General features: G+C 64.3%; 57 protein-coding genes (1 of these 57 only partly in view). 19 read left to right on the top strand and 38 right to left on the bottom strand.

Translation table 11 applies throughout. The features are described from left to right. The 6 genes from rpoS to AC07S4_RS13730 form a co-directional block, all read right to left on the bottom strand. On the bottom strand, positions 1-826 hold the 5' portion of the coding sequence (gene rpoS, locus AC07S4_RS13755) for an RNA polymerase sigma factor RpoS (protein ID WP_161075549.1). The gene continues 203 nt to the left of window position 1, outside the view; 826 of the gene's 1,029 nt are visible here — the first part of the coding sequence; its start codon is at positions 824-826; its stop codon lies beyond the left edge, outside the window. A 6-nt stretch (positions 827-832) separates the two neighbouring features. Next, positions 833-1,789: a peptidoglycan DD-metalloendopeptidase family protein gene (locus AC07S4_RS13750; RefSeq protein ID WP_494987193.1), complete on the bottom strand. Its 957-nt coding sequence runs from the start codon at positions 1,787-1,789 to the stop codon at positions 833-835. 32 nt (positions 1,790-1,821) lie between these two features. Beyond that, the gene (locus AC07S4_RS13745) at positions 1,822-2,739 is read right to left on the bottom strand and encodes a protein-L-isoaspartate(D-aspartate) O-methyltransferase (protein ID WP_494987192.1); all 918 of its coding nucleotides are present in this window, start codon (positions 2,737-2,739) and stop codon (positions 1,822-1,824) included. After that, positions 2,736-3,473 (bottom strand): 5'/3'-nucleotidase SurE, encoded by a 738-nt coding sequence (gene surE / locus AC07S4_RS13740; protein ID WP_161071898.1) that lies wholly within the window; start codon positions 3,471-3,473, stop codon positions 2,736-2,738. Before surE ends, AC07S4_RS13745 begins: the two co-directional genes overlap by 4 nt. Positions 3,474-3,620: 147 nt before the next feature. Beyond that, entirely contained in the window at positions 3,621-5,543 is a 1,923-nt protein-coding gene (locus AC07S4_RS13735; RefSeq protein ID WP_494987191.1) for a KGGVGR-motif variant AAA ATPase, read from the bottom strand. 9 nt (positions 5,544-5,552) lie between these two features. Further along, on the bottom strand, positions 5,553-6,161 hold the full coding sequence (locus tag AC07S4_RS13730) for a toll/interleukin-1 receptor domain-containing protein (protein WP_161071896.1): 609 nt from the start codon (positions 6,159-6,161) through the stop codon (positions 5,553-5,555). A gap of 166 nt (positions 6,162-6,327) precedes the next feature. Here AC07S4_RS13730 and AC07S4_RS13725 point away from each other — a divergent pair, with 166 nt between their 5' ends. Next, entirely contained in the window at positions 6,328-7,308 is a 981-nt protein-coding gene (locus AC07S4_RS13725) for an NADPH:quinone oxidoreductase family protein (protein WP_494987190.1), read from the top strand. A 131-nt stretch (positions 7,309-7,439) separates the two neighbouring features. On the opposite strand, the gene yoaA is transcribed toward AC07S4_RS13725, so the two are convergent. Both yoaA and AC07S4_RS13715 read right to left on the bottom strand, forming a co-directional pair. Beyond that, positions 7,440-9,392: a DNA repair helicase YoaA gene (yoaA, locus tag AC07S4_RS13720; RefSeq protein ID WP_494987738.1), complete on the bottom strand. Its 1,953-nt coding sequence runs from the start codon at positions 9,390-9,392 to the stop codon at positions 7,440-7,442. A 137-nt stretch (positions 9,393-9,529) separates the two neighbouring features. Then, positions 9,530-9,730 (bottom strand): YdcH family protein, encoded by a 201-nt coding sequence (locus tag AC07S4_RS13715; RefSeq protein WP_494987189.1) that lies wholly within the window; start codon positions 9,728-9,730, stop codon positions 9,530-9,532. A gap of 149 nt (positions 9,731-9,879) precedes the next feature. On the opposite strand from AC07S4_RS13715, the gene AC07S4_RS13710 reads away from it, so the two are divergent. Further along, the gene (locus AC07S4_RS13710; RefSeq protein WP_494987188.1) at positions 9,880-10,686 is read left to right on the top strand and encodes a PP2C family protein-serine/threonine phosphatase; all 807 of its coding nucleotides are present in this window, start codon (positions 9,880-9,882) and stop codon (positions 10,684-10,686) included. A gap of 3 nt (positions 10,687-10,689) precedes the next feature. Here AC07S4_RS13710 and AC07S4_RS13705 read toward each other — a convergent pair whose 3' ends face one another. The 7 genes from AC07S4_RS13705 to AC07S4_RS13675 all read right to left on the bottom strand — a co-directional run bounded on the left by AC07S4_RS13705 (position 10,690) and on the right by AC07S4_RS13675 (position 19,824). Beyond that, a complete protein-coding gene (locus tag AC07S4_RS13705) occupies positions 10,690-11,415 on the bottom strand; it encodes a hypothetical protein (protein WP_494987187.1) in 726 nt (241 codons plus the stop codon). A 14-nt stretch (positions 11,416-11,429) separates the two neighbouring features. Beyond that, positions 11,430-12,527: a cell division protein ZapE gene (gene zapE / locus AC07S4_RS13700; RefSeq protein ID WP_494987186.1), complete on the bottom strand. Its 1,098-nt coding sequence runs from the start codon at positions 12,525-12,527 to the stop codon at positions 11,430-11,432. Positions 12,528-12,644: 117 nt separating this feature from the next. Then, positions 12,645-14,078, bottom strand: coding sequence for a dihydrolipoyl dehydrogenase (gene lpdA, locus AC07S4_RS13695; protein ID WP_494987185.1), 1,434 nt, complete (start codon positions 14,076-14,078; stop codon positions 12,645-12,647). 24 nt (positions 14,079-14,102) lie between these two features. Continuing rightward, positions 14,103-14,438, bottom strand: coding sequence for a PspC domain-containing protein (locus AC07S4_RS13690; RefSeq protein ID WP_161071890.1), 336 nt, complete (start codon positions 14,436-14,438; stop codon positions 14,103-14,105). Positions 14,439-14,498: 60 nt separating this feature from the next. Then, a complete protein-coding gene (gene odhB / locus AC07S4_RS13685) occupies positions 14,499-15,740 on the bottom strand; it encodes a 2-oxoglutarate dehydrogenase complex dihydrolipoyllysine-residue succinyltransferase (RefSeq protein WP_494987184.1) in 1,242 nt (413 codons plus the stop codon). A gap of 71 nt (positions 15,741-15,811) precedes the next feature. Then, positions 15,812-18,667, bottom strand: a complete 2,856-nt coding sequence (locus AC07S4_RS13680) for a 2-oxoglutarate dehydrogenase E1 component (protein ID WP_494987183.1) — start codon at positions 18,665-18,667, stop codon at positions 15,812-15,814. Positions 18,668-18,879: 212 nt separating this feature from the next. Continuing rightward, on the bottom strand, positions 18,880-19,824 hold the full coding sequence (locus tag AC07S4_RS13675; RefSeq protein ID WP_494987737.1) for a LysR family transcriptional regulator: 945 nt from the start codon (positions 19,822-19,824) through the stop codon (positions 18,880-18,882). Positions 19,825-19,927: 103 nt separating this feature from the next. Here AC07S4_RS13675 and AC07S4_RS13670 point away from each other — a divergent pair, with 103 nt between their 5' ends. The 6 genes from AC07S4_RS13670 to AC07S4_RS13645 all read left to right on the top strand — a co-directional run bounded on the left by AC07S4_RS13670 (position 19,928) and on the right by AC07S4_RS13645 (position 25,470). Next, the gene (locus tag AC07S4_RS13670; protein ID WP_494987182.1) at positions 19,928-20,791 is read left to right on the top strand and encodes an MBL fold metallo-hydrolase; all 864 of its coding nucleotides are present in this window, start codon (positions 19,928-19,930) and stop codon (positions 20,789-20,791) included. 79 nt (positions 20,792-20,870) lie between these two features. Next, the gene (locus AC07S4_RS13665) at positions 20,871-21,446 is read left to right on the top strand and encodes a PAAR domain-containing protein (RefSeq protein WP_494987181.1); all 576 of its coding nucleotides are present in this window, start codon (positions 20,871-20,873) and stop codon (positions 21,444-21,446) included. Further along, positions 21,443-22,774, top strand: coding sequence for a hypothetical protein (locus AC07S4_RS13660; RefSeq protein ID WP_494987180.1), 1,332 nt, complete (start codon positions 21,443-21,445; stop codon positions 22,772-22,774). Before AC07S4_RS13665 ends, AC07S4_RS13660 begins: the two co-directional genes overlap by 4 nt. Beyond that, positions 22,771-23,685, top strand: coding sequence for a hypothetical protein (locus tag AC07S4_RS13655; protein WP_494987179.1), 915 nt, complete (start codon positions 22,771-22,773; stop codon positions 23,683-23,685). Before AC07S4_RS13660 ends, AC07S4_RS13655 begins: the two co-directional genes overlap by 4 nt. 54 nt (positions 23,686-23,739) lie before the next feature. Then, the gene (locus tag AC07S4_RS13650; RefSeq protein WP_494987178.1) at positions 23,740-25,071 is read left to right on the top strand and encodes a leucine-rich repeat-containing protein kinase family protein; all 1,332 of its coding nucleotides are present in this window, start codon (positions 23,740-23,742) and stop codon (positions 25,069-25,071) included. An 18-nt stretch (positions 25,072-25,089) separates the two neighbouring features. Further along, positions 25,090-25,470, top strand: a complete 381-nt coding sequence (locus AC07S4_RS13645) for a BlaI/MecI/CopY family transcriptional regulator (RefSeq protein WP_494987177.1) — start codon at positions 25,090-25,092, stop codon at positions 25,468-25,470. An 86-nt stretch (positions 25,471-25,556) separates the two neighbouring features. Here AC07S4_RS13645 and gltA read toward each other — a convergent pair whose 3' ends face one another. The 7 genes from gltA to AC07S4_RS13610 form a co-directional block, all read right to left on the bottom strand. Continuing rightward, on the bottom strand, positions 25,557-26,858 hold the full coding sequence (gltA, locus tag AC07S4_RS13640) for a citrate synthase (RefSeq protein ID WP_161071881.1): 1,302 nt from the start codon (positions 26,856-26,858) through the stop codon (positions 25,557-25,559). Positions 26,859-26,950: 92 nt separating this feature from the next. Beyond that, positions 26,951-27,232 (bottom strand): FAD assembly factor SdhE, encoded by a 282-nt coding sequence (locus AC07S4_RS13635; protein ID WP_161071880.1) that lies wholly within the window; start codon positions 27,230-27,232, stop codon positions 26,951-26,953. A gap of 1 nt (position 27,233) precedes the next feature. Beyond that, the gene (locus AC07S4_RS13630) at positions 27,234-27,944 is read right to left on the bottom strand and encodes a succinate dehydrogenase iron-sulfur subunit (protein ID WP_494987176.1); all 711 of its coding nucleotides are present in this window, start codon (positions 27,942-27,944) and stop codon (positions 27,234-27,236) included. An 18-nt stretch (positions 27,945-27,962) separates the two neighbouring features. Continuing rightward, the gene (sdhA, locus tag AC07S4_RS13625; protein ID WP_494987175.1) at positions 27,963-29,741 is read right to left on the bottom strand and encodes a succinate dehydrogenase flavoprotein subunit; all 1,779 of its coding nucleotides are present in this window, start codon (positions 29,739-29,741) and stop codon (positions 27,963-27,965) included. A 2-nt stretch (positions 29,742-29,743) separates the two neighbouring features. Beyond that, complete coding sequence (gene sdhD, locus AC07S4_RS13620) at positions 29,744-30,109, bottom strand: succinate dehydrogenase, hydrophobic membrane anchor protein (RefSeq protein ID WP_161071877.1); 366 nt, start codon at positions 30,107-30,109, stop codon at positions 29,744-29,746. Position 30,110: 1 nt separating this feature from the next. After that, entirely contained in the window at positions 30,111-30,533 is a 423-nt protein-coding gene (gene sdhC / locus AC07S4_RS13615) for a succinate dehydrogenase, cytochrome b556 subunit (protein ID WP_494987174.1), read from the bottom strand. 203 nt (positions 30,534-30,736) lie between these two features. Next, the gene (locus tag AC07S4_RS13610; protein ID WP_494987173.1) at positions 30,737-31,582 is read right to left on the bottom strand and encodes a GntR family transcriptional regulator; all 846 of its coding nucleotides are present in this window, start codon (positions 31,580-31,582) and stop codon (positions 30,737-30,739) included. 289 nt (positions 31,583-31,871) lie between these two features. Between AC07S4_RS13610 and AC07S4_RS13605 the strand changes: the two genes are divergently transcribed. The 5 genes from AC07S4_RS13605 to AC07S4_RS13585 all read left to right on the top strand — a co-directional run bounded on the left by AC07S4_RS13605 (position 31,872) and on the right by AC07S4_RS13585 (position 38,658). Then, a complete protein-coding gene (locus AC07S4_RS13605) occupies positions 31,872-32,861 on the top strand; it encodes a malate dehydrogenase (RefSeq protein ID WP_161071875.1) in 990 nt (329 codons plus the stop codon). Between the two features lie 135 nt (positions 32,862-32,996). Next, positions 32,997-34,001, top strand: a complete 1,005-nt coding sequence (locus AC07S4_RS13600; protein WP_494987172.1) for an HpcH/HpaI aldolase/citrate lyase family protein — start codon at positions 32,997-32,999, stop codon at positions 33,999-34,001. Then, complete coding sequence (locus AC07S4_RS13595; RefSeq protein WP_494987171.1) at positions 33,998-34,519, top strand: hypothetical protein; 522 nt, start codon at positions 33,998-34,000, stop codon at positions 34,517-34,519. Before AC07S4_RS13600 ends, AC07S4_RS13595 begins: the two co-directional genes overlap by 4 nt. A gap of 46 nt (positions 34,520-34,565) precedes the next feature. Next, positions 34,566-37,274 carry an aconitate hydratase AcnA gene (gene acnA / locus AC07S4_RS13590; RefSeq protein WP_494987170.1) on the top strand — a complete coding sequence of 903 codons (2,709 nt, stop codon included), beginning with the start codon at positions 34,566-34,568 and terminating at the stop codon, positions 37,272-37,274. A 118-nt stretch (positions 37,275-37,392) separates the two neighbouring features. After that, positions 37,393-38,658 (top strand): DUF2863 family protein, encoded by a 1,266-nt coding sequence (locus tag AC07S4_RS13585; protein ID WP_494987169.1) that lies wholly within the window; start codon positions 37,393-37,395, stop codon positions 38,656-38,658. A gap of 67 nt (positions 38,659-38,725) precedes the next feature. On the opposite strand, the gene AC07S4_RS13580 is transcribed toward AC07S4_RS13585, so the two are convergent. The 5 genes from AC07S4_RS13580 to scpC all read right to left on the bottom strand — a co-directional run bounded on the left by AC07S4_RS13580 (position 38,726) and on the right by scpC (position 43,787). Further along, the gene (locus tag AC07S4_RS13580) at positions 38,726-39,007 is read right to left on the bottom strand and encodes a hypothetical protein (RefSeq protein WP_494987168.1); all 282 of its coding nucleotides are present in this window, start codon (positions 39,005-39,007) and stop codon (positions 38,726-38,728) included. Positions 39,008-39,035: 28 nt separating this feature from the next. Next, entirely contained in the window at positions 39,036-39,500 is a 465-nt protein-coding gene (locus AC07S4_RS13575) for a CYTH domain-containing protein (protein ID WP_494987167.1), read from the bottom strand. Positions 39,501-39,502: 2 nt separating this feature from the next. Next, positions 39,503-40,627 (bottom strand): M14 family metallopeptidase, encoded by a 1,125-nt coding sequence (locus tag AC07S4_RS13570; RefSeq protein ID WP_494987166.1) that lies wholly within the window; start codon positions 40,625-40,627, stop codon positions 39,503-39,505. A gap of 86 nt (positions 40,628-40,713) precedes the next feature. After that, complete coding sequence (locus AC07S4_RS13565) at positions 40,714-42,180, bottom strand: catalase (protein ID WP_494987165.1); 1,467 nt, start codon at positions 42,178-42,180, stop codon at positions 40,714-40,716. 101 nt (positions 42,181-42,281) lie between these two features. Beyond that, a complete protein-coding gene (scpC, locus tag AC07S4_RS13560) occupies positions 42,282-43,787 on the bottom strand; it encodes a succinyl-CoA:acetate CoA-transferase ScpC (protein WP_494987164.1) in 1,506 nt (501 codons plus the stop codon). A 99-nt stretch (positions 43,788-43,886) separates the two neighbouring features. On the opposite strand from scpC, the gene AC07S4_RS13555 reads away from it, so the two are divergent. Then, positions 43,887-44,813 carry a LysR substrate-binding domain-containing protein gene (locus AC07S4_RS13555; protein ID WP_494987163.1) on the top strand — a complete coding sequence of 309 codons (927 nt, stop codon included), beginning with the start codon at positions 43,887-43,889 and terminating at the stop codon, positions 44,811-44,813. On the opposite strand, the gene AC07S4_RS13550 is transcribed toward AC07S4_RS13555, so the two are convergent. Then, positions 44,779-45,843: a patatin-like phospholipase family protein gene (locus AC07S4_RS13550; protein WP_494987162.1), complete on the bottom strand. Its 1,065-nt coding sequence runs from the start codon at positions 45,841-45,843 to the stop codon at positions 44,779-44,781. The genes AC07S4_RS13555 and AC07S4_RS13550 overlap by 35 nt on opposite strands. Positions 45,844-45,929: 86 nt before the next feature. On the opposite strand from AC07S4_RS13550, the gene AC07S4_RS13545 reads away from it, so the two are divergent. The 3 genes from AC07S4_RS13545 to AC07S4_RS13535 all read left to right on the top strand — a co-directional run bounded on the left by AC07S4_RS13545 (position 45,930) and on the right by AC07S4_RS13535 (position 47,408). Then, positions 45,930-46,109: a hypothetical protein gene (locus tag AC07S4_RS13545; protein ID WP_494987161.1), complete on the top strand. Its 180-nt coding sequence runs from the start codon at positions 45,930-45,932 to the stop codon at positions 46,107-46,109. A 106-nt stretch (positions 46,110-46,215) separates the two neighbouring features. Continuing rightward, positions 46,216-46,536: a PEP-CTERM sorting domain-containing protein gene (locus tag AC07S4_RS13540; RefSeq protein WP_494987160.1), complete on the top strand. Its 321-nt coding sequence runs from the start codon at positions 46,216-46,218 to the stop codon at positions 46,534-46,536. An 83-nt stretch (positions 46,537-46,619) separates the two neighbouring features. Continuing rightward, the gene (locus AC07S4_RS13535; RefSeq protein WP_494987159.1) at positions 46,620-47,408 is read left to right on the top strand and encodes a hypothetical protein; all 789 of its coding nucleotides are present in this window, start codon (positions 46,620-46,622) and stop codon (positions 47,406-47,408) included. A 39-nt stretch (positions 47,409-47,447) separates the two neighbouring features. On the opposite strand, the gene AC07S4_RS13530 is transcribed toward AC07S4_RS13535, so the two are convergent. The 3 genes from AC07S4_RS13530 to AC07S4_RS13520 form a co-directional block, all read right to left on the bottom strand. Beyond that, complete coding sequence (locus tag AC07S4_RS13530) at positions 47,448-48,437, bottom strand: alpha/beta fold hydrolase (RefSeq protein WP_494987158.1); 990 nt, start codon at positions 48,435-48,437, stop codon at positions 47,448-47,450. A 12-nt stretch (positions 48,438-48,449) separates the two neighbouring features. After that, on the bottom strand, positions 48,450-48,821 hold the full coding sequence (locus tag AC07S4_RS13525) for a DsrE family protein (RefSeq protein WP_494987157.1): 372 nt from the start codon (positions 48,819-48,821) through the stop codon (positions 48,450-48,452). Between the two features lie 103 nt (positions 48,822-48,924). Beyond that, the gene (locus AC07S4_RS13520; RefSeq protein ID WP_494987156.1) at positions 48,925-49,860 is read right to left on the bottom strand and encodes a LysR family transcriptional regulator; all 936 of its coding nucleotides are present in this window, start codon (positions 49,858-49,860) and stop codon (positions 48,925-48,927) included. Positions 49,861-49,957: 97 nt separating this feature from the next. Here AC07S4_RS13520 and AC07S4_RS13515 point away from each other — a divergent pair, with 97 nt between their 5' ends. Together AC07S4_RS13515 and AC07S4_RS13510 are read left to right on the top strand one after the other, a co-directional pair. Further along, entirely contained in the window at positions 49,958-50,887 is a 930-nt protein-coding gene (locus AC07S4_RS13515; protein WP_494987155.1) for a pyridoxamine 5'-phosphate oxidase family protein, read from the top strand. Positions 50,888-50,899: 12 nt separating this feature from the next. After that, positions 50,900-51,856, top strand: a complete 957-nt coding sequence (locus tag AC07S4_RS13510; RefSeq protein ID WP_494987154.1) for a PDR/VanB family oxidoreductase — start codon at positions 50,900-50,902, stop codon at positions 51,854-51,856. 277 nt (positions 51,857-52,133) lie between these two features. On the opposite strand, the gene AC07S4_RS13505 is transcribed toward AC07S4_RS13510, so the two are convergent. From AC07S4_RS13505 to AC07S4_RS13475, 7 genes are all read right to left on the bottom strand, one after another. After that, entirely contained in the window at positions 52,134-52,379 is a 246-nt protein-coding gene (locus AC07S4_RS13505) for a hypothetical protein (RefSeq protein ID WP_494987153.1), read from the bottom strand. Beyond that, on the bottom strand, positions 52,376-52,978 hold the full coding sequence (locus tag AC07S4_RS13500; RefSeq protein WP_494987152.1) for a hypothetical protein: 603 nt from the start codon (positions 52,976-52,978) through the stop codon (positions 52,376-52,378). The genes AC07S4_RS13505 and AC07S4_RS13500 overlap by 4 nt, the downstream gene beginning before the upstream one ends. Then, the gene (locus AC07S4_RS13495; protein ID WP_494987151.1) at positions 52,975-53,493 is read right to left on the bottom strand and encodes a glycoside hydrolase family 19 protein; all 519 of its coding nucleotides are present in this window, start codon (positions 53,491-53,493) and stop codon (positions 52,975-52,977) included. The genes AC07S4_RS13500 and AC07S4_RS13495 overlap by 4 nt, the downstream gene beginning before the upstream one ends. Beyond that, positions 53,490-53,732 carry a hypothetical protein gene (locus AC07S4_RS13490; RefSeq protein ID WP_494987150.1) on the bottom strand — a complete coding sequence of 81 codons (243 nt, stop codon included), beginning with the start codon at positions 53,730-53,732 and terminating at the stop codon, positions 53,490-53,492. Before AC07S4_RS13490 ends, AC07S4_RS13495 begins: the two co-directional genes overlap by 4 nt. Continuing rightward, positions 53,729-54,109 (bottom strand): restriction endonuclease, encoded by a 381-nt coding sequence (locus AC07S4_RS13485; RefSeq protein WP_494987149.1) that lies wholly within the window; start codon positions 54,107-54,109, stop codon positions 53,729-53,731. Before AC07S4_RS13485 ends, AC07S4_RS13490 begins: the two co-directional genes overlap by 4 nt. A gap of 9 nt (positions 54,110-54,118) precedes the next feature. Further along, a complete protein-coding gene (locus AC07S4_RS13480) occupies positions 54,119-54,577 on the bottom strand; it encodes a hypothetical protein (RefSeq protein WP_494987148.1) in 459 nt (152 codons plus the stop codon). Further along, positions 54,577-54,993 (bottom strand): hypothetical protein (locus AC07S4_RS13475; RefSeq protein WP_494987147.1); only part of this gene is annotated, 417 nt, incomplete at its 5' end. The genes AC07S4_RS13480 and AC07S4_RS13475, both read right to left, overlap by 1 nt.

Here is a 54,993-nt window from a genome sequence, read left to right as displayed (position 1 = left end):
AGTCGCGCACCAGCACCGTCATTTCGTGGTGTTCGGCGCGCGCGTCCGGCGCGTCGTCGCTGTCGCCGGGCAGCATGTCCATCAGCGACGATTGCGGGTCGTTGTCGAGCGGCGCGTCCAGCGAGGTGGCGTGTTCGGACAGCGCCAGGATGTCCTGCACCTCCTCCACCGGCCGCCCCACCAGCTCGGCGATATCCTCGGCGGTGGCGTCCTTGCCGTTGTGGTGCTGCGCTTCCAGATGGTATTTGCCGCGCAGGATCTGGTTCAGTTCGCGCACCATGTGCACCGGCAGCCGCACCGTGCGCGCCTGGTTCATGATGGCGCGCTCTATGCTCTGGCGTATCCACCAGGTGGCGTAGGTGGAGAAGCGGAAGCCGCGCTCGGGCTCGAACTTGTCGATGGCGCGCATCAGGCCGATGTTGCCCTCCTCTATCATGTCGAGCAGGACCACGCCGCGGTTGATGTAGTGCTTGGCGATGGAAACGACGAGCCGCAGATTGTGCTCGATCATGGTCTGGCGGGCGGAGAAGTCGCCCGCCTTGGCCAAGGTGGCGTAGTGCACCTCTTGCGGCGCGGTCAGCAGCGGGCGCGTGCCGATCTGGTTCAGGTAGTGCTGGGTGGTGTCGGTGGACAGCTCGGCGGCCAGCACTTTTTTCAGCTCGTCGACGCTTTCCAGCACCGCGCCCACTTCCGGCGCCGCGCCGCTGGCGCCGCCCACATCGCCGTCTTCCGCATCGCCGTCGCCGGCTGCATCGTCGATTTGCTCGTCCGGAAAATCATCCGGCAGGGCATCGTCATCCAGGCGGTCGTGCGGCGAGTGTGTCATGGGTAGCTAGCGGTTAGGCAAGAACTTCGATGGATCGACCGGCTTGCCCTGCTGCCTGATTTCAAAGTGCAGCTTGACGGCGTCGGTATCTGAATCCCCCATTTCTGCAATCATCTGCCCCTTGCGCACGCTATCCCCTTCTTTCACCAGGATGGTACGGTTATGCGCATAGGCCGACAGCAGACTATTACTGTGCTTCACAATAACGAGATTACCATATCCACGGATGCCGCTACCGGCATACATCACTTTTCCTGCACTTGCCGCCATCACCTGTTGGCCCGCCTTGCCGGCGATATCGAGACCCTTGTTCTTGCCTTCGTCGAAGGTGGCGATCACGCGCCCCTCGGACGGCCAGGACCAGGTCAGCTCGCGGTCTTCGGCGCTCAGCTGCAGGGCCGCTGCGGCGGGTGCGGCGGCGGCCGGCGCCGGGGCGGCGGCGGCCGGCACCGGCTTGTCCACGCGCGCAGGCGCGGGCTTGCCGTTGCCGCTGTCGCCGTCGTCGGAACGCTGCAGCTCGGCCAGCGCGCCTTCGCTCCAAGGCTTCTTCTCGCCGCGCGGGCCGGTCTTTTTCAGCACCGGCGCCTTGCTCTCGGTGCTGCCCGGCAGCGGCACGGCCAGCGTCTGCACGCCGCCCACCGATTCCGGCGGCTGCACGCGCAGCACCTGGTCCACCTTGATGTCGTTCGGGTTGGCCAGGTTGTTCCAGGCCACCAGGTCGCGGTAATTCTGGCCATGCTCGAGCGCGATGCGGATCAAGGTGTCGCCGCGCTTGACGGTGTACAGGCCGCGCTCGTCGCGCTCCTTCTGCGCATCCTCGCTGGGCGCGGGCGGCTTGGCGGACGGCGGCGTGGCCACCGGCGTGGTGCGGTCGACTACGGGCGCCTGGTTGGGCACGGTGCTACAGGCGCTCAGCACGCACAGGGAAATGCTCAGCAATAACAGGGAACTCTTATTCGTCATACTCATCTTAATAGGTAAACTTCAGCGTGACCTTACGCGGTACCGGGGCGCAGGGGCACGAAATGGCAGTCCTCCAGCGTCTGGCTGGTCCATTCGGCCTTGCCAAGCCGCGTCACCAGCTCCAGGTGCTGGGCGCGCGCGCCCACCGGGGCGACCAGGCGGCCGCCTATGGCGAGCTGGTCCAGCAGCGCCTGCGGCACTTCCAGGCCGGCGGCGGCCAGGATGATGCCGTCGAACGGGGCGGCCTGAGGCAGGCCAAGCATACCATCTCCGTAATGCAAGCGTAGATTCGCTAGCCGCAGCGGGCGCAAATTGGCCTTGGCCAGCTCGTGCAGCGGCTTGATGCGCTCGATCGAATACACCTCCTGCGCCAGGCAGGACAGCACGGCGGCCTGGTAGCCGCAGCCGGTGCCGATCTCCAGCACGCGCCGCAGCTGGCCGCCGTTGCGCATCACCTCTATCATGCGCGCCACGATATAGGGCTGCGAAATGGTCTGGTGGTGGCCGATCGGCAGCGAGGCGTCGATATAGGCTTGCGAGGCCAGCGCCTCGTCCATGAACATATGGCGCGGCACCGCCTCCAGCGCGCCCAGCACCGCCGCGTCCTTCACGCCCTGCTTGGCCACGCGCGCCACCATGGCGCGCCGCACCGCGTCCGACACCAGCGGGTTCTGGCGCGGCGCGGCGGCCGGGGCCGCCTGGGCCCGCTCCATCGCCAGGGTGTGCGAGCGCGACGGCATGGCGACCGGCGCGCTGCCGGGCCGCACCGCCGTGCCCGGCGCCGCCCCCACCCGCACGCCGGGATGCGTGCCGCCCAGCGCCGCGTTGCGGGCGGCGTTCTGCGTGGCCGTCTGCGGCGTGGCCACCGGCGAGAACACCGCCGTTTTTTTCTGCGCGTTGTCCACTACGGACGACAGCGGCAGCGGGAAGGTGCGGTGTTTGTCGCTCATGCCAGGCCCTTTGCCAGCGTCTCGAGTTGGGTACGGTGCGTCAGGTCCACCTGCAGCGGCGTCAGCGACACCCGGCCTTGGGCCACGGCGTGGAAATCGGTGCCCTCGCCCGCGTCCTTGCAAGCGCCCGGCGGGCCGATCCAGAAGATTTCCCGGCCGCGCGGGTCCTGCGCGCGTATCACCGGCTCGGCCTGGTGGCGGCGGCCAAGGCGGGTGGCGGTCAGCTCGCCCATGCCCGCGTAAGGCAGATTCGGAATATTGACGTTAAGCAAGTACGGCTTGGCCAGCAGATCGAAATAGCGCTGCACGATGTCGCGCGCCACCTTGGCGGCGTCGTCGATGTGCTGCCAGCCGTAGGCGCCCTGCGAGAACGCGATGGCCGGGATGCCGAACAGATAGCCCTCGGTGGCGGCGGCCACGGTGCCGGAATACAGCGTGTCGTCGCCCATATTGGGGCCGTTGTTAATGCCGGACACCACCAGGTCGGGCTTTTCGGACAGCAAGCCGGTGAGCGCGATGTGGACGCAGTCGGTAGGCGTTCCGTTAACAAAGTAGAAACCGTTGGCGGCCTGCTGCACCGACAGCGGACGGTCCAGCGATAGCGAATTGGAGGCGCCGGAGCGGTTGCCTTCGGGCGCGACGACCACGATGTCCGCTATAGGCGCGAGCGCTTCCGCCAGGGCGTTGATGCCGGGCGCCAGATAGCCATCGTCATTACTAATTAGGATACGCATGGCTGGGATTTTACCTGAAGCAATGGCGCGCCAGCACATGCCGACGGCCGCCTCAAACAAATTTAATAGCCGAGTGGCAACGGTGGCGCGCCCAAGGGCAAAGCGGCCCGCGCGCCGGGCCGGGCTGCCGGCCTGCAGGACCTGGCGCTAAGCGCGCGGCGCGGGCGTATCCTCCGGCAACACCTGCTCGCGCACCGCTTCGGCGCGCTGCAGCGGGTACGGCTCCTCGTAGCAGGCCTGCACCTGCTCCACGCCGGGGCCGCGCAGAATCACGCCGGCCGGGCCGACGCCGCCGTGGCCGGACGCCAGGACGGGACGCTGCGCCGGGCGCTGCAGCGCTGGCTGCAAAGGCGCTTGCAACGGCGCGTGCCCTGGCGATTGCGCAAGCGGCTGCACCAGCTGCTGCGCCGCCAGGCCATAGTGCAACTGCGGACTTGCCATCTCGTCCATGCGGGCTAGCGTCTGCGCCAGCGCGGCGCCCACGCGCAAGGTCTCCTCGTGCTCGGCGCCCAGCAGGCGCGCGCGCACCGCCAGCACCTGCTCCTGCGCCTGGCGGGCCAGCTCCAGCTCGCCGCACTGGTAATGGATGGCGGCGCGCGCGGCCAGGCTGGAGAGCGTCAGCGGATGCTCGGGTCCCAGCAAGCGCATCTGAATCTGCAGCACCTCCTCCTGCCGGTCCAGCGCCGCCTCGGCATAGCCCTGCCGCGCCAGGGCGGCGGCCTGGGCGCTGCACGCCTCCAGCACATCCGGATGTTCGCCGCCCAGCAGCCGCGTGCGCGTTTCGACCACGCAGCGCAGCAGGATGCGCGCCTGGTCCAGCTCGCCCTCCCGCAGCAGCGCGCGCGCCAGCAGCGCCTTGGCGGCGGCCGTTTCCAGATGCTCCTCGCCCACCACCTTCACATGCAGCTCCACGCTTTCGCGCAAGGCCAGCACAGCGGCGGCGCCGCGGCCCTCGTCCGCATACAGCAGGCCCAGCCGGAACAGGTCGCGCGCCAGCATCATGCTGTAGGCGCCGCCCGCCTCCACCGCCCGGCGCGACTGCGCCACCGCGGCCTGCAGCGGGATCTCGCGCCGCGACTGCCACGGCGGATGGCCGCCGGCCAGCCAGCCCAGCAAGGCTTCGTAGGAACGCGTGGCGGAAAAGCGGTCGGCCACCGGCTCGCCACGCACCGCCAGCCGCTCGCCGCGCGCCAGGCTGCGCGACTGCGGCAGCTGCACCTCGTCGAAATAACTCTCCAGCGACGGGCGTGCGATGCCGTAAGCCTCGCCCAGCACCTGCTCGAACAGCGGCTGGTAGCCCGGCAAGCCGGTGGCCGGATCGCCGCGCCGGCACAGGGCGCGCTGCGCGCTGCACTCCATGTCGGTGCGGGTGGGCAAGGGGTAAATCAGCAGCGGGCGCTGCTCGTCCTCGTGGCTGCGGCGGTAGGTGGTGGCGCGCTGCACCAGCGCCTGCAGACCTTCCAGGCTGCGGCGGTTGGCCTCGAACAGCAGCACCAGCCGCGTCGGCAGCAAGGTGGTGCAGATGCCGCTGCTGTCGCTGCGGCCGCTGCGCGCATCCACCAGCACGTAGCGGAACTGGCGCGCCAGCATCTCCGCAAAACAGCGGAACAGCGCCGGGCACTGGTGGAACAGCGCCTCCCAATCCAGCGCCGCCACGCGCTCGGCGTAGCCGGCGTCGAAGCGGCCGGCGCGCATCAGGTACAGCGGGCGGCCCTGGTCCGCCCGCACCGCGTAGCGCTGCCAGCCGACCGCGTCCAGCACCGCCCTGGCCTGCTCGGCGTCATCGTGCGCCGCCGCGCGCCGGCCTCGGCGCTGCAGCTGGTCGCGGCAGGCCGTGAACAGTTCCAGCAGGCCCGGGCCGTCGGCCAGCGGCGGAAAATACTGGTGCAGGCCGGGCGCCTCCAGGTCCCAGTCCACCATCAGCACCGGCACGGTGGCGTGAGCGCGGCCGGCCAGCAGCATGGCGGTGTTGGCCACGGCCATGCTGCGCCCGGCGCCGCCTTGGTGCGAGTGGAAAGTGATGACTTCGCCGGGCGTGGCCAGCGGCGGCAGCAGATGCGGGTTTTCCATGATGTACCTTCAGCGCGGAAAATGGGGCGGCGGCGTGGCGCGCCACTCCTCGGGGATGGGAGGCAGCACGAAGCGGCTGCAATCGTGCTCGGGCGGGATGCTGTGCTTCAGATAGTGATAGTGGGCGGCGATGCGCTGGACGATTTTTTCTATGTCCGGCAGAAAGTCCGGATTGGTCTTGAGGTCGCCGCTGGCCAGGGTGTAGCGCGAAAAATCCACATACATGCCGGGATCGGTGATTTGGGTGGGGAGGCTGAAGGGATGGCGCGTCATGATGACCGGGATAATCAGGTGGCTGGGCAGCGGATACCACAGGCGGCGCTCGTTTTCGATCTGCTGCATGGCGGCGAACTCGCGCCGGGTGTAGCCGTGAGCCTCGTATTTGGGTGTATAAATGACGATCATGCACACGCTTTCGCACAGCGCGGTGGCGATGCGCCGGTCCAGGTCATCGCCGCCGCCCAGCTGCTCGGTATCGATGAAGAGCTCGCTTTCATTGTCGAAATGGGGCTCCAGGTAGCACTTGAGCGCCTCGGCCAGGTCATTCTTGAATTTGATCATGTGGGGATGGCGCCCGTGCGCATAACTGAAGAAACAGCCGTAGCGTATCGTTGACATGGCAGCCTCCTGCTTGCTTATAAAGCCACTGTAGCGCTCTGGCCGCACCGCGCTTTGCGAAAACGCAAACGGACGTCCCGCCGGATTTATGCCACAACCGCGCCACAGCCGCGCCGAAGCAGCGTAAAATAAAACGACCGTACTATTAATAAAAACCGGAGACCGTATGAAAGCCATCGTATGCAAAGCCTGGGGCCTGCCCGACACCCTGACCGTGGAGGAGCTGCCCGACCTGGCCGCCGCGCCCGGCCACGTGGTGCTGGACGTGAAGGCGGCCGGCGTCAACTTCCCGGACGTGCTCATCATCCAGGGCAAATACCAGTACAAGCCGGCGCTGCCGTTCACGCCGGGCAATGAAGTGTCGGGCGTGGTGCGCGCGGTGGGCGACGGCGTGGAGGGCTATAAGGTCGGCGACAAGGTGATAGCCTTCTCGGCGCACGGCGCCTTCGCCGAGCAGCTGGCGGTGCCGGCGCAGGCGCTGATGCCCATGCCGCCCGGCATGGACTTCGACACCGCCGCCGCCATCACCCTCACCTACGGCACCTCGCACCACGCGGTGGCGGACCGGGCGGCGCTGAAGGCGGGCGAGACCATGCTGGTGCTGGGCGCGGCCGGCGGCGTGGGGCTGGCGGCGATCGAGATCGGCAAGGCGCTGGGGGCGCGCGTGATCGCGGCCGCCTCCACGGACGAGAAGCTGGCCGTGTGCCAGGCGCACGGCGCCGACGCGCTGATCAACTACAGCAAGGAAGACCTGCGCGAAGCCATCAAGGCCGCCGCCGGCGGCAAGGGACCGGACGTGGTGTACGACCCGGTGGGCGGCGACTACGCCGAAGCGGCGTTCCGCTCGATCGCGTGGCGCGGGCGCTACCTGGTGGTGGGCTTCGCCAACGGCGAGATCCCCAAGCTGCCGCTCAACCTGGCGCTGCTGAAAGGCGCGTCGCTGGTGGGCGTATTCTGGGGCGAATACGCCAAGCGCGAGCCGAAGGCCAACCTGGCCGGCATGCGGCAGTTGCTGGGCTGGCTGGCCGAAGGCAAGATCAAGCCCCACATCTCCGCCCGCTACCCGCTGGCCGGCACGCCCCAGGCCCTGAGCGACATGGCCGCCCGCAAAGTCACCGGCAAGGTCATCATCAATCCCCAAGCCTAAGCAAGCTCAGCCGCATTCGGGGTCAGACCCCAAATGCGGCACAGTCATCATCAAACCCGAGCCAAAGCGGGCTGAGCCGCATTCGGGGTCAGACCCCGAATGCGGCTCAGTTCGCTAGCTTTGCGGAGAGGCTATGAGGGGGCTGCTTCGGTGTCCGGGGGCGCGCCTTTGAAGAAGTCGATCACGACTTGGGCTTCGCGGGTGCGCTTGAACGGCGGCAGGCTTTGCCAGACGCGGCGGCCGTAGGGCTTGGTGATCACGCGCGGGTCGCACAGCATCAGCACGCCGCGGTCGCCTTCGTCGCGGATCAGGCGGCCGGCGCCCTGCTTGAGGTTGATGATGGCTTCCGGCAAGGTGTGGTGCATAAAGCCGTTCAGCCCCTGCTTTTCCATCACTTCGATGCGCGCGGCCAGCACCGGGTCGTCCGGCGGGGCGAACGGCATCTTGTCGATAATCACCAGCGACAGCGCTTCGCCGCGCACGTCCACGCCTTCCCAGAAACTCTGGCTGCCGATCAGCACGCCATTGCCGGATTTGCGGAACTGGTCCAGCAGCTCGGTGCGGCCCTTGTCGCCCTGCACGAACAGCGGATACGGCAGGCCGCGCTTCTCGAATTCGTCGCGCAGCCGCTCGGCCGCGCGCTTGACGGCGCGCAAGGTGGTGCACAGCAGGAAGGCGCGCCCTTCCGAGGCTTCGATAATCGGCAGCGCCGCGTCCAGCACGGCGTCCGTGTAGCCCATCGAGTTCGGGTCCGGCAAGCCCTGCGGCACGTACAGGATGCCCTGCTGCTCGTAGTTGAACGGGCTGGGCCAGGTGCGCGCCGGTTCGCCCGTCAGCCCCATCTGTTCGGCGAAGTGCTTGAAGTCGTTCTTCACCGCCAGCGTGGCCGAGGTGAAGATCCAGCTGCGCGGCACGCCTTCGCGCTGGCCGTTGAAGATGGGCGCGATGGACAGCGGCGTCTTGTGCAGCTGCAGCGAACTGGTGTAGGCCTCCACCCAGTACACGGCTTCCTCGCCGCTGGCCACCTTGGCCTTGGGATCGAACTTCCAGTCGCGCAGCGCGGTCGCCAGCTCGATGCCGCGCATGCGGCACTGGTCCAGCGTTTCGGCGCGCTCGCCCTGCTTCTCCAGCACCGCCAGCATGCCGTCCAGCTCGTCCTTCAGCGTTTCCAGCGCCGGGAAGAAGCCGCTCGACGGCGCGATCTGCGGCAGCGACAGGCGCACGATGTCCTGCGGGAAGGTCAGGCGCAAGTCGCGCGCGGCCTTCTCCACTACCGTCACCACCTTGCCCCAGTCGGCGCCGTCGCGCGCGTGCGCCAGGCCTTCGGCCAGCACGTCGCGGCACAGTTCCAGCACCTGCGAGGTCGAGAACGTGTCGCCGAAGAACAGGGTGGCGGTGTCGGGCAGCTGATGCGCTTCGTCGAAGATGATGGTGTTGGCCGACGGCAGCAGCTCGGCAACGCCGGTGTCCTTCAACGCCACGTCGGCGAAGAACAGGTGGTGGTTGACCACCACCACGTCGGCCTGCTGCGCTTCCTTGCGCGCCTTCATCACGAAGCAGTCCTGGTAGTACTGGCACTCGGCGCCCATGCAGTTGTCGCGCGTCGACGTGACCAGGTTCCAGATGCTGGCGTTCTCCGGCACCCGCGCCAGCTCGGCCTTGTCGCCCGACGAGGTCATCTTCAGGAAGCGCGAGATCTCGCGCAGATAGCCGACGTCCTCGCGCGAGGTCATGCGCCCGTTCTGCAGCGTGCGTTCCAGGTGGTAGTGGCACAGGTAGTTGCCGCGCCCCTTGAGCAGCGCCACCGACACCGGCGCCTGCAGCGCGGCGCGCACGGTGGGGATGTCGCGCAGGAACAGCTGGTCCTGCAGGTTCTTGGTGCCGGTGGAGACGATGGTCTTGCCGCCCCACAGCAGCGCCGGCACCAGGTAGGCGAAGGTTTTGCCCGTGCCCGTGCCGGCCTCGGCCATCAAGGTGCTGCGCCCGTCGATGGCGGCGGCCACCGCCTTGGCCATCTCGGTTTGCGAGCGGCGCGGACGGAATCCGCCGACAGCCGGGCTGAGCGGCCCGCCGGGACCGAACATGCGGTCGATTTCGGCGTCGTGCTTGCCGGGTTCGGGGGTGGGTTCGGGCGCGCCTGCGGGAGCGGCCGCGTCAGCCGTGGGTCGTGGATCGGTCAAAATAAGCTAAGATGAGGCAGCGGCGCGCTGGCGGGCGCGGCTCAGGCCGGTACGTCGGGCACCAGTTGCATTTTCAGCAAGGTGATGTAGTCTTTGAGTTGCAGCTTGCGTTTCTTCAGGCGGCGCAGCTGGAGCTGGTCGTGGTGGCCGTCCAGGGTCAGCATATCGATCACGGCGTCCAGGTCGCGGTGTTCCACGTCGAGCTCAACAATGCGGCGCTTGATTTCTTCTACGTCTGTCATAGGGTACAGGGTCTCGGTTCTGCTTAGTTCTGCTCAGTTCTGTTATATTTCCCAACAGTTTCGCCTGGTCAACAACCCTACGCTTGCAACAAAACTGCTTACCGGTGCATAGTTTAACTCACGGCACTGATGCAGGCTAGCTGCTACATATGAGCATTTATAAAATCGAAGCCGGGACCGCCCAGCATCTGGGCAACCGGCCACAACAGAACGACCGCACCGTGCTCTACACGGCGGCGAAAGCACCCGGCTATGTGATGGCGGTGCTGGCCGACGGCATGGGCAGCGGCAGCACGGCGCCGGAGCAGCTGCTGCACACCGCCAAACAGTTGTTCGACGATTACCGCGCCGGCGACAGCGCCAACCTGGCGCGCGTGCAGGAATTGTTGCGCAGCATCGCACTGGAGACGCACGAGATCCTGGCCATGAATCCGCTGGGCGCCAGCGGCGAGCCGCAAACCACGCTGCTGCTGCTGGTGCTCACGCCCCAGGGCCAGGCCGTGTGGGCGCATGTGGGCGATTCGCGCCTGTACCGCTTTGCCGGCCCGCAGTGCGTGGAGCGCAGCAACGACGCGGCCTATGTTGAACACCTGGTGACGGTGGACAGGCTGCCGGTGGAGGCGGCCAGGAAGCACCGCAGTTCGCGGCTGCTGGCCAATGTGCTGGGCAACCGGCAGAAGGCGCCGTTTGTGAGCTTCGGCATGCACCAGGGCTTGCAGCCCGGCGATGCTTTCCTGCTGTGCTCCGACGGGCTGTGGCAATATTTCACGGAGGCGGAACTGGCCGCCGTGGTGGCGCGCGGCACGCCGCGCCAGTCTTCCGAAATGCTGATCAACAAGGCCATCGAGCGGGCCAAGGGCCAGGGCGACAACTGCAGCATGGCCATCATCAAGCTGGTGGCCCCGGCCAAGGAAGCGCCCACCTATACGGTGCAAAAAATGGGCAAAGCGGTGTAGCGCTTACTTGGCCTTGGCGGCTTTGGCGGCGGCGGCCGCCGCTTCTTTCGCTGCCTGGGCGGCCGCGTCGGCTTCGCGCTTGCGCGCCTTTTCATCCTTGGCGGCCTTCTTGGCGACGATGTCGGCCTGGCGCTTTTCGGATTCCGCTTTCTTCTTTTCAAAGGCCGCCACGGCGGCGGCGCGCTTGGGCGCCTCGGCGGCGTCCTTGGCCAGCTGGGCCTGCACCTTGGCCTCGTGCTGCGCCTGGCGCTGCTCCTGGGTGGGGCCGGGCTTGGCTGCCGGTTTGGCGGGCTCGCGCTCGACATGCGGCGCCGGCGGCGTCTCCACGCGGCGCGCCAGCTCCTCCTCGTCCTTCTTCACGCGCTCGGCCAGTTCGGCGTCGCGCTTGTCGACGGCGGTCTTGCGCTTGAAATGGCTGGCTTCCACCTCGATCGCGCGCAGGCCGGCCAGCGCCAGGCGGCGCTTTTCCTTGGCCTTGTCCAGGCAGTTGTTGACGAAGAACTTGCCGTTGCAGACCTGCTCGGCCGCGTTGTACTCGGCCTGCACGGCGGCGCGCTCGCGCGCCACTTCGGCAAGGCGGGCGTCGGCCTGTTCGACCGAGTGCGATTGCGGCACCAAGGGCTCGCCGACCGGCGCCTGCCCTATTTTCTGGGCCTGCGCCGGCAGCACGGCGCCTGCCGCCACGGCGGCCGCCATGCAGAGTGCCGCCAGTTTGAAGTACTTTGCCATCCTGATCCTGTCGTTTAGGACAGCGCTTCGGCTGCGCCGCGCTGTTCCTTGTCCATATAGTCGCGCGACTGCATCTCGACGATGCGCGACACGGTGCGGTGAAATTCGTTGGCCAGCATGCCGGAAGTATACAACTCCTCCGGCTCCACTTCGGCCGACATGATGAGCTTGACCTTCTGGTCGTAAAACACGTCGATCAGCCAGGTGAACCGGCGCGCTTCGGACGACTGCCCGGCCGACATCATCGGTATGCCGGACAATATCACGGTATGGAACTGGCTGGCGATTTCCAGGTAGTCGTTCTGCGAACGCGGCCCGCCGCACAGCGTCGCGAAGTCGAACCAGATGATGGTGCCGGCGCGGCGCAGCGCGCGGATCTGGCGCGCTTCGATGGTGACGTGCGGGTCGTCGTCGGCGGTCTCGGCGATGCGCGCGTAGGCGGCGCGCAGCGCGGCGTCGGTCTCCGCGCCCAGCGGGGTGTAGTAGGAATCAACCTGCTCGAGCGCGCGGCCGCGGTAGTCCACGCCGGCGTCCACGTTCATCACGTCCATCTTCTGCTTGAGCAGGGCGATGGTGGGCAGGATGCGGTCGCGGTGCAGGCCGTCCGGGTACAGCAGTTCCGGGTCGTAGTTCGAGGTCATGATGAAGGACACGCCGTTGTCGAACAGCGCCGACAGCAGGTTGTACATGATCATGGCGTCGGCCACGTCGGAGATATGGAATTCGTCGAAGCAGATCAGGCGGTATTTCTTGGCCACCCTGCGCGCCACTTCCTCGAGGGGATTGGCCACGCCTTTGAGCTCATCGAGCTGGCGGTGGATGTCGCGCATGAATTCGTGGAAGTGCACGCGCGTCTTGCGCACCAGCGGCACCACCGAATAGAAGCTGTCCATCAGGAAGGACTTGCCGCGCCCTACCCCGCCCCACATGTACACGCCGCGCGGCACGTCCGGACGGTTGATAAAGCGCTTGAAGCCGTTCGAGCGCTGGGCTTTATATTCCACCCACTGGTCGTAGCACTGCTGCAGGCGGTCGACCGCGCGCTGCTGCGCTGCGTCGGCCTTGAAGTCGCGCTGCGTGAGCGCGTGCTGGTAAAACTCTTGGACGTTCATGTGAGATGCCGGTTACGCATGGCGGGTTACGCGCTTTGCGCTAACCCGCCCTACGGTCCGCATCTCGTGGGAGGTAGGGCGGGTTGGCCGCGCCGCGGCGTAACCCGCCATTACTGCTTAGAAGTTCAGCGTGCGCTTGTCGATCGCCAGCGCGGCTTCTTTGGTCGCTTCGGACAGCGATGGGTGGGCGTGGCAGATGCGGGCGATGTCTTCGGCCGAAGCCTTGAACTCCATCGCTACAACGGCTTCGGAGATCAGCTCGGAAGCCATAGGGCCGATGATGTGCACGCCCAGGATTTCGTCGGTCTCGGCGTGCGCCAGGAACTTGACCATGCCCGAGGTGTCGCCCAGCGCGCGTGCGCGGCCGTTCGCCAGGAAGGGGAAAGTGCCTGCCTTGTACGGCGTGCCGTCGGCTTTCAGCTGCTGCTCGGTGCGGCCTACCCACGCGATTTCCGGCGATGTGTAGATTACCCAAGGGATGGTGTCGAAGTTGGTGTGGCCATGCTGGCCGGCGATACGCTCGGCAACGGCAACGCCTTCTTCTTCCGCTTTGTGCGCCAGCATCGGGCCGCGCACCACGTCGCCGATCGCCCACACGTTGGGCAGATTGGTTTTGCAGTCGCCGTCGACGGCGATGAAGCCGCGCTCGTCCAGCGCCAGGCCGGCCTTGTCGGCGCCCAGGCCGTTGGTGTTCGGGGTGCGGCCGATCGAGACGATCAGCTTGTCGAACACGGCGGTCACGGCGTCGCCCTTGGCGTCGTTGTATTCCACGGTGACGTTGTCCGCGCCCTTGGTCACGCTGTTGATCTTGCAGCCCAGGGAGATCTTCAGGCCCTGCTTGGTGAACAGCTTGTTGGCTTCCTTGGCGATCTGCTCGTCCACGGCGCCCAGGAAGGTCGGCAGGCCTTCCAGCACGGTCACTTCGGAACCCAGGCGGCGCCATACGGAACCCATTTCCAGGCCGATCACGCCGGCGCCGATCACGCCCAGCTTGGCAGGCACGGCGTCGATCGCCAGTGCGCCGGTGTTCGACAGGATCAGTTTCTCGTCGAAGTCCGCACCCGGCAGCGCGCGCGCGTTGGAGCCGGTGGCGACGATGACTTGCTTGGCGTTGATGGTCTCGGGCGCCTTGCCGGTGATGGCGATAGGATAGCCGTCGGCCGTTGCCGCGCCTTCGAAGGCCGCGCGGCCGTGGAAGAAGGTGACCTTGTTTTTCTTGAACAGGAACAGGATGCCGTCGTTGTTCTGCTTGACCACGGTGTCCTTGCGCTTGACCATCTGGCCCAGGTTCAGGGACAGACCGGACACGTCGATGCCGTGTTCCTTGAAGGAGTGGCCGGCGTGCTCGTAGTGCTCGGACGACTGCAGCAGCGCCTTCGACGGGATGCAGCCGACGTTGGTGCAGGTGCCGCCAGGCGCCGGGCCGCCTTTTTCGTTGCTCCACTCGTCCACGCAAGCGACCGAGAAGCCCAGCTGCGCTGCGCGGATTGCGGCGATGTAGCCGCCAGGACCGGCGCCGATGACGACGACGTCAAATTGTTTGTTGCTCATGTTGTATTCCTAATGATTGGCTTGTTACGTTTCGTCCGGGACGAAAATCCAAAGAAGCAGGTAAATCACCAGCCCAAAGCCGAAGCAGATTGTGAACAGCGTGAAGACCAGGCGCCAGATCCACGACTCCATGCCGGACACCTTGCCCAGGCCGCCGCAGATGCCGCCCAGCCAGCGGTCGGCGCGGGAACGGCGGAAGCGGTTGAATTCGCTGGCGAAATCGCCCGAGCCGCTGTCCTTGCCGAGCGAGACCGGCGTGGTGTCGAGCAGCTTCTGTTTGGCGCGCGCGAATTCTTCATCGCTCAGCGCGCCAGCCTGGTTGAGTTCGTGCAAACGCTTGATTTCTTCGGAAACGCTCATCAACACCTCGGGCTATGGACTGCCCGGCCTCGGAGCCGAGGCCGGGGTATTACCGGTGAATTACAGGTCCAGCAGCAGGCGGGCCGGATCTTCCAGCGCTTCCTTCATGGCCACCAGGCCCAGCACGGCTTCGCGGCCGTCGATGATGCGGTGGTCGTAGGACATGGCCAGGTAGTTCATAGGACGGATCACGATCTGGCCGTTTTCCACAACAGCGCGGTCCTTGGTGGCGTGCACGCCCAGGATGGCCGATTGCGGCGGGTTGATGATCGGGGTCGACAGCATGGAGCCGAAGGTGCCGCCGTTCGAGATCGAGAAGGTGCCGCCGGTCAGGTCTTCCAGGGTCAGCTTGCCTTCCTTGGCTTTCGCGCCGAATTCGCCGATTTTCTTCTCGATTTCAGCGATGCTCATCTGGTCCGCGTTGCGCAGGATAGGCACCACCAGGCCGCGTGGCGAACCGACTGCGATACCGATGTCGAAGTAGCCGTGGTAGACGATGTCGTTGCCGTCGACCGATGCGTTGATGATAGGGTATTTCTTCAACGCGGCAACAGCGGCTTTGACGAAGAAGGACATGAAGCCCAGCTTCACGCCGTGCTCTTTTTCGAACTTGTCTTTGTACTTGTTGCGCAGTTCCATGACCGGCGCCATGTTCACTTCATTGAACGTGGTCAGGATGGCGTTGGTCGACTGCGATTCCAGCAGGCGCTCGGCGATACGTGCGCGCAGGCGGCTCATCGGCACGCGCTCTTCCGGACGCTCGCCCAGTGCAGGCGCAGGCGCGGCGACTTTTGGCAGCGATGCCTTGGCGGCGGCTGGCGCCAGCGGCGCTGGAGCGGCTGGTTTCGGTGCGGAGGCGGCGGCCAGGGCGTCGCCCTTGGTCACGCGGCCGTCTTTGCCCGAACCGGCTACGTCGGAAGCGGACAGGCCGGCTTCGGACAGGATCTTGGCGGCGGCCGGCATGGCCACGTCGCCCTTGTTGGCGGCGGCGGCTGGAGCGGCTGCTGCGGCTGGAGCGGCGGCGGCTGGCGCTGCGGCGGCCGGGGTTGCGCCCACGGTTGCTTCGGTATCGATGATGGCGATGACCTGGTCGGCCACCACGGTTGCGCCGTCAGCTTGCAGGATCTGCACGATCACGCCGGCTGCCGGTGCTGGCAGTTCCAGTACCACTTTGTCGGTTTCAACGTCGATCAGGTTCTCGTCGCGGGAGACGGCTTCGCCGACTTTCTTGTGCCAGGTCAGCAGGGTCGCTTCAGCGACGGATTCCGACAGTTGTGGGACTTTAACTTCGATTTGTGCCATGTATAACTCCGTATCTTGTATTTTTTTGATGCTCCCGCCAGGGCCATCGCCTGCGGCGGGGGCGGACCTAATTACTTAGTCAGGATGAAGCCCTTCAGCTTCGAGAACGCGGTTTCCAGCAGGTCTTTTTGCTGCGCGTAGTGCTTGTCGTAGTAACCGACGGCTGGCGATGCCGAGGCCGGACGGCCTGCGTATGCCAGGCGCTGGCCTGCGTCCATGCTTTCGAAGATGTTGTGCTGGATCTGGAACCAAGGGCCTTGATTCTGCGGCTCGTCCTGGGCCCACACCACTTCCGCCAGGTTCGGGAACTTCTTCAGTTCAGCAGCGAACGATTTGTGCGGGAACGGATACAGCTGTTCCACGCGCACGATGGCGGTGTCGGTCTGGCCGCGCGTTTTGCGCGCGTTGACCAGATCGTAGTAAACCTTGCCCGAGCAGGCCACAACGCGCTTGACCTTCTTGGCGTCGATTTTCTCGTCCACTTCGCCGATCACGGTCTGGAAGGCGCCCTTGGCCAGGTCGCTCAGCGGCGAACCCGCGTCCTTGTTGCGCAGCAGCGATTTCGGGGTCAGGATCACCAGCGGCTTGCGGAACTGGCGCACCATCTGGCGGCGCAGCAGGTGGAAGATCTGCGACGCGGTGGTCGGCTGCACCACTTGCATATTGTTGTCTGCGCACAGCTGCAGGAAACGCTCTGGACGCGCGGACGAGTGCTCAGGACCCTGGCCTTCGTAACCGTGCGGCAGCATCATGACCAGGCCGGAAGCGCGGCCCCACTTCACTTCGCCGGAGCTGATGAACTGGTCGATCACCACTTGGGCGCCGTTGACGAAGTCGCCGAACTGGGCTTCCCAGATGGTCAGGGTGTTCGGTTCAGCGGTCGAGTAGCCGTATTCGAAGCCCAGAACGGCTTCTTCGGACAGCACGGAGTCGATCACGGTGAACGGTGCTTGCGAATCGGAGATGTTCTGCAGCGGCACGTAGGTGCCTGCGTCCCAGCGCTCGCGGTTCTGGTCGTGCAGCACGGCGTGGCGGTGCACGAAGGTGCCGCGGCCGGCGTCCTGGCCGGTCAGGCGCACGGCGTAGCCGGACGATACCAGCGAGGCGTAGGCCAGGTGTTCGCCCATGCCCCAGTCCAGGTTCACTTCACCACGGCCCATGGCGGCGCGGTCGCCCAGTACTTTCTCGACCAGCGAGTGCACTTTGAAGCCTTCCGGCACGGTGGTGATGCGGGTGGCCAGGCGTTTCAGTTCGGTCGACGGCACGGCGGTGTCGGCCGAGTCGGTCCACTTGCGGTTCAGGAACGGCAGCCAGTCGACGGCGTACTTGTTCTTGAAGTTGGAGATCACTGGATCGACGGTGTGCTTGCCGGCGTCCATGGCGTCGCGGTAGGCGGCAACCATTTTCTCGCCGCCGTCGGCAGGGATCACGCCTTGCGCGCTCAGCTTGTCGGCGTACAGGCGGCGGGTGCCTGGGTGGGTGGCGATCTTCTTGTACATCAGCGGCTGGGTCAGCGCTGGCGTGTCCTGTTCGTTGTGGCCCAGTTTGCGGTAGCAGATGATATCGACCACGATATCCTTCTGGAACTGCAGGCGGTAGTCCATGGCGATCTGCGAAGCCAGCACCACGGCTTCAGGATCGTCCGCGTTCACGTGCAGCACCGGCGCTTCGATCATCTTGACGACGTCCGAGCAGTAGATGGTGGAGCGCGCGTCGCGCGGGTCGGAGGTGGTGAAGCCGATCTGGTTGTTGATCACGATGTGCACCGTGCCGCCCGTGCCGTAGCCGCGGGTCTGCGCCAGGTTCAGCGTTTCCATCACAACGCCCTGGCCTGCGAAGGCGGCGTCGCCGTGCACCAGGATAGGCAGCACTTGCGCGCCCAGCGGATCGCCGCGGCGGTCCATGCGGGCCTTGACCGAACCTTCAACCACAGGGTTGACGATTTCCAGGTGCGACGGGTTGAACGCCAGCGACAGGTGGACCGGGCCGCCTGCGGTGGAGATGTCGGACGAGAAGCCCTGGTGGTATTTCACGTCGCCGGCCGGCAGGTCGTCGCCGTGCTTGCCTTCGAATTCTTCGAACAGGTCCTTGGGCGCTTTGCCCAGGGTGTTGACCAGCACGTTCAGGCGGCCGCGGTGGGCCATGCCGATAACGATCTCCTGCACGCCTTTTTCGCCGGCGCGCTGGATGATTTCGTCGATCGAGGCGATGAAGGTTTCGCCGCCTTCCAGCGAGAAGCGCTTCTGGCCGACGTACTTGGTGTGCAGATAGCGTTCCAGGCCTTCAGCTGCCGTCAGGCGCTCCAGGATGTGCTTCTTCTTGTCTGCGGTGAAATTCGGGGTGGAGCGAATCGATTCCAGGCGCTCTTGCAGCCAGCGCTTTTCGGCCGGGTCGGAGATGTACATGTACTCCGCGCCGATGGAGCGGGTGTAGGTGTCGCGCAGGAAGTTGGTCAGGTCGCGCAGGGTCGCGGTTTCAGGACCGAAGTAGGTGTTGCTGATGTTGAAAACGGTGTCCAGATCGGCATCGGTGAAACCGTAGAAGCTCGGTTCCAGTTCCGGGATCGATGGACGTTCCTGGCGCTGCAGCGGGTCCAGGTTGGCCCAGCGGGAACCCAGGTAGCGGTAAGCGGCGATCAGCTGGGTGGCGGCCACGCGCTTGCGGCCCATTTCGGCGTCGGCCGAAGCAACCACGGTGCGGATAGGACCGGCTTTCGCGCGTTCGGCGAAGGAGGCGATCACGGAGGCATGGGCCACGTCCGGCTTGTTGGAGCCGTCGACTGCTGGCACGTGCTGCATGGAATCGAAGTACGCGCGCCAGTTATCGGGCACGGAACCTGGGTTGTCGAGATACGCTTCGTACAGTTCTTCAACGTACGGTGCATTCCCACCAAACAGGTAGGAGTTGGACGACTGCTGCTGCATCATATTGCTCACCTTTCTTCGCGCTTCGCGAGGAATTAGCGGGTTAATCTAACCTTCCGCGACACGGCCTGACCGGTTAGCGGATTGCACATCAAGTTGTGGGGAAGGACTTGGGTAATTCTGTAGTTCCAAAAACGGTCGCCTAGGATAGCACGCGGTATTGAGATTGAACAACCATGCAAGCACGAAAAATTGCGGGATAGGCAGGGTGTTAATCATGTCGTTTCCGCAAGTGGTATGGTCGCGGCGAGCCAAACCGGGTTGCGCGCGAACCAGTCCAGCAGGTGGTCCAGCATGGCGCGCAGGGCCGGCGGCATGTGCTCGCGCGAGCTGTAGATGCCGTAAATTCCCATGCGCTGGGGGCGCCATCCGGGCAGCAATTCCACCAGCTGGCCGGCGCGCAGCAGCGGCGCGGCGGCGAAGCGCGGCTGCAGGGCCACGCCCGCGCCCTCCACCGTGGCCGCCAGCAGCGCCATCGATTCATTCGCGGACAGGTTGCCGCTGACCGGCACCTGCAGCGCGGGCTCGTTCGTGCCCTCGACGCCGCCGCCCGCCGGCTCGAAGCGCCACACGCTCTTGCCGAAATAGCTATAAGTCAGGCAGTTGTGCTGCGCCAGATCGCCCGGCTGCTGCGGCGCGGGGCGCCCGGCCAGGTAGGACGGCGCGGCCACCACCACCGAATCGCAGTCGCCCAGGCGGCGCGCAATCATGTTCGGCTCCAGGCCGTTGGTGATGCGGATGGCCAGGTCGATGCGCTGCTCGACCAGGTTGACGGCGCGGTTGTCCACCTGCAGGTCAATCGCCGTGCGCGGGTAGCGGCGCAGGAAATCGGCCACCGCGCCCGCCAGCGCCGTCTGCGCCAGCGAATGCGAGCTGGCGATGCGCAGCAGGCCGTGCGGCGCGTCCGGATCGCCGGCCGCGTTCATGTCCGCCGCAAGGGCCAGCATTTCGCGGCAGCGCGCCAGCGTCACTTCGCCCGCCGCCGTCAGGCTCACACGCCGGGTAGTCCGGTGCAGGAGGCGCGCGCCGCACCACTCCTCCATCTCGGCCAGATAGCGCGTCACCATGGCGCGCGACATGTCCAGCGCCTCCGCCGCAGCGATCATGCTGCCCCGTTCCGCAATTTCCTTGAATACCTGCGCCGCCGTCAGCCTGTCCATCATTCGTCCGATTTATGCAATTGATAGTTGCAATTTACACTGTTTTTCAGATGAATGGACCGGCTTACACTGGCGTCATCAACTTCTCATTAAGGACTGCATCATGATCAAGCACACCTTCGTAGCCGCCGCCCTCGCCGCCTCCACCGCCGCCGCATCGGCCGCCCCGCTGACGCTGGAAGTATTCAATCCGGGCGAAGCGGCCATTTTCCCTGTCGCTTCGGTGCTGGTGAAAGGCAAAAAGGACGCCGTCCTGATCGACGCCCAGTTCTCGCGCGGCGAAGCGAAAAAACTGGTGCAGCAGATCAAGGCCAGCGGCAAGCGCCTCACCACGGTCTATATCAGCCACGGCGACCCGGATTTCTACTTCGGCCTGGACGTAATCAAAGCCGCGTTCCCGGAAGCGCGCATCGTCGCCACCGCCTCCACAGTGGCGGCGATGGAGAAGAAGGCTGCGGCCAAAGTGGCCTACTGGGGACCGATCCTGAAGGACAACGCCCCGCAGGACATCGTCATGCCGCAAGTGCTGCAAGGCGACACCATCAAACTGGAAGGCCAAAGCCTGAAAATCGAAGGCCTGGACGGCGCCACGCCGGACCGCAGCTATGTCTGGATTCCATCGATCAAGGCGGTAGCCGGCGGCGTCGTGCTGTTCAAAGGCCTGCATGTGTGGACCGCCGACACGCAAACCGCCGAGTCGCGCCAGCAGTGGATAGCCACGCTGGACCGCATCGCCGCACTCAAGCCCGCCACCGTCGTCCCCGGCCACTTCGCCCCCGGCGCGGCGCTCACGCCGGACAGCATCGCCTACACCGCCGGCTACCTGCGCCGGTTCGAAACCGCCATCCCGCAGGCCGCCGACTCGGCCGCCCTGAGCGCAGCCATGAAAGCCGCCTACCCGGCAGCCGGCCTGGCCAGCGCGCTCGACATCAGCGCCAAGGTGGCCAAGGGCGAAATGAAATGGTAAGCATTTAGTTGCCATAGATCAAATTGCCGCGCCATGAAGTCCACTACTGTTCAAGCATCCCACTTGAACGGAGCAGACCATGGCGCGCGCAGTCATATGCAAAGGCGATCCCACCTCGCACGGCGGCAAAGTCCTCGAAGGCAATGAAAACGCCACCTGCCTGGGCAAGCCCATCGCACTGAAGGGGCACCAGACCTACTGCCCGCTGTGCAAAGGACAGTTTCCGATAGCCGAGGGGCTGGGCCACCACAGCTTCGGCGGCATCGGCACGGTGGTGGAAGGCATGAAAACCGCGTGCGGCGCCACGCTGATCGCCACCCAGCATGTGATGACGGTGGATGATGGCGGTGGGGGAACCGGCGGCGATGGCGGCGCAGCGGCAGGGGCATCCCCCAGCCAGGCCGCGCCCGGCGCGCAAGGCATGCCAGCCGCCCAGGCCGCCGGCCAGCCCGGCCGCGCCAACTACGCCGGCACCTTCCGCGCCATCGACCAGCACACCGGCGAACCGATCGCCGGCCTCCCCTACCGCATCGACCTCCCCGACGGTACCAGCCTGCGCGGCGTCACCGGCGAAGACGGCCGCACCGAGCCCGTCCAGCACCACGATCCAGCCACAGTGACCCTGCACTGGGAAACACTGGAGGACAAATCGTGAGCGCCAGCCAGGCAGCAGCCAGCTGCACGCTTACGCCGGGCGGCGCCATCACCGACGTCCCGGTTAGCCAGAAACTCTCCGTCACTTACACATTCGACACCAGCGCAAGCCACTCCGTCACGCTGCAAATTCCCTATGCCGTGGAGATAAACGGCGTCGTGCTGCCTGAGTTCGCAAAAAAGCCCGGCTGCCTCGGTAAAGACCGCAAAATTAAACTGAAGGTGGCACCTGGAACAAAAGTCGCCCTTTACCTGAACAGCGACGCCCATCCGGCCTACCGCACCCGACCTGTCTACGCCGTCCAAGCCCGTTCCCGCGACGTAGAGGTCTCGATTACGGAACGCTTGGGCCGTGGAAATACAGAAACAGCATCCTTCAGTGCAGCAACCTGTATCCAGTCCGCCGACGGCAAGCGTTTCGACAAATATGACGCAACATTAACGGGCGATATTTGGATGAAAGTGTCGCATACATATACTCCGGAAGAAGTTGCCAAACTGATACCAGCCGATACTGAGCCCGCTATTCGCACCGCAGTACTTCAGATCTATGCACCGCTCACAGCACCCGCATTAACAGTTAATTTCCCCGCAAGCCCAAGCTCTCCAAGTGGAACGCTCAGCATCAGCTTCCTTGAGCAGGAAAATGCCCATTCGAATATATCCTACTGCCCGCTGCTATCTCACGTCCTCACCAGAACCCATCCCAAATGCTATCTTGCACTCATATGCGAAGCGCGCTCCTGTGGAATTTCAAAATTAACGGTCAACTCAGCGTGGCGACCTCTACTTGGCAGCATAGTCCATCGCGCTGGGCTGGGCCTTGATGTTCAGTATATAGAGTCTCCTGCCGGCAAACTAAAAATTGATCGTATCGCCTTAACCAGCAAAAGCCAAAAAAGTGAACTAAACGTCACTCAGGCAGAAAAATCCCTGTTTAAAGAATATCGACGTCGGCAGTCTGAGGCAGAAGAGAAAGAACAGATTTCTATAAAATTGACGAAGGCTGCTTCAGAGGCCCGGGACAATGCAGCGCTTCAGAGGGAAGCGCAGAATGCTGACGAAGATATGAGAAATGCGAGGAAAGCGGAATCTGCTGCAAAAGCCGCGTGGAATGCGGAAAGAAATACAAATGAACCAAACAGCATAATGACGTTCCGAACACAGCTAAGCCGACGACAGGATATCAAGCAAGTGTTGGATCCTTGGTATATAGATCTCGATACCCACGACAACACTGCTGCCTCCCCGAATGAACAGCGTTCTGCCGTAGAAAGTATGCACAACAACCACCTGCATATTACGGTCATCGAGGACAAAATCCTATGATCAACAAGCCTATCATGCCAGAATTTAGCGCAAACATGCTGAACTTAAGCATGCTACCCAGTACACTTCTACTCTTTTCACTCGCAGCTCTACTGTTACAACCTCAAACATCACTCGCCGGTGAAAGGCGTTCCCGGGCTTACGACTGGATTGAACACCCGTGGCAGTTACGTTATTTCATCTATGTCGACAAAGCAGACTGGATGATCAGAGTTAATCAACTAGGTAAAGAAAGAAACCTCCCAACCCACAAATCGAAACAATCCGTATATCGCGATGCAGACGAATTCCTTCCACCAGCAAAAATCATGAAACTAGCCTCCAGCTCGATCGGCATTATTGTGATGAAATTCTCCACTTCGGGGCGCGTACTCGACGCCAACAATCCAGGCATTCATTTCGAATCGCGGCACACGGAACTCGGGAATCTGGTTTTACTCAAAAATGGACTAGGCGATGCGTCCAACAAGCCATATCATTTCGCATATTGGTGGGAACTTCCCGGAAAACATTTTATGTCCCCAGCGGTTTGTTCTGGCGCCGATTCCTATCGCTATAAAACAAACAACCCCAAGAACGGACACTACATCGGGGGCTTTGGCTGCCGTGAGTGGTCGGCCCAGCTACAGGATGATGATCATCCTTATATAGACGTCACCTCTTACTATGACGACTACAATATAATTTCTGACTTCGTAGGCTGGTCAGGATTTGAGAACAAACCCAAGCCAGTTATTGGGAAACACATGAAGACATGGGTTTGCCTGCACGAATGCCCCAATGGCGAGGAGCCGGGCATTATCAGCAACATCGGAGAGTGGACCAAGAAACACGGCTTCCCCATGCCGGTCCGCCCCAAGCGGCAGCCGGAATTTCCTGATTCGATGTTTAAGGATATCTACGAGGAATAGGCGCTTGCAGGCGGAAATGGTAGACTCTGCGTTTTACCCTAGCGCCCGCATTGAATGTCTACCCTTGAGCAGCTTCGCGCTGGTGAACTGGCTGGCGTAAAGCGCCTGCAGCTTGCCTGCGGCCTTACCGAATTCCCCCGCGAAATCTTCGACCTGGCCGATACGCTGGAAATCCTGGACTTGTCCGGCAATGCGCTGTCTTCGCTGCCGGACGATTTGCCGCGCCTGCACAAACTCCGCATTATTTTCTGTTCGGACAATCAGTTCACGGAACTGCCCGAAGTATTGGGCAGCTGCGCCGCACTGAGCATGGTGGGCTTCAAGGCCAACCGCATCCGTACCGTGTCGGGCAAATCGCTGCCGCCGCAACTGCGCTGGCTGGTTCTGACCGGCAATGAAGTGGCAGAACTGCCCGCCGAGCTGGGTCATCGACCGCTGCTGCAAAAACTCATGCTGGCCGGCAACCGCCTGCACGCCCTGCCCGCCGAACTGGCCAATTGCCACCGCCTGGAACTACTGCGCATCGCTGCCAACCAGCTGGCCGAGCTGCCGGCCTGGCTGCCCGCCCTGCCCCGCCTGACCTGGCTCGCCTACGCCGGCAACCCGTTCTGCGCCCACTTGGAACACGCCGAATCCGGCGCCAGCATCGCCTGGGGCAGTTTGCAACTGGGCGAAAAACTGGGCGAAGGCGCCTCCGGCGTGATCCACCGCGCGGACCACCGGAAAGACAGCGGAAACACCGCAAAAGTAGCGGTCAAGCTGTTCAAGGGCGCCATCACCAGCGACGGCTCGCCCCTGTGCGAAATGGCGGCCTGCCTCGGCGCGGGCACCCACCCCAACCTGATTCCCATCTTGGGCGAGGTGGCGGGCCACCCGGACGGCACGCACGGCCTGGTCATGTCGCTGATCGAGCCGGACTTCGGCAACCTGGCGGGCCCGCCCAGCCTGGACAGCTGCACCCGGGACATTTATCCGGACGGCAAGCGCTTCAGCCTGCCCGCCATGCTCTCCATCGCGGCCAGCATCGCCTCGGCGGCCAAGCAACTGCACCAGCGCGGCATCATGCACGGCGATTTGTACGGCCACAACATTCTGCACTGCGGCGAGGGCCGCACCCTGCTAGGCGACTTCGGCGCCGCCTCCTTCTACGCGCCGGAGGGGCCGCACGCCGCCAGCCTGCAGCGCCTGGAAGTGCGCGCCTTCGGCTGCCTGCTGGAGGAATTGCTGGAACGCTGCGATGCGCCGGACGCCGCCCGCCCCACCCTGGACCGCCTCGCCGCGCTGCAAACGGCCTGCCTGGCGCACAGCGCCGCCCGGCCGCTATTTAGCGATATCGACGCGCAACTGGCCACGCTGCGCAAGGCAGCACTAGACAATTCGTTCTAGATATTTTATTCTAGGTCCATGACGAACACCGCCCCACCCAAACCGACCGCCTCCGAGCTGGAGATGCTGCGCCTGCTGTTCGCGCTAGGCCCCGCCACGGCCAGGCAGGTACACGCCGCCGCCATCGAAACGCGGCCCGACATGAACTACGCAACGGTATTGCGCCTGCTGCAAGTAATGCACACCAAGGGACTGCTGACGCGCGACGAAAGCCAGCGCGCCCACGTCTACGCGCCTGTGCAGGAGCAGGAGTCGGTCCAAACGAATCTGTTGAAAGAGCTGATCCAGAAGGCCTTCTCCGGCTCCGGCAAAGCCCTGGTCCTCGCCGCCCTGCGCGGCGGCCACGTCAGCGCCAAGGAACGCGAGGAAATCCAGGCCCTGCTGGATCAAGAGAAGTAAGCGAACGTCCCAACTCCGCAAACAGCGGGGGCACAAAAAAAGCGAGCCTACGCTCGCTTTTTTGTTGTGCTGCTACAGACCGGCGATTAACGCTGGGCCAGCGGCGGCACGTCGCGGTTGGTGGCGCCGACGAACAGCTGGCGCGGACGGCCGATCTTCTGCTCTGGATCGGCAATCATTTCGTTCCACTGGGCAATCCAGCCGATGGTGCGGGCCATGGCGAAGATACCGGTGAACAGCGACACTGGAATGCCCAGCGCCGATTGCACGATGCCCGAGTAGAAGTCCACGTTCGGGTACAGCTTGCGCGAAACGAAGTATTCGTCGTTCAGTGCAATCTTTTCCAGTTCCATGGCCAGCTTGAACAGCGGGTCGTCCTGCAGGCCCAGTTCGTTCAGCACTTCGTGGCAGGTTTCGCGCATCAGCTTGGCGCGCGGGTCGAAGTTCTTGTACACGCGGTGACCGAAGCCCATCAGCTTGACGCCGGAGTTCTTGTCTTTCACTTGCGCGATGAAGGCTGGAATGTTCTCGACCGAGCCGATTTCCTTCAGCATGGTCAGCGCCGCTTCGTTCGCGCCGCCGTGGGCAGGGCCCCACAGGCAGGCGATACCGGCTGCGATACAGGCGAACGGATTCGCGCCCGACGAGCCGGCCAGACGCACGGTCGAGGTCGACGCGTTCTGCTCGTGGTCCGCGTGCAGGATCAGGATACGGTCCAGGGCGCGCACCAGCACGTCGTTGACTTTGTATTCTTCGCACGGATTGCCGAACATCATGCGCATGAAGTTGGCGCTGTACGACAGGTCGTTGCGCGGGTACACGAAGGGCTGGCCGATCGAGTACTTGTAGGCCATGGCGACCAGGGTCGGCATCTTGGCGATCAGGCGGATGGCCGATACTTCACGGTGCTTGGCATCGTTGATGTCCAGCGAGTCGTGGTAGAACGAGGCCAGCGCGCCGACGGTGCCAACCAGGACCGACATCGGGTGCGCGTCGCGGCGGAAGCCACGGAAGAAGAACTGCATCTGCTCGTGCACCATGGTGTGCTTGGTCACGGTGTCGACGAACTTGGCTTTCTGCTCGGCGTTCGGCAGTTCGCCGTTCAGCAGCAGGTAGCACGATTCCATGAAGTCAGCGTTCACGGCCAGTTGTTCGATCGGGTAGCCGCGGTACTGCAGCTCGCCCTTGTCGCCGTCGATGTAGGTGATCGACGAGTTGCACGCTGCGGTGGACATGAAGCCCGGATCGTAGGTGAACTTGCCGGTGCCGGCGTACAGTTTGCGGATGTCGATGACGTCCGGGCCGACCGTGCCCTTGTAGATAGGGAACTCGACCGATGGGCTGCCGTCAGAGAACGACAGTGTAGCTTTGTTGTCAGAGATGTTCATGGACTCTTCCTTCTTGGAGAGATGCGGCTTATAAAAAAAACTTCTAAACTTCCGGCGGCGCGGGCGGCCCGCCATGGGGCCGCCCTGCGCGATCAGGCGAGACGCAGACGTTGCAGCAGTGCGTGCACATGCGGCAGATCGATCTCGCCTTCCGGCTCTGCGCGAGCCAGCACCAGATCCATCAGCGCATTGTCCGACAAGTCGAGGAGCCGCGTGAACGCGTCCACTTCTTCGTCGGTCAATTCGGTTTCATGCGCATCGAGAAAGCGAGTCAGGATGATATCGTTTTCCAGCAAACCCCGGCGGGCGCGCCAGCGCAGGCGCGCGCGGTTGGCCGGGTCTGCCTGATGCGCAGATTTTTCCAGTTCGCTCATATCAGATCGAGCGGCGTACCATCAGCTCTTTGATCTTGCCGATGGCCTTGTTCGGGTTCAGACCCTTGGGGCAGACATCGACGCAGTTCATGATCGAGTGGCAGCGGAACAGGCGGTACGGGTCTTCCAGGTTGTCCAGGCGTGCGCCGGTGGCTTCGTCGCGCGAGTCGGCGATGAAGCGGTAGGCTTGCAGCAGGCCGGCAGGACCGACGAACTTGTCCGGATTCCACCAGAACGACGGGCACGAGGTCGAGCAGCACGCGCACAGGATGCACTCGTACAGGCCGTCCAGTTCTTCGCGCTCGGCAGGGGTCTGCAGGCGTTCTTTTTCAGGCGGGATCGAATCGTTGATCAGGAAAGGCTTGATCGAATCGTACTGCTTGAAGAACTGGGTCATGTCGACGATCAGGTCGCGGATCACCGGCAGGCCTGGCAGAGGACGCAGCACGATAGGCTCGGTCAGCTCGTTCAGGTTGGTGGTGCAGGCCAGGCCGTTCTTGCCGTTGATGTTCATCGCGTCCGAACCGCACACGCCTTCGCGGCAGGAGCGGCGCAGGGCCAGCGAGTCGTCGACGTCGGACTTGATGCGCTGCAGCGCGTCCAGCAGCATCTTGTCGGTGTCTTTCAGTTCCACCGTCAGGTCTTGCATGTAGGGCTTGGCGTCCTGGTCCGGATCGTAGCGGTAAATCTTGAATTTGAGAGTGCGTGCCATGATGTTCTGGGCCCTTGCTTAGAAAGTACGTGGTTTCGGCTTGAAGGTATCGACCGTCAGCGGCTTGGTGACGACAGCCTTGTATTCCAGGCGGTTGCCTTCGGAGTACCACAGGGTGTGCTTCATCCAGTTGTCGTCGTCGCGGTTCGGGAAATCGCTGTGCGCGTGGGCGCCGCGCGATTCCTTGCGCGCTACTGCCGAGGTGATGGTCGCTTTCGCCGTTTCGATCAGGTTGTCCAGCTCCAGCGCTTCCACGCGGGCGGTGTTGAACACCTTGGACTTGTCCTTGAACGACACGTGCTTGCGGCGTTCGTCGAGCACCATGATTTCCTTGGCGCCTTGCGTCAGCAGCTCGTCGGTACGGAACACGCCGCAGTATTTCTGCATCGTGGCGCGGATGTCGTTGGCGACACCCTGCACTTTTTCCGAGCCGGTCGAGGTTTCCAGCTTGTTCAGGCGGTTCATCGCGAAGTCGGCGGCGTCCTTCGGCAGAGGCTTGTTCTCTTTCTGCTTCAGGTTCGACGCGACCACGTGGTTGCCGGCTGCGCGGCCGAAGACCACCAGGTCCAGCAGCGAGTTGGTGCCCAGGCGGTTGGCGCCGTGCACCGATACGCAGGCGCATTCGCCGATCGCGTACAGGCCGTTGACCACTTTCTGGGTGCCGTCGCCGTTAGGCGTGACAACTTGACCGTGGATATTGGTCGGGATGCCGCCCATCTGGTAGTGGATGGTCGGTACGACTGGAATTGGTTCCTTGGTCGCGTCCACGTTGGCGAACTTGTGGCCGATTTCCAGGATCGACGGCAGACGCTTGGCGATGGTGTCGGCGCCGATATGGCGCAGGTCCAGCATCACGTGGTCTTTGTTCGGACCGCAGCCGCGGCCTTCCTTGATCTCCTGGTCCATCGAGCGGGACACGAAGTCGCGCGGCGCCAGATCCTTCAGGGTAGGCGCATAGCGCTCCATGAAGCGTTCGCCTTCCGAGTTGATCAGGATGCCGCCTTCGCCGCGCACGCCTTCGGTGATCAGCACGCCCGCGCCGGCCACGCCGGTCGGGTGGAACTGCCAGAACTCCATGTCCTGCAGCGGCAGGCCGGCGCGTGCCGCCATGCCCATGCCGTCGCCGGTGTTAATGAAGGCATTGGTCGATGCGGCGAAGATACGGCCTGCGCCGCCGGTGGCGAAGATGGTGGTCTTCGCTTCCAGGATCATGCATTCGCCGGTTTCCATTTCCAGTGCCACCACGCCGACCACGTCGCCTTCGGCGTCGCGGATCACGTCCAGCGCCATCCACTCAACGAAGAAGTGGGTGCGGGCGCGCACGTTGCGCTGGTACAGGGTGTGCAGCAGCGCGTGGCCGGTGCGGTCGGCCGCGGCGCAGGCGCGCTGCACGGCTTTTTCACCGAAGTTGGCGGTGTGGCCGCCGAACGGACGCTGGTAGATGGTGCCGTCCGGATTGCGGTCGAACGGCATGCCGAAGTGTTCCAGCTCGTACACGACCTTCGGTGCTTCGCGGCACATGAATTCAATCGCGTCCTGGTCGCCCAGGTAGTCGCCGCCCTTGACGGTGTCGAACATATGCCAGAACCAGTTGTCCTCGGCCATATTGCCCAGCGAAGCGCCGATGCCGCCCTGCGCCGCCACGGTGTGCGAGCGGGTTGGGAACACTTTCGACAGCACGGCCACGTTCAGGCCGGCTTCCGCCAGTTGCAGGGAGGCGCGCATGCCGGAACCGCCGGCGCCAACGATCACCGCGTCAAAGCGGCGGGTAGGGATTGCAGTTTTAATAGCTGCCACGATTACACACTCCAGAGTATTTGTACCGACCACACGGCGCAGCCAATCAGCCAGCCGATGGTGATGATTTGCAGCGCCAGGCGGATGCCTACGGGTTTGACGTAGTCCATCCAGATGTCGCGCATGCCTACCCAGGCGTGGTAGAACAGGCCGAACAGGGTCACGGCGCTGAACAGCTTGAACCACTGCTGGGCGAACAGGCCAGCCCAGCCTTCGTAGCTGAAGTTGCTGCCGGTGAGGAAGGAAATCAGCAGGACGGCGGTGTACACCACCATCAGTACCGCGGTCACGCGCTGGGCCAGCCAGTCGCGCACGCCGTAGCCTGCGCCGACGACCAGGCGCTTAGGTCCGATATTGTTTTTTGCCATGTCAGAATACTCCAAACAGTTTCAGTGCGACCAGGGCGGTCAGCGCCAGGCTGATCACCAGCACGGTGGCTGCCGACTTGCGCGCCGAGTCTTTATCCAGGCCCACGTGGGTGTCCATGATCAGGTGGCGCACGCCGGCGCAGAAATGCTGCATATAGCCCCAGACCAGCGCCAGGATCACCAGCTTCATGAACCAATGCGAGGCGATGCCCTTGAAATGCTCGAAAGAGATCTCAGATAACAGGCTCTTCTCAAGGAGATACAGCACCACGGGCAACAGCGCGAACATCAGGAAACCGGAAATGCGGTGCAGGATGGACACTACCCCGGCCAGCGGCAGGCGGTAGTTGGACAATTGCGTGACGTGGATGTTGGTGAATTGCGGCCGTTCTTTTTTTGGTGCTTCTCTTACGGCTTCTGACATGACAAGACCTCCCTATACGTAATGCTAAATTTATGAGACTGCGATTTTCGCCGATTTTTGCAGTTCAGACCAATATGTATTGTTACATATAACCAAAATTATGTTTTGTCGTAGCCGACTTTTGCAAATTGTGCAAGGTGGCGTGTTATTAGCGCAACATAGCCCGGTCGGCAGCCGGACAGCGCGTCTCCCTTATGCGTTTTTCAGTTCAGGTCATTCTGATAATGATGCCGTTCGGTCGAATAGAGGCCACGGCGCAGCTCCACCGGTTTGTCGCCGTAGGTGAAGGACACGCGTTCGGCCATCAGCAGGGGCGTACCCTGCGCGACCTGCAGCAGCGATGCGGCGCCCTCGTCGGCGCACACCGCACGGATTTTCTCGGCGGCGCGTATCATGCGCGTGCCAAACTCGGATTCGAACAGGCCGTACATCGGCCCCTTGTACTCGACCAGCCGTTCGGCGGTCAGTCCCTTGAAGATCAGGCCGGGCAGCCACAGCTCCTCGACGATGGTGGGCATGCCGTCGAAGGACTGCACGCGCTTGATGAACACCACGGCGTCGCCGGACTTGAGCTCCAGCAGGCGCGCCACGTCGGCGGGCGCGCGGGTGCGCTTGACTTCAATGAACTTCGATTCTGGGTAGTGCGGCACGCCTTCGTCCGGCATCAGGCGCAGGAAGCGGAAATGGGCGCGCGCCTCGTGGTGGGTGGACACGAACGTGCCCTTGCCCTGCTTGCGCATCACCAGGTTTTCCGCCGCCAGTTCGTCGATGGCCTTGCGCACCGTGCCCTGGCTGACCTTGAAGCGCGCCGCCAGCTCCACTTCGCTCGGTATCAGCTCGCCCGGCTTCCATTCGCCCGACTGCAAGCTCTGCGTGATCAGGGCCTTGATCTGCTGGTACAGCGGGGAAAACGTGGGGGAGGACGCGGATGGGGAGGACGCCGGGCCTGCGGCGGCGGGCGCCAGCGGGCCGGCGGACGGCGCCGTCGGGCTGACCGTGCCGCTCGCGGCGGCGCCTTGGTTGGTCAGATTGGACGAGGCGGAATTCATAGACCCGGATTTCACCACAAAAGCCCGGTCGAGTCCAGCAAAACACGACAACTTATCTGTCTTATATAAGACATAAGATATGATTGACAGAAGCAGAAGACCGGCCTACACTCGGCGGCTATGCCCTCTTTGTCCGCCCGCGCGCAGCGCGCATCGGAACAAGAAGAGCATAGTCGTTGCACCGGTCAAAGGCAAACATTAAACCTTGCCGGTTTTGGTATCATTATAGTTTTCCGCAAGCGTAGGCCCAGCTTCAAGATCGTTTTCTATTCCACTTTGGAGATTCATCATGGCTAAAACCCCAATGCGTGTTGCCGTTACCGGCGCCGCCGGCCAGATCGGCTATTCCCTGCTGTTCCGCATCGCCAACGGCGACATGCTGGGCAAAGACCAGCCGGTCATCCTGCAACTGCTTGAAATCGCTGACGAAAAAGCGCAAAAGGCGCTCAAAGGCGTCATGATGGAAATCGACGACTGCGCGTTCCCGCTGCTGGCCGGCATGACCGCCCACTCCGACCCGATGACCGCCTTCAAGGACGCCGACGTGGCCCTGCTGGTCGGCGCCCGTCCGCGCGGCCCAGGCATGGAGCGCAAGGACCTGCTGGAAGCCAACGCCCAGATCTTCACCGTGCAGGGCAAGGCGCTGGACGCCGTCGCTTCGCGCAACGTGAAAGTGCTGGTGGTCGGCAACCCAGCCAACACCAACGCCTACATCGCCATGAAATCGGCCCCTTCGCTGCCGGCCAAGAACTTCACCGCCATGCTGCGCCTGGACCACAACCGCGCGCTGTCGCAAGTGGCTGCCAAGACCGGCACCCAGGTGAAAGACATCGAGAAGCTGTGCGTATGGGGCAACCACTCGCCGACCATGTACGCCGACTACCGTTTCGCCACCGTGGACGGCAAATCGGTCAAGGACCTGATCAACGACCAGGAATGGAACGCCAACACCTTCCTGCCTACCGTGGGCAAGCGCGGCGCAGCCATCATCGAAGCGCGCGGCCTGTCCTCGGCTGCTTCGGCCGCCAACGCCGCCATCGACCACGTGCGCGACTGGGTACTGGGCACCAACGGCAAGTGGACCACCATGGGCATCCCATCGGACGGCTCCTACGGCATCCCTGAAGGCACCATGTTCGGCTTCCCTGTGACCACCGCGAACGGCGAATACACCATCGTTCAGGGCCTGGAAATCGACGCCTTCTCGCAAGAGCGCATCAACATCACGCTGAAGGAACTGACCGAAGAGCGTGAAGGCGTGAAGCACCTGCTGCCATAATCTGCCTGCCTGGCGACTGTGGAACCGGTTAAGCCGACCATACGCCGCACCCGCCGCACTGCCGAGAGCAGTGCGGCGCTTCCGTCTGCGCCCGCCGCAGCCGCATCACCCTCTTCAGCAACTCCCCCTTCCCGCATGCATCCATCCGAGGTTTTATTCCAGGGCACACGCCAGCCGCTGCTCTTGCCGGCCTGCGACCACTACGCCGGCTCCGAAAAGCTGATGCGCAAATCGATTGCCTTGCAACAAGAACTTGGCCCGCTGTTCGACATCACCTTCGACTGCGAAGACGGCGCCTCCGCCGGCAACGAGGAGGCGCACGCGCGCCTGGTCGCCGAGCTGCTGCTCAGCGACGACAACAAATTCGGCCGCATCGGCGCCCGCGTGCACGACCTGCACAGCCCGCACTTCGAGCGCGACGTGGAAATCATCTGCGGCGCCGCCGCGCACAAGCTGGCCTATGTGGTGCTGCCCAAGCCGGACAGCGTGCAGCAGGTGATGCGCGCCATCGAAGTCATCAACGGCTACGCGCAGAAGGCCGGCCGCGCCGCCGTGCCGGTGCACGTGCTGATCGAAACCCACGGCGCCCTGCACGACGTGTACGCCATCGCCGCCCTGCCCCAGGTCGAATGCCTGTCCTTCGGCATCATGGACTTCGTGTCCAGCCACTACGGCGCGGTGCCGGGCAACGCCATGCGCACGCCGGGCCAGTTCACGCATCCGCTGGTGGTGCGCGCCAAGCTCGAGATCGCCGCCGCCTGCCACGCGCACGGCAAGGTGCCCTCGCACAATGTGACCACCGAGATCAAGGACCCGGCCGTGGTGGCCAACGACGCCCAGCGCGCGGCCGCCGAATTCGGCTACACGCGCATGTGGAGCATCCACCCGAACCAGATCAAGCCGGTGATCAAGGCCTTCACGCCGCGCCTGTCCGAAGTGAACGAAGCGACCCACATCCTGCAGGACGCCGAGCGCGTGCAGTGGGGACCGATCTCGCAAAACGGCCGCCTGCACGACCGCGCCAGCTACCGCTATTATTGGACCGTGCTGCAACGCGCGCGCCTGGCGGGCCTGGCGCTGCCGGAAGCGGCCGCCGCCCTGCTCAACCCTGTCGAACCTGTAACGGAATCAAAGCCATGACCATCTCCAAACTATTCCTGGCCTGCAGCATCGCGCTCGGCTCGCTGTCCCTGTGCCTGGCGCCAGCCGCGCAGGCCGAAGTCAACACCGTGGCCAAGAAGGCCGTGAAAGGCGCCAGGAAGGCGGCCAAGCCGTCCGAAACGGGCGCTGCGCCGGCGGTGTCGCCCACCTCGCCGGAGGAAGCCGAGGAAGCCGCCGAACCGGGCGTGGAAGGCTCCTCCGTGGTCGATTTCGACTGCGAACTGGGCAACAAGATCACCATTTACCAGAACGCCGGCGACGACAACTTCATCGCCCTGCGCTGGAAAAAACGCCTGCACCGCCTGAAGCGCGTCGGCACCACCACCGGCGCCAACCGCTTTGAGAACAAGCTGTACGGCCTGATCTGGATCGGCATCCCGGCCAAGGGCATGCTGCTGGACTCCAAGCAGAACCGCCAGCTGGCCAACGAATGCCGCAACGCAGAGCAGATGAAACCGGCCGCCGCGGCCCCTGCCGCGCCTGCTACGCAAGGCTGATCCAGAACCATATTAACAACAGACGATACCCACTGAAGGAGAGGTCATGTCCCGCAACACACTGAACACGCTGAAGGATTTCAACATTGCTGGCAAGAAGGGGAAGTTCTACTCCCTGCCGGCACTGGAAAAGAGCCTGGGTATCAACGTTTCGCGCCTGCCGGTATCGATCCGTGTGGTGCTGGAATCCGTGCTGCGCAACTGCGACGGCAAAAAGGTCACTGAAGAGCACGTGAAACAGCTGGCCAGCTGGGGCGCGACCGCCGAGCGCACCGACGAGATTCCTTTCGTGGTGGCCCGCGTGGTGCTGCAGGACTTCACCGGCGTGCCGCTGCTGGCCGACCTGGCCGCGATGCGCAACGTGGCCTCGAAAATGGGCGTGAACCCGAAAAAGATCGAGCCGCTGGTGCCGGTGGACCTGGTGGTGGACCACTCGGTCACCATCGACCACTTCCGCGAGCCGAAGGCGCTGGACCTGAACATGAAGCTGGAGTTCTCGCGCAACAACGAGCGCTACCAGTTCATGAAATGGGGCATGCAGGCCTTCGACACCTTCGGCGTGGTGCCGCCGGGCTTCGGCATCGTGCACCAGGTGAACCTGGAGTACCTGGCGCGCGGCGTGCACAAGGCCGCCGACGGCGTGTACTACCCGGACACCCTGGTGGGCACCGACTCGCACACCACCATGATCAACGGCATCGGCGTGGTGGGCTGGGGCGTGGGCGGCATCGAGGCGGAAGCCGGCATGCTGGGCCAGCCGGTCTACTTCCTGACCCCGGACGTGATCGGCGTGAACCTGACCGGCGTGCTGCGCGAAGGCTGCACCGCGACCGACCTGGTGCTGACCATCACCGAACTGCTGCGCAAAGAGAAAGTCGTGGGCAAGTTCGTCGAGTTCTTCGGCGAAGGCACCGAGACGCTGTCGCTGACCGACCGCGCCACCATCGCCAACATGGCGCCGGAATACGGCGCCACCATGGGCTTCTTCCCGGTTGACGAAGCGACCATCGACTACTTCAAGGGCACCGGCCGCACCAAGGCGGAAATCGACGCCTTCGAAGCCTACTTCAAGGCCCAGAACCTGTTCGGCGTGCCGAAAGCCGGCGACATCGACTACACCCGCGTGGTGGAACTGAACCTCACCAGCGTTACGCCCTCCCTGGCCGGTCCCAAGCGTCCGCAGGACCGTATCGAAATCGGCAACGTGAAGAACAACTTCACCGAACTGTTCTCGAAACCGACCACCGAAAACGGCTTCAACAAGGACGCCGCCGACCTGACCACCGAGTACACCACCTCGAACGGCGTGAAAGTGCACAACGGCGACGTACTGATCGCAGCCATCACCTCCTGCACCAACACCTCGAATCCGTCGGTGCTGCTGGCCGCCGGCCTGCTGGCCAAGAAAGCCGTGGAAGCAGGCCTGACCGTGGCGCCGCACATCAAGACCTCGCTGGCCCCCGGCTCGCGCGTGGTGACCGAGTACCTGACCGCCGCCGGCCTGCTGCCTTACCTGGAGCAACTGGGCTTCGGCGTGACCGCCTACGGCTGCACCACCTGCATCGGCAACGCCGGTGACCTGACTCCGGAACTGAACGCGGCGATCGCCTCGAACGACATCGTGGCCTCGGCCGTCCTGTCGGGCAACCGCAACTTCGAAGCGCGCATCCACCCGAACATCCGCTCCAACTTCCTGGCCTCGCCGCCGCTGGTGGTGGCCTACGCCATCGCCGGCAACATGACGCGCGACCTGATGACCGAGCCGGTTGGCAAGGGCACCAACGGCAAGGACGTCTACCTGGGCGACATCTGGCCGACCTCGCAGGAAATCGGCAAGCTGATGAAGTTCGCCATGAACTCGAAAGTGTTCAAGGACAACTACGCCGACGTCAAGGGCGCACCGGGCAAGCTGTGGGAAGCCGTGTCGTCGACCGAAGGCCAGGTCTACAACTGGCCGGACTCGACCTACATCGCCGAGCCGCCGTTCTTCGACGGCTTCGAGATGACCCCGAAAGCGGCCGCGGCCGGCATCACCGGCGCGCGCGCGCTGGGCGTGTTCGGCGACTCGATCACCACCGACCACATTTCCCCGGCCGGTTCGATCAAGGAAGACGGTCCGGCCGGCAAATGGCTGAAGGACAACGGCGTGCTCAAGGCCGACTTCAACTCCTACGGCTCGCGCCGCGGCAACCACGAGATCATGATGCGCGGCACCTTCGCCAACGTGCGCATCAAGAACAAGATGATCCCGGCCAAGGCCGACGGTTCGGCGGTGGAAGGCGGCATCACCATCCACCAGCCTAGCGGCGAACAGCTGTCGATCTACGACGCGGCCATGAAGTACGTGGCCGAGGGCACGCCGACCATGATCTTCGGCGGCGAAGAATACGGCACCGGCTCCTCGCGCGACTGGGCCGCCAAGGGCACCCAGCTGCTGGGCGTGAAGGCCGTGATCACCCGCTCCTTCGAGCGCATCCACCGCTCCAACCTGGTCGGCATGGGCGTGCTGCCGCTGCAGTTCATCGGCAACGACTCGGTTGAATCGCTGGGCATCACCGGCAAGGAAGTGTACGACCTGAAGGGCCTGGAAGGCGAGATCAAGCCGCAACAGCTGGCCACCCTGGTCATCCACCGCGCCGACGGCTCGTCGCAGGAAGTCAAAGTCCTGCTGCGCATCGACACCCCGATCGAAGTGGACTACTACAAGCACGGCGGCATCCTGCCGTTCGTCCTGCGCCAGCTGCTGGCCGCGTAATTAGTCTCAGCACCACCAAAAACGCCGGATTCGTCCGGCGTTTTTTATTTGGGCCGCCGCCCCGCCCCGAATCCACTACAATACGGATAACCGAACTTTCCAGAGACTAGTAAGCGCTATGCGTCGCCCATCCAAAGAATCGCAACACAAGTTAACTGCCGACAGCCAGCGCCTCGTTACCCTCGCCCAGGCCGTAGGCCAGGCCGCCAGCCGCCTCGAGGAGCGCACCTGGGAGCACACGCTGGAACTGCAACTGCAGAAGCTGCTCAAGTCCGGCCACCAGGATACCGTCGATGCCGCCCTGAACGGCCTGTTCCGCGAAGACCTGAACGCCTACGACGTGCTGATGGACGGCGTGGAAGCGGTCAGCGAATCGAGCACCATCACGGTGGAAGTCGACGGCGTGAGCACCCAGTACGACGTGCTGCTGGTGGCCGCGCCCGTGCTGGCCTGGACCCGTTTTTCCATCGCCTCCGGCGCCATTCCGGCCGACGTGCTGAACACGCTGTCGGCGCACTTCTCGGCCCATCTGCTGGCCGACGGCACGCAGATGGCGATGGCCTCCATGCTGTACTCCATCGACCAGCTGCCGCGCAGCCACGCCGAGGCCTACAGCAAGACGCTCAAGCTGGCGCAGGCCGCGCTCAAGGGCGTGGCCTTCAAGTCGGAAGCCAAGGCCCCGGAAACGGCGCCCTTCCTGGCCGATACGCGCTACCTGCTGGTGGCCGTGGTGGCGCCGCACGGCGGCCCGCTGTTCCGCTGGCAGATGCCGGCCGCGCAGGCCAACTTCGCCGAGGAGCGCAAGGCCGCGCTGGAACAGTGGCGCACGCAGGCGCTGCCGACCGTGAACCGCCTGCTGCCGGGCTGCGGCGTGGAGCTGTTGCTGCCGGAAGCGTACTACATGGCCTGCCGCGAGGCGGACAAGCTGATCCGCCCGGTGTCGATCCGCGCGGCGGTGCACTACCTGACGCATTCGCTGGCGGTGGAACCGTCCGAGCTGCGCGCAGTGATCGCCGGCTTTGGCGAGGAAGCGGCCGACGGCCAGATCGACGAATACCGCGTGGCCTTCACGCCGCGCCAGAGCGCGGATGTGGTGTACGGCGTGGTGTGGCCGCTATACGGCCAGGAAGACGAGGAAGGCACGCCGCCGGAAGGCCCCATCCCGGGCAGCATCGCCGAGCTGCTGAAGCCGCGCACGCCGGTCGAGGAGATCGTCGAGCACCTGAACGCGCTGGGCGTCACGCAGGTGAAGAAGCTGGGCGAGCGCTATGTGTCCGAATACTGCGACGACTGCGGCGCGCCGCTGTTCGCCGACCCGACGGGCGAGCTGGTCCACGCCGAAATGCCGGAGGATGCGCCGGCCGGGACCGAGCATTTTCATTGAGCACGCTCGGCGGGTTACGCGGGTGCCCCGCTAACCCGCCCTACGAAAAGGCCCTCGCAAGAGGGCTTTATTTTTGCTGGGTCCGCTGCGGCAAAGGCTGCGCCTGCGGCACCGGCGCCGCTGCCTGCACGGCCGGCGCCGAGCAGTTGCATGGCGGCGGAGCCGCAGCCGGCTTCAGGATATTGCTCATTGCCACGAACAAGCCACCGAAGCCGATAAACAGGCCTATCACCGTCGCCAGCGTCCAGCGCGCCACATCCGCGCGCAAGCTTTCCATGTCCGCCTTGGTGGCCAAGGTCGGCAAAATGGCCTCCATGCGGGCGGCGAAGATTTTCCAGTCGTCTTCCATCCCTCCAGTTTAGGACGGAAGACGGGACTTACCAAGCGGAGTACGGGTGCTTGATCAGGTTGGAGTTGAGGTAGCGCATATCGTGCGTGACTTCTTCTCCCGCCCAGTCCGGCTTGTCGAAGGCCTGGTCTTCGCTGGGCAGCTCGATCTCGGCCACCACCAGCCCGGCGTTCACACCCAGGAACTCGTCCACTTCCCACACAAAGCCCGCGTAGGGAATGCGGCGGCGGTATTTTTCGATGATGGGCTGCTCGCACAGCTTCTCAAGGAACTCCTGCGCGTCCGCCATCGGGATGTCGTACTCCCACTCGCCCCGGCTGGCGCCCACGTTCTTGCCCTTGATGGTCATCACCGCGCGCTCGCCTTCGATGCGCACGCGCACCACGCGCTGCGCGTGCGAGGACAGATAGCCCTGGCGCAGCAGCACGGGTTCGCCCTGCTGCATCCAGGCGTCGCTGGTGACCAGGAACTTGCGTTCGATCTCGACGCCCACGGTCAGTCGTCCAGCGACAGCAGGATGGGCTGCAGGATGGCGCGGCCCAGCGCGGCGCTGCGGGCGCCGTTCCAGCCCACGTGCGCGTCCGGCAGGTCGGCGTTGTCCTTGAACGGCATTTCCAGCGTCAGCGCCAGGCACTTGAAGTGGTGGCCAATGTACTTGGAGGCCAGCGTGAGCATGTCTTCCTTGTATTTGCTGGCGGCGTAGCCCACGGTGTCCTGGAAGTCCGGGCTGGCGTTCTTGTAGCGGTCGATGAAGGCCTTCTGCGCGGCGGCTTGCTGCGGCGTGAAGTTCTCCAGCATCTCGTTGCCGGCCACGAAGTTGTACGGCAGCGCTTCGTCGCCGTGGATGTCGAAGAACATGTCGACGCCGGTTTCGTGGATCTTGTTTTTCACGCACAGCACTTCGGGCGAGCGCTCCAGCGTCGGCGTCATCCATTCGCGGTTCAGGTTGGCGCCGGCCGCGTTGGTGCGCAGGTTTCCGCGCACCGAGCCGTCCGGGTTCATGTTAGGCACGATGTAGAAGCAGCAGCGCTGCAGCAGCTTGCGCGAGATGGGATTGGCGTCGTCCAGCAGCGAGTCGACCAGGCCTTCGACGAACCATTCGGCCATCGATTCGCCCGGGTGCTGGCGCGCGATGACCCAGATCTTTTTCTCCGCTTCCGGCTCGCCGATGACGACCAGGTTCATGTCGCGGCCGTCGACCGTCGAGCCCAGGTCCAGCACGCGCGCGGCCGGGTTCTCGGCCACTTCGCCCAGCAGGCGCAGGTGGCGCTCCCAGGAATACGGTTCGAAATAGGCGTAGTAGACGCTGTCCAGGTCCGGCGTGTGCTTGATGGTCATCACTTCGCCGTCGAAGGAAGTCGGCACGCGGAACCAGTTCTCGCTGTCGTAGCTGGCCACGGCGTTGTAGCCTTCATAGCCCTTGGCGTAGGTGGCCTGGCCGGCATTCAGGACGCGCATGGTCACGGCCTGGCCACGCGCGCCTTGCAGGCGGAAGTGGAACCACTGGCGGATATCGGCCGCGTTGTCGTTGCGCAGATTCAGTTCTATGGTGGCGGCGCTGTCTGCGCGCACCACTTCGATGGCGCCGGAGTCGAAGTTCTGGCTGATTTTGATGGTCATGGCGGTCCTGTGTAGAGATAGATCCAAGACCGCTATTTTAACGGAGCACGGCGGGTTACGCGCAAAGCGCTAACCCGCCAACAACATCAGCCCACGTTGCGGCCGCGCGCCTTCAGGGCCGCGCGCACGCCGGCGCCGTAGGCCGGGTCGGCCTGGTCGAAATGCCCCAGCTGGCGCTGGATGATCTCGTCGCTGACCTGGCTCATGGGACCGGCCAGGTTGTCGAACAGGTTTTGCTGCTCCTGCGCCGGCATCAGGCGGAACAGATTGCCGGCCTGGGTGTAGTCGTCCTCATGCCCACGGCCGTCGTAGCGCGCCGCCGCGCCGGCCAGCGCCAGCTCCGGTTCGCCGTGCCCCAGGCCCTTGCCGTGCACGCCCGCCGCCTCCACCGTTGCGTAGTTCTGCGCCGAACCGCCGTTGCTGATGGCCATGGCGCCGTCGCGCTGCTGGTTGTGGAAGGGGCAGCGCGGCGCGTTCACCGGCAGGTGCTGGTGGTTGGTGCCCACGCGGTACAGCTGCGCGTCGTGGTAGGCGAACAGGCGCGCCTGCAGCATCTTGTCCGGCGAGTAGCCCATGCCCGGCACCGCGTTGGACGGCGACAGCGCGGCCTGCTCCACTTCCGCGTGGTAGTTGACCGGATTGCGGTTCAGTTCAAACACGCCCACCGGCTGCAGCGGAAAGTCGCCGTGCGGCCAGACCTTGGTCAGGTCGAACGGGTTCCAGCCGGTGCGCTCGCCCCATGCCGCCAGTTCCGCGTCGGTGGCGACCTGGATCTTCACTTCCCACTGCGGGAAATTGCCGGCCGCGATGGCGCCGAACAGGTCGCGCTGCGCGTAGTCCGGGTCTTCGCCGGCGATGCGGGTGGCTTCGGCCGCAGCCAGGTTCTTGATGCCCTGGCGCGTCTTGAAGTGCCACTTCACGTACACGCGCTCGCCCGCTTCGTTGATCAGGCTATAGGTGTGGCTGCCGAAACCGTCCATGTGGCGGTAGCCGTCCGGCGTGCCGCGGTCCGAGAACAGCATGGTCACCTGGTGCAGGCTTTCCGGCGCCTTGCTCCAGAAGTCGAACATCATGGTGGGCGACTTCAGGTTGGTCTGCGGATCGCGCTTCTGGGTGTGGATGAAGTCGGGGAATTTGATGCCGTCCTTGATGAAGAACATGGGCGTGTTGTTGCCCACCAGGTCCCAGTTGCCTTCCTCGGTGTAGAAGCGCACCGCGAAGCCGCGCGGATCGCGCTCGGTGTCGGCGCTGCCCTTTTCGCCGCCCACGGTGGAGAAGCGCACAAAGGTCTCGGTCTGCTTGCCGATGGCCGAGAACAGCTTGGCGTTGGTGTAGCGGGTGATGTCGTGCGTGACGGTGAAGGTGCCATAGGCGCCCGAGCCTTTGGCGTGCACCACGCGCTCGGGGATGCGCTCGCGGTTGAAGTGCTGCAGCTTCTCGATCAGGTGGAAGTCCTGCAGCAGCACCGGGCCGCGCGGGCCGGCGGTGATGGAGTTCTGGTTGTCGGCGACCGGAATGCCGGACGCGGTTGTAATTGGTGGCTGCTGGCTCATTGCTTGCTCCTCTGGAATGTTGTTCGGGGTGACTTCATTCTAGACAAGCAAACAAGATTAACAAAGGCAATTGATTTTATCGATGCAATAGCTTTTGCAAATCACTGGCTTTGCCACAGCTCGCGCATGGTGCCGTGCTCGCGGTAGCGCGCGTGCCAGGAGTAGGCCTTTTCCAGCACGTGCGGGGTCTGGCCGCCGCGCGGCAGCGCTTCGTCCAGGTAGGCGCGCAGCTGCGCGCGGTAGTCCGGATGCGCGCAGCGTTCGATAATGAGCGGCGCCCGTTCGCGCGGCGCCAGGCCGCGCAGGTCGGCCAGCCCCCATTCGGTCACCAGCACGTCCACGTCATGCTCGGTGTGATCGACGTGCGGCGCCATTGGCACCACGCTGGAGATGGCGCCGTCCTTGGCCACGGATTTGCTGACGAAGAAGGACAGCTGGCCGTTGCGCGCGAAGTCGCCCGAGCCGCCTATGCCGTTCATCATGTGCGTGCCGCCCACGTGGGTGGAGTTGACGTTGCCGTAGATGTCGAACTCCAGCGCCGTGTTCAGCGCGATCACGCCCAGGCGCTTGACCAGCTCCGGGTGGTTGCTGATCTCCTGCGGGCGCAGCACGATGCGGTCCCGGTAGCGCTCGATGTTGCGCAGGAAGCGTTCGTGCATGGACGCCGACAGCGTGATGGACGAAGCGGACGCCATCGCCAGCTGGCCCGAGTCCAGCAGTTCGATGGCGCTGTCCTGCAGCACTTCCGAATACATGGAAAGGTTGCGGAAGGACGAGCCGGTCAGGCCGTGCAGCACCGCGTTGGCGATGGTGCCTATGCCCGCCTGCAGCGGCAGCAGCTCCGGCCCCATGCGCCCGGCCGCCACCTCGGCCTCCAGGAAAGCGACGATATGGCCGGCGATGGCCTGGGTTTCCGCGTCCGGCGGCAGCACGTTGGACGGACTGTCCGGGCTGTCCGTAATGACGATGGCCGCGATGCGCGCCGGGTCGATATGGATGGTGGACGTGCCGATGCGCTGGCCGGTGCGCGTGAGTGGAATCGGCGCCCGGTCGGGCCGCTGCGCGGGCAGGTAGATGTCGTGCAGGCCTTCCAGCGCCAGCGGCGCGCTCAGGTTGATTTCGATGATGACCTGTTTTGCCTGCCCGGCGAAGCTGGCCGAATTCCCGACCGACATGGTAGGCACGATGCCGCCGTCCGCATTGATGGCCACTGCCTCGATGACGGCGATGTCCACCGGCTTCAGGCTGCCGCCGCGCAGCTGCTCGGCGGTTTCGGACAGGTGCTGGTCGATGAACATGACCTCGCCGCTGTTGATCTTGCGGCGCAGCGCCGCGTCGGACTGGAACGGCAGGCGGCGCGCCACCACGCCGGCATTGGCCATCAGGCCGTCGCTGTCGCTGCCCAGCGAGGCGCCGGTGATCAGCGTGAGCGCCAGCGGTTCGCTGCGGGCGCGTTCCACCAGCGCCAGCGGCAGCGCCTTGGCGTCGCCGGCGCGGGTGAAGCCGCTCATGCCGACCGTCATGCCGTTGCGGAACAGCCGCGCGGCGGCGGCGGCCGTCATTACCTTGTCCATCAGCGCCGGCAGGCGAATTCGGTCCTCATGCATGATGTGCTCCAGATCATTTATGGTTTTGATGAAGCCAGTATAGAATCGGATATTCATGCATTGCATGACTTAAATTCCACCATTCCAGTCGAAAAACTCATGGATATCCGGTCGCTGCGCTACTTCATCGAAACCGCCCGCCTGAGCAGCTTCACCCAGGCCGCCGAGACGCTGCACGTCACCCAGTCGACCATCAGCAAGATGGTGCGCCAGCTGGAGGACGAGGTGGGCGCGCCGCTGCTGGTGCGCGACGGCCGCAAGCTCACGCTGACCGACACCGGCGCCGTGGTCTACGCGCGCGGCGGGGAAATGCTGGCCACCTTGCGCCAGCTGCAGCTGGAGGTGCGCGACACCCAGGCACGCCAGCGCGGCACGCTGGCGATCGGCATTCCGCCCATGATCAACCTGCTGTTCACGCCGGTGCTGAAAGCGTTCCGCGAACGCCATCCCGGCATAGCGCTGGCGCTCAGCGAGGACACCGGCCAGGGCATAGAGCGCCGCGTGGCGGCGGGCGAACTGGAGATAGGCATGACGGTGCTGCCGGCCGAGCCGGCGCTGGAGCTGCAGACCGGGCGCATCGCCAGCTATCCGCTGTATGCGCTGGCCGCCGCCGGCACCTTCCAGCGCACGCGCCGCACGCTCAGGCTCAAGCAGCTGGCCGCGCTGCCGCTGGTGCTGCTGAACGACGACTTCGCCCTCACCCGCACCTTGCGCAGCGCCTTCGCCGCCGCCGGCATCGAGCCTGCGATTGCCGCGCAAAGCGGACAGTGGGACTGGCTGGTGGAAATGGCTTCAGCCGGGATAGGCGTGGCGCTGCTGCCCGAGCCCTTTGTGCACCGGCTGGCCGACGAACGCCTGCACGCGGTGCGCATCGTGGAGCCGGCGCTGGAATGGGAAGTGGCGCACGTGTGGAACGGGCGCTACCTGTCGCACGCCGCGCGCGCCTGGCTGGACGTGTGCGGCGAGGTGCTGGGGCCGCGCGCCGGCGCGCTCAGAAATGCTCGTGTATCGCCACGCCTTCGATAGGATCGACCGCGCCGTCCCACGGCTTGGCGGCCAGCGCGCGCCGGGTGTCCTCGTAGCCGGCTTGCCAGCGGCTGTGGATGCCGGCGGCGGTGAAGTCGATGTCCTTGGTGTGGTCTTCGCTGTCCAGGCGCGGCGCCTTGAGCATGACGATGTGCATGCGCGTGCCGCAGCCCCAGCCGGCCAGCTCGCGCACCTCCGCGCTACGGCGCTGCTCGGCGGGCAAGTGCATGGTGAGCTGGCGTATCACGTGGCGCAGGCGGTGCATGCGGCGCTGCTGCTCGATATTGCTGACGCGGCTGGCGTACTGGATCTCCTTGTGCTTCTCCAGCACGTCCAGCACGCTCTGCGGTTCCTTGCCGTCCGGGTTCCACACCTGCACTGAAAAGATCACCGAGTCGCGGCGCGGCTCGTCGTCCAGCACCGCCTCGATCGGCGTGTTCGAATAAATGCCGCCGTCCCAGTAAGGCTCGCCGTCTATGCGCACGGCGGGAAACGCGGGCGGGATGGCGCCGGACGCCATCACGTGGTCCACGCTCAGCGTTTCCTTCTGGCTGTCGAAATAGCGCATCTCGCCGTTGCGGGCATTCACCGCGCCCACCGTGAAGCGGGTGCCGTTGCTGTTCAGGTAGTCGAAATCCACCAGCATGGCCAGCGTCTTGTGCAGCGGCCCGGTGCGGTAGAAGGAGGCGTTTTCCACGCCCACCTTGGCGTTCGGATTCCACCATGTGGCCGGGTTCAGCGCGAAGAAGGCTGGAATGCCCTGCGACATCGTGAGCGCATTGGCGAACTCGCGCGGCATGCCGGGATACAGCGCTGAATGCTGCTCCATCATGGTCCAGAACTGGCGCAGCCTTTCCACGCGCCGCTCCGGCGGATTACCGGCAATAATGGCGCCGTTGAGCGCGCCAATCGAGGTGCCGATCACCCAGTCCGGCTCGATGCCGGCTTCGTTCATCGCCTGGTACACGCCCAGCTGGTAGGCGCCCAGTGCGCCGCCGCCTTGCAATACGAGCACAACTTTTCCCGGCATAGCCGCTGCGTTGGGTTTCACTTGCTCTCCGGGTGATGAGGTATAGAGTGATTGTACCCAATCCCAACAAAACCCACGGAGCAACCATGCATACTCAGCAGCCGCAGCGCAGCAACCAGATCCTGGCGCGCTGCGTCGATGAAGGATTGACGATAGAAAGCCGCATCGGCGCGGCCAATGCCTGGGCGTATATGCTGCACAAGGCGGTGCCGGCCGGGGTCATCATGCGCGTGCTGGCTTACCCCGAGCTGCGCCGCCGACACTAACAAATCGCAATGGAAACATTGCAAAAATGAAATTCTTAATCAAGCGACACGCCTGAAAATTTGGTGCTAATGTGGTTAACGACACGTTATCGCTTTAGGAGTCGCTATGCATACTGTACTGAAAAAATCCCTGCTGGCGCTATTGCTGGCAGGGGCCGCCGCCGGCACTGCGCACGCGGCGGACCTTGTTCACCAGGCCAGCAACAAGGCCCTGCTGCCGCCTGTTCCCGGTGAAGCCAGCTATCTCAATGAAGCGGATCTGCTCAGCGTGACGGGCGCTACCGCTACCGGTGCGCAAGCGCAGCAGCCCGCCGTCAGCCCCATCCCCGAGCCGCCCGTCTACCTCATGCTGCTGATAGGCGTGGGGCTGGTGAGCCTGGTGGCGCGGCGTTCGTCGCCGCCGCCAAAATTCAGTACAGAAACTTAATCCCCGCGCAGCTTTGCGCCAGCGCAAAACCACCTGCCTCCAGTGGCGGCATCCTGACGGGATGGATCACACTGGAGCGCAATATGAACGACATCCCGCCGCTTGACAGCCCTACGCTTGCGGACCACCATGAACACGATACCCGTATCATCCGGCTGGAGGTCCAGATGAGCAACGTGAGCGTGACGCTGGAATCCATGCAAGAGCGCATGGATCAAAAATTCGAGTCCCTGACGGAATTTATGGCTGATGTCGCAAAGGAACTGCGCGCAGAACACTTACGCGTCATGGAGTCCGTGGGCTCGGCGTTGCAGCACAATAGCGACGCGTTGCGAGCTGCCCTGCAGCACGATAGCGACAAGCTCAACGATAAACTGCAGCGACAGAGCGACGAACTCAGCGCCAGGCTGCAGCACGACGGAGACAAGCTCAGCGAAAAGCTGCAGCGTCATAGCGACGAACTCAGCGCCAAGCTGCAGCACGATGGGGATGAGTTGCGCGATAAGCTTCAGCGCCAAAGCGATGAATCCAGTGCCAAGATGCAGCGACATAGCGAAGAATTCAGCGCCAGACTACAACATAGCAGCGATGAACTCAGCGCCAGGCTGCAGCACGATAGCGATATGCTGGACGCGAGATTGCAGCACGAGAGTGCTATGCAGGACGCGAGACTGCAACACAACTGCGATGCGCTACGCGCCAGCCTGAAACAGATAACCGACGCGCAGCAGTCCATCTGGGAAGCGCTACAGCGCGAAATACACCGTCTCGACAACAAGATCGACCGCATGAACCGCTGGGTGATGGGCCTCTTCTTTACTTACCTCGTGGCCACCGCTGCACTGTTCGCGCGCCCCTACCTCAATATCTGACGGCCAGCCCGGCCGCAGTAACGGTTTCGCAGTAACCGTTTACTTCCCGCTTTTGAGCGTGCGCCCCAGGAAGGTGCGCATATAGCCGGCGATGGCCACGCTGTCTTCCTCCAGCGCGAAGTGGCCGGTGTCGAGCAGATGCAGCTCCGCTTTCGGCAAATCACGCAGGTAAGGATGGGCGCCGGCTGGCGGGAAGATTTTGTCGTTCTTGCCCCAGACGATCAGCATGGGCGGCTGATGCTTGCGGAAGTAGGCCTGCCATTCCGGATAGCGCCCCGGGTTGCTGCCATAGCTGTAGAACATTTCAATCTGAATGTCCTTGTTGCCCGGACGGTCCAGATAAGCCTGGTCCACCGTCCACGCGTCCGGGCTGATGCGCTGCACGTCGCGCGCGCCCTCGGTGTATTGCCACTTGGTGCCGCCCAGCTCGAGCAAGGGCCGCAGCTTGGCGCCGTTCGCCTCGGACTTCTCGGCCCAGTAGGCTTTCGGCAATTGCCAAAACTCGTTGGCGATCCCTTCATCATAGGCGTTGCCATTCTGCACCACGATGGCCGACACGCGCTCGGGATGGGCCGCCGCCAGCCGGAAGCCTATCGGCGCGCCGTAATCTTGCACATACAGCGCGTAGCGCGACACGCCAACCGCTTCGGTGAACTTGTCGACCACGCGGGCCATGTTGTCGAAGCTGTAGGTGAACTTGTCCATCGGCGGCATATCGCTCTGGCCGTAGCCGGGATAGTCGGGCGCAATCACGTGGTAGCGGTCCGCCAGCTGCGGGATCAGATTGCGGAACATCTGCGACGAAGTGGGAAAGCCGTGCAACAGCAGCAAGGTGGGCGCATTTTTCGGTCCCGCCTCGCGGTAGAAAATATTGACGCCGTCCACTTTCACGGTGCGGTAGCTGACATCGGCGGCGCCGGCGACATTCGCGCTGGGCGACGCCGGCGCAGCAAAGGCCGGCGCGGCGCCGCCGGCGCCCAGCAGGACCAGGCTGAAGGCGGCTGCGGCAAGAGTGCGGTTGGTGTTCACGGCTCGCCCCCTTCAGAAGATGAAGACGGTGTAGCCGTCGGCCGAAATCTGCGCGATGCTGGGCAGCCCCGACGTGCCGGGCACGCTGTTGTCGGTAATCAGGTCGAAGCCCGCTTTTTCCACCTCCTCGCGGGCGCCGAACACATCGGCACAGCCGCAGGAAATGCCCACCACCTTGTCTTCCACCGCCTTGTACAGCGCATGGATGGGATGGCTGGCCGCAGCCAGCACGCCCGGCCAGCGGGTGCCGGTGCCCTGGAAGTAGATCCCGGTTTCCGTCCCTTTTTGCTTGAAGTCATACGCGGCCGCCAGGCCGTTGAACATGCGGCCCAAAGCCTCTTCGCCAGCTTTTGGATCGGACAAGATGATGATGGCTGCTTTCATGATGGTTCCCTTTCGCTCTATGGTCAGTCTGGTAGGCCGCCCCGTCGTTCAGCGGATGAGGCCATTCTAGGGACTAAGAAACGAGAGAGAAACCGCGCTGCCGTCAATTCATTATTTCGCTACGGGAAACGCCCGTCGGCAGGTTCAAGTGCGGGTGCGCGCGCAGATGCTGCACCAGCATATCGATGAAATTGCGCACTTTCGATGAGCCGAACTTGCTTTCGCGATGCATCACATGCACCGGCCAGGGCGCCTCCTCATACTCGGCCAGGATGACTTTCAAGCGCCCTTCGCCCAGTTCCGTGGCGATCTGATAGGACAGCAAGCGGCAAATGCCCAGCCCGCCTATCGCCGCGTCGATGGCCGAGTCATTGCTGGTGACCATCAAGCGCGGCCGCATGCGCACCATGGTGGGATCATCGACCGCGCCGAATTTCCATTCCACGCGCGGCGAAATTCCGCTGGCGGCAATAATGGTATGGCGCAGCAAATCCGCCGGATGCTGGGGCACGCCGTGTTTCGCCAGATACTCCGGCGAAGCGCACAGCACACGCCGCACCTGGCCCACGCGCAGCGCCTTCAGGCTGGAATCGGGCAGATGGCCGATGCGCACCGCCACGTCCATGCCTTCGTCCACCAGGTTGACCACCCGGTCCAGAAAATAGGCCGACACATCGACCTCGGGGTAGGAGTCCAGGAAACGCACGATGCACGGCATGACGAAGGATTTGCCGAACAGCACGGAGGCCGTCACCGACAGATTGCCCTTGGGCGCGGAATTGACGCCAGCGGCGGCCTCGTTGGCTTCCACGATACTGGCGAGGATGTTGCGGCTGTCGTCCATATAGCGCCGGCCCGCCTCGGTCATCCGGACGTTGCGCGTGGTCCGCAGCAGCAGCTTCACACCCAGCTGCTCCTCCAGGGCGGAGACCGCGCGGGTGATCGCCGCAGGGGACAAATCCAGGCGCCGGGCCGCCGCAGCAAAGCTCTCCTCCTCCCCGACCGCCACAAACACATTCATCAGGTGCACCTGATCCATTCATTACTCCAAGCGAAATAGTGATTTGCGTGGGACGCCCATTCTTGTTTGTCCGATTATTTCGCAAAATACAAGCAACATCAACCGGGGGATAACAATGAACGTGCACAGCAGTTTCCACCAGGGCGAACGCGCCGTCCAGGAACGCGCCGGCGAGAGCGCCATCGCAGACCGCAACATCGCGGTCTTGTCGGACACCGTGATAGCCGGCGCCCGGCCCTTCATCGCCAAACAGTTCATGGCGGTGCTGGCCAGCATCGATGCCGAAGGCCAGGTCTGGTCCTCGCTGGTGTTCGGCAAACCGGGTTTTTTGCATACCGACAGCGGCCACAGCATCCTGATCGACCTGCCGGAAAAGGAGCGCGACCTGGCCGACCCGCTGTGGGAAAACCTGGCCTTCCAGCCGGACATCGGCATGCTGTTCATCGAACTGGGCTCACGCCGCCGCTACCGCGTGAACGGCACCGTGCAGCAGCTCGACGCACGCGGCGCCGAGGTGGCGATACGCGAGGCCTACCCGAACTGCCCCAAATACATCCAGCGCCGCCACCTGCGGCAGCTGGGCGAGCCGGCGCTGCCGGTGCAGGCGGCGCATGGCACCGTGCTGCGCGGCACCGTGGAGGACATCATCCGCCAGGCCGACACCGTGTTCGTGGCGAGCCGCCATTCCGACAGCGGCGCCGACGCCTCGCACCGCGGCGGCAACCCCGGCTTTGTGAAAGTGGTGGACGAAACCACGCTGCGCATTCCCGACTACCACGGCAACAGCCTGTTCAACACGCTCGGCAATATCACCGCCGACCCGCACGCGGGACTGTGCATCCCGGACTTCATCCACGGCCAGCTGCTGCAGCTCACCGGCACCGCGTCCGTCCACTGGGACCAGGACGATCCGGACAACGAAACCGGCGGCACCCGGCGCTACTGGGAGTTCAAGGTGCAAAAATGGATACTGCGCGACACGCCCCAGCCGCTGGAATGGGAATACCTGGACGCCTCGCCCTTCAACCCTGGCACGCCGTACTGAGCGGGGGAGACCATGAGCCACGTCATCACCAACGCCGTCCAGCTTGGCGGCAGCGTCAAGGAATTCCACCTCCGCCGCAAGGACGGCGCAGCGCTGCCAAGCTGGAAGCCCGGCTCGCACATCGTGCTGCGCTTCGCCGGCGCGGGGGGCAAGACATACGAAAACCACTATTCGCTGATCGGCACGCCCGGGCCGGCGGACAGCTACCGCATCGCCGTGCAGCGAGAGGAACACGGCAAGGGCGGTTCGCGCACCCTGCACGACGAATTCGGCCCCGGCAGCGAAGTCGCGGTGAGCGGCCCGTTCAACAGCTTTCCCTTGCTGGCGCAGCCGCAGGTTCAGCTTGCGCCCCGCACGCTGCTCATCGCAGGCGGCATCGGCATCACGCCCATGGTCTCGATGGCGCATGCGCTGGGCGCGCGCAGCCAGCCTTTTGAGCTGCACTACCTGGCGCACAGCCGGGACAAGCTGGTGCTGACGGATGAACTGCGCGCCATCCCGCACGGCGCCGTGACGGAGCACATCTCGCAGGAATCCGGACGCGCAGACCTGCCAGCCCTGCTCGGCGCTTACAGCGAAAGCGACAGCTTCTACGCCTGCGGCCCCGCCGCGCTGCTGCAAGCGCTGGCCGCAGCCGGCACGCAGCAGGGCTGGCCCGCAAGCGCCATGCACTTCGAAAGCTTCGGCGCCCGCGCACAGCCGGACGACGCGCCGCTCACCGTCGAACTGTCACTGTCCCAGATCACGCTGGAAGTGCAGCCCGGCACACCCATTCTCGATGCGCTGATCGCCGCCGACATCTTTGTCTCCTACGACTGCAAGCGCGGCGAATGCGGCAGCTGCTACACGCAAGTGAGCGAAGGCCAGCCCCTGCACCGCGACGTCTGCCTCACCCCATCCATGCGCGCCACCGGCATGTGCACCTGCGTCTCCTGGGCCGCGCCGGGCCGGCTGGTGCTGGAACTGTGAGGCGTTACGCGGCGCTGAGCCGTTCAGCGTTGGCTGTGATGATGGCCGTACTGCACATACGAAAAAGGCCAGTCCGAAGACTGGCCTATCCCGTTGAATCTATTGGTCGGGGCGAGAAGATTCGAACTTCCGACCCCTTGCACCCCATCCGCGCCCGCTATTGGCTGTAGGGCGCATGAATAAAGGCTTGCTGGAATTGCGGTCTAATATACAGTAGTACTTTGAACCTCCGGAAATCACGAAAACGCGTGCCTTCAGATTGAATATTAGACGGCTTTCAGCACCCCGCCAGTGCCGCCTCAAGCTGCAATTCGTAAGCACGTGCACGCAGCCAGTCGCCCGCCAGAGCCATAATCTTCCGCCCGTCGCTAGCGTCCGCTGGCAACTTGTCGAACTCGTAGGCCGGTCGCTGCGGCCGCTCTACCACGCACGGCACGTAGACCGGCACCTCCACGGTCTGCGTAGCGGGTGGCGGCACGCTGGCGCACCCGGCCAGCACCAAGCATATCAGCAGCATCTTCATCGCACATCCTCCAGGAGCTTATTCACGAACGGCATGGCGTCCGCGCAGGTCGTGACGCGCGCGCCGTCCAGCTGCCGCAGCGCCGCGTCGTAGCGTTTGCCGACAGCGGCGGCCTGCTGCTGGGCAGCCAGACCGCGCGCCTGGGCGGCGGCCGTCTCGCGGGCCAGAACCTCCGTGGCGCGGTTCTGCTCGCGGATGGCGGCCTGGTAGTCGTCGGCCCGGCCGCGCTGCACGGCTACCTCGGCCTCGGCCTTCGTCAGCGCGCGGTCGATCAGCCACCATGCCGCGCCGCCGGCGCCGGACACCGTCAGCAGTAGGCTGGCCAGCACCGCGCGGTCGATCAGCCACCATGCCGCGCCGCCGGCGCCGGACACCGTCAGCAGTAGGCTGGCCAGCACCGCGCTGGCGATCAGCCACCATGCCGCGCCGCCGGCGCCGGACACCGTCAGCAGTAGGCTGGCCAGCACCGCGCTGGCGATCAGCCACCATGCCGCGCCGCCGGCGCCGGACACCGTCAGCAGTAGGCTGGCCAGCACCGCGCTGGCGATCTTCCATCCCTGCCCCGCCGCCGCGCCAGCCAGGGCGCCGAGGGCGCTCACGACAGCACCCGCTGCGCCACCGCGAACAGCGCCAGGCGGTCGGCCAGCCCGTTGGTGCCGCCGTTGACGCGCTTCGTCACACGCACCTGGTCGCCGGCGTCGGCCAGCTCGTTTAGGCCATGGGTCTTCCAGAACCAGCCAGCGGACCGGCAGGCATTGGCGGGTAGCTCGAGCAGCTCCGGCTGCGCCAGCAGATCCAGCCCCAGCGCGGCACCGCACGCGGCGTAGTTGGCGCGGCCAGTGATCTGGATCAGGCCGCGCCCCCGGTACCGACGGCCATCACCGGGCCAATTATTGCCCAGGTCCTTGCGTCCTTCGTAGGCCTCGCCGCTGGCCAGCTCGCGCACATACTGCAGCTGGCCGGACTCGTGGCCCACCTGGGAGATGAACGACGCGCGGCGCGCGGGCGTGGTGATGCCGAATTCCAGCATCGCAGCGTTTATGTGATCGATGAATGCTGGCGCCCGCTTGCGCGCGAACGGCAAGATCTGGATAAGTTGGTCGGTAGTTATCATTTTTTTTCGCAGAAGAATGGCGTGCGCCGCTCAAAGCAGACCAGCACCGCTATGCCGCAGTGCAGTGCGACGTTCGGCCAGGCGGGCGTGCCGCCGGAGAGCATGACGGCAGCGGCGCCTATGGCCAGCAGGATCCAGCCAGCCCGCACGCGCAGCGGCGTGCCAGGGCACAGGTGGCTAACGGCGAGCGCGCCGCGCGCCAAGATGACGAAGGCGGCAATCACGTTGAGGATCATCACGATGCATCTCCTTTCGCAGCACCGCCCTTGGCGCGCAGCCACGCGAAGGCGGCTGGGATCAGGACTTGCGCGCACAGGCCCAGCGTCGCAGCCGCCGCCATGCGCACCGCGGTCTCGCCAGCACCACTGATGAAGGGGAAGTAGTTCGCCGCCGTGATGCTGGCCAGCGGCGCGAACCACCCGCCAATCAGCGACGATCCGGCCACGCTGCCAGCGATGCGCACCGGGGACATCGGCGGCAGGTAGGACAGCGACACAAGCCCGCCAGCCAGGCCGGCGAGCAGCGCGTCGTATTGCACGCCAAGGATGGAACCGGTCAGCGTAATGGTGCCGGCGGCAATCGCCACGCCTACGGTGGAGCTTGCAGGTTCTGCCATATGTGCCTTTCAGGTGGGCATTAAAAAACCCGCCGAAGCGGGTTGGATGGAAATCAGGGTCAGCGCGCTGGCCAGCGTCGGCGGGTCATAGCGCCATGGCTCCGGCAGACCCAAGGCGGCGCCTCCGGCTTCGCTGCAAAACCAGCGGAGTAGGCTCTGGCCAATTGGGGTCAGTACGAACTGGAAATTGCCGCGGAGGTCGTAGCCGGCGCCGGTGTGCCGCTCGAACCAGGCGCGCGCTGCCGCCTCGAGGTGGTCCGGCAGGTCGATGAAGTCCCAGCGAGACGGGTCGAACTCGATGGCCTTGAGCCGCACGCCGCCGTCGGCGAACGATGCGCTGCCGGCCATGCCGTCGCTGAAGATCAGCTCGACGTGGCTGTAGGGCGAATCCGTCCACCAGCGCACCGCACGGTTATAGATGCCAGCCAGGCCGGGCCGCGTGCCCTTATAGAAGGCGGCGCGGAACATTACAGCCCCGCTTCGATGGCATTGGCCTGCGCTACGATGTCGTCGTGCGAGGCCTGCGCGCTGACCGCATCCCCGGCGCCGGCGATCTCATACTTGCGCATGCGCAGCGCGCCGAGCAACTCCAAGGCCGCGTGCAGCCCGTCCGCCTGCTCGATGATCAGGTCAGCAGCGGCCGCATTCGCCAATCCGGCCGCCGTGGCGAAGGAGGAGACCCATACGCTGGCCTCGCCCTCGTACTCGGCCGCAGCAAACTCGCGCGCCGCAGCCTCGCGTGCGGTGTACTCGGTTTCGAACCTGGTCCAGCGCGCGTAAATCGCAGCGATACGGTCGTCCACGGCCGCCATCAGGCGCTGGCGCAGCGCGGGCATGTCAACCGATGGCGTGGAAGATTCAGGCTCTGGCACATCGCCTGTCTC

Source organism: Pseudoduganella sp. GW821-FHT05F09 (assembly GCF_059419605.1).
Note: the sequence above shows the minus strand (reverse complement) of the source record. Positions and strands in the feature narration are given on the sequence as shown.

What these genes read in the sequence shown, in the direction of transcription:
- AC07S4_RS13750 (WP_494987193.1), bottom strand. Translation starts at nt 1,789, where the DNA reads ATGACGAATAAGAGTTCCCTGTTATTGCTGAGCATTTCCCTGTGCGTG.
- AC07S4_RS13745 (WP_494987192.1), bottom strand. Translation starts at nt 2,739, where the DNA reads ATGAGCGACAAACACCGCACCTTCCCGCTGCCGCTGTCGTCCGTAGTG.
- surE (WP_161071898.1), bottom strand. Translation starts at nt 3,473, where the DNA reads ATGCGTATCCTAATTAGTAATGACGATGGCTATCTGGCGCCCGGCATC.
- AC07S4_RS13735 (WP_494987191.1), bottom strand. Translation starts at nt 5,543, where the DNA reads ATGGAAAACCCGCATCTGCTGCCGCCGCTGGCCACGCCCGGCGAAGTC.
- AC07S4_RS13730 (WP_161071896.1), bottom strand. Translation starts at nt 6,161, where the DNA reads ATGTCAACGATACGCTACGGCTGTTTCTTCAGTTATGCGCACGGGCGC.
- AC07S4_RS13725 (WP_494987190.1), top strand. Translation starts at nt 6,328, where the DNA reads ATGAAAGCCATCGTATGCAAAGCCTGGGGCCTGCCCGACACCCTGACC.
- yoaA (WP_494987738.1), bottom strand. Translation starts at nt 9,392, where the DNA reads ATGTTCGGTCCCGGCGGGCCGCTCAGCCCGGCTGTCGGCGGATTCCGT.
- AC07S4_RS13715 (WP_494987189.1), bottom strand. Translation starts at nt 9,730, where the DNA reads ATGACAGACGTAGAAGAAATCAAGCGCCGCATTGTTGAGCTCGACGTG.
- AC07S4_RS13710 (WP_494987188.1), top strand. Translation starts at nt 9,880, where the DNA reads ATGAGCATTTATAAAATCGAAGCCGGGACCGCCCAGCATCTGGGCAAC.
- AC07S4_RS13705 (WP_494987187.1), bottom strand. Translation starts at nt 11,415, where the DNA reads ATGGCAAAGTACTTCAAACTGGCGGCACTCTGCATGGCGGCCGCCGTG.
- zapE (WP_494987186.1), bottom strand. Translation starts at nt 12,527, where the DNA reads ATGAACGTCCAAGAGTTTTACCAGCACGCGCTCACGCAGCGCGACTTC.
- lpdA (WP_494987185.1), bottom strand. Translation starts at nt 14,078, where the DNA reads ATGAGCAACAAACAATTTGACGTCGTCGTCATCGGCGCCGGTCCTGGC.
- AC07S4_RS13690 (WP_161071890.1), bottom strand. Translation starts at nt 14,438, where the DNA reads ATGAGCGTTTCCGAAGAAATCAAGCGTTTGCACGAACTCAACCAGGCT.
- odhB (WP_494987184.1), bottom strand. Translation starts at nt 15,740, where the DNA reads ATGGCACAAATCGAAGTTAAAGTCCCACAACTGTCGGAATCCGTCGCT.
- AC07S4_RS13680 (WP_494987183.1), bottom strand. Translation starts at nt 18,667, where the DNA reads ATGATGCAGCAGCAGTCGTCCAACTCCTACCTGTTTGGTGGGAATGCA.
- AC07S4_RS13675 (WP_494987737.1), bottom strand. Translation starts at nt 19,824, where the DNA reads ATGGACAGGCTGACGGCGGCGCAGGTATTCAAGGAAATTGCGGAACGG.
- AC07S4_RS13670 (WP_494987182.1), top strand. Translation starts at nt 19,928, where the DNA reads ATGATCAAGCACACCTTCGTAGCCGCCGCCCTCGCCGCCTCCACCGCC.
- AC07S4_RS13665 (WP_494987181.1), top strand. Translation starts at nt 20,871, where the DNA reads ATGGCGCGCGCAGTCATATGCAAAGGCGATCCCACCTCGCACGGCGGC.
- AC07S4_RS13655 (WP_494987179.1), top strand. Translation starts at nt 22,771, where the DNA reads ATGATCAACAAGCCTATCATGCCAGAATTTAGCGCAAACATGCTGAAC.
- AC07S4_RS13650 (WP_494987178.1), top strand. Translation starts at nt 23,740, where the DNA reads ATGTCTACCCTTGAGCAGCTTCGCGCTGGTGAACTGGCTGGCGTAAAG.
- AC07S4_RS13645 (WP_494987177.1), top strand. Translation starts at nt 25,090, where the DNA reads ATGACGAACACCGCCCCACCCAAACCGACCGCCTCCGAGCTGGAGATG.
- gltA (WP_161071881.1), bottom strand. Translation starts at nt 26,858, where the DNA reads ATGAACATCTCTGACAACAAAGCTACACTGTCGTTCTCTGACGGCAGC.
- AC07S4_RS13635 (WP_161071880.1), bottom strand. Translation starts at nt 27,232, where the DNA reads ATGAGCGAACTGGAAAAATCTGCGCATCAGGCAGACCCGGCCAACCGC.
- AC07S4_RS13630 (WP_494987176.1), bottom strand. Translation starts at nt 27,944, where the DNA reads ATGGCACGCACTCTCAAATTCAAGATTTACCGCTACGATCCGGACCAG.
- sdhD (WP_161071877.1), bottom strand. Translation starts at nt 30,109, where the DNA reads ATGGCAAAAAACAATATCGGACCTAAGCGCCTGGTCGTCGGCGCAGGC.
- sdhC (WP_494987174.1), bottom strand. Translation starts at nt 30,533, where the DNA reads ATGTCAGAAGCCGTAAGAGAAGCACCAAAAAAAGAACGGCCGCAATTC.
- AC07S4_RS13610 (WP_494987173.1), bottom strand. Translation starts at nt 31,582, where the DNA reads ATGAATTCCGCCTCGTCCAATCTGACCAACCAAGGCGCCGCCGCGAGC.
- AC07S4_RS13605 (WP_161071875.1), top strand. Translation starts at nt 31,872, where the DNA reads ATGGCTAAAACCCCAATGCGTGTTGCCGTTACCGGCGCCGCCGGCCAG.
- AC07S4_RS13600 (WP_494987172.1), top strand. Translation starts at nt 32,997, where the DNA reads ATGCATCCATCCGAGGTTTTATTCCAGGGCACACGCCAGCCGCTGCTC.
- AC07S4_RS13595 (WP_494987171.1), top strand. Translation starts at nt 33,998, where the DNA reads ATGACCATCTCCAAACTATTCCTGGCCTGCAGCATCGCGCTCGGCTCG.
- acnA (WP_494987170.1), top strand. Translation starts at nt 34,566, where the DNA reads ATGTCCCGCAACACACTGAACACGCTGAAGGATTTCAACATTGCTGGC.
- AC07S4_RS13585 (WP_494987169.1), top strand. Translation starts at nt 37,393, where the DNA reads ATGCGTCGCCCATCCAAAGAATCGCAACACAAGTTAACTGCCGACAGC.
- AC07S4_RS13580 (WP_494987168.1), bottom strand. Translation starts at nt 39,007, where the DNA reads ATGGAAGACGACTGGAAAATCTTCGCCGCCCGCATGGAGGCCATTTTG.
- AC07S4_RS13570 (WP_494987166.1), bottom strand. Translation starts at nt 40,627, where the DNA reads ATGACCATCAAAATCAGCCAGAACTTCGACTCCGGCGCCATCGAAGTG.
- AC07S4_RS13565 (WP_494987165.1), bottom strand. Translation starts at nt 42,180, where the DNA reads ATGAGCCAGCAGCCACCAATTACAACCGCGTCCGGCATTCCGGTCGCC.
- scpC (WP_494987164.1), bottom strand. Translation starts at nt 43,787, where the DNA reads ATGCATGAGGACCGAATTCGCCTGCCGGCGCTGATGGACAAGGTAATG.
- AC07S4_RS13555 (WP_494987163.1), top strand. Translation starts at nt 43,887, where the DNA reads ATGGATATCCGGTCGCTGCGCTACTTCATCGAAACCGCCCGCCTGAGC.
- AC07S4_RS13550 (WP_494987162.1), bottom strand. Translation starts at nt 45,843, where the DNA reads ATGCCGGGAAAAGTTGTGCTCGTATTGCAAGGCGGCGGCGCACTGGGC.
- AC07S4_RS13545 (WP_494987161.1), top strand. Translation starts at nt 45,930, where the DNA reads ATGCATACTCAGCAGCCGCAGCGCAGCAACCAGATCCTGGCGCGCTGC.
- AC07S4_RS13540 (WP_494987160.1), top strand. Translation starts at nt 46,216, where the DNA reads ATGCATACTGTACTGAAAAAATCCCTGCTGGCGCTATTGCTGGCAGGG.
- AC07S4_RS13535 (WP_494987159.1), top strand. Translation starts at nt 46,620, where the DNA reads ATGAACGACATCCCGCCGCTTGACAGCCCTACGCTTGCGGACCACCAT.
- AC07S4_RS13525 (WP_494987157.1), bottom strand. Translation starts at nt 48,821, where the DNA reads ATGAAAGCAGCCATCATCATCTTGTCCGATCCAAAAGCTGGCGAAGAG.
- AC07S4_RS13520 (WP_494987156.1), bottom strand. Translation starts at nt 49,860, where the DNA reads ATGGATCAGGTGCACCTGATGAATGTGTTTGTGGCGGTCGGGGAGGAG.
- AC07S4_RS13515 (WP_494987155.1), top strand. Translation starts at nt 49,958, where the DNA reads ATGAACGTGCACAGCAGTTTCCACCAGGGCGAACGCGCCGTCCAGGAA.
- AC07S4_RS13510 (WP_494987154.1), top strand. Translation starts at nt 50,900, where the DNA reads ATGAGCCACGTCATCACCAACGCCGTCCAGCTTGGCGGCAGCGTCAAG.
- AC07S4_RS13505 (WP_494987153.1), bottom strand. Translation starts at nt 52,379, where the DNA reads ATGAAGATGCTGCTGATATGCTTGGTGCTGGCCGGGTGCGCCAGCGTG.
- AC07S4_RS13495 (WP_494987151.1), bottom strand. Translation starts at nt 53,493, where the DNA reads ATGATAACTACCGACCAACTTATCCAGATCTTGCCGTTCGCGCGCAAG.
- AC07S4_RS13485 (WP_494987149.1), bottom strand. Translation starts at nt 54,109, where the DNA reads ATGGCAGAACCTGCAAGCTCCACCGTAGGCGTGGCGATTGCCGCCGGC.
- AC07S4_RS13480 (WP_494987148.1), bottom strand. Translation starts at nt 54,577, where the DNA reads ATGTTCCGCGCCGCCTTCTATAAGGGCACGCGGCCCGGCCTGGCTGGC.